Annotated in this window: 55 protein-coding genes (2 of these 55 running past the window's edge); 31 read left to right on the top strand and 24 right to left on the bottom strand. The window is 64.5% G+C overall.

The features are described from left to right. From cfaB to AC0ZJQ_RS00655, 27 genes are all read left to right on the top strand, one after another. A protein-coding gene (gene cfaB / locus AC0ZJQ_RS00785; protein ID WP_301619552.1) for a C17 cyclopropane fatty acid synthase CfaB crosses the window boundary here: on the top strand, positions 1–529 show its 3' end. The gene continues 653 nt to the left of window position 1, outside the view; 529 of the gene's 1,182 nt are visible here — the last part of the coding sequence; its start codon lies off the left edge, out of view; the stop codon is at positions 527–529. Positions 530–608: 79 nt separating this feature from the next. After that, positions 609–2,372: a sensor histidine kinase gene (locus AC0ZJQ_RS00780; RefSeq protein ID WP_476477201.1), complete on the top strand. Its 1,764-nt coding sequence runs from the start codon at positions 609–611 to the stop codon at positions 2,370–2,372. Between the two features lie 32 nt (positions 2,373–2,404). Next, positions 2,405–3,766 (top strand): sigma-54-dependent transcriptional regulator, encoded by a 1,362-nt coding sequence (locus AC0ZJQ_RS00775; protein ID WP_237263676.1) that lies wholly within the window; start codon positions 2,405–2,407, stop codon positions 3,764–3,766. Between the two features lie 48 nt (positions 3,767–3,814). Beyond that, positions 3,815–4,717, top strand: a complete 903-nt coding sequence (locus AC0ZJQ_RS00770; protein ID WP_476477200.1) for a D-hexose-6-phosphate mutarotase — start codon at positions 3,815–3,817, stop codon at positions 4,715–4,717. 358 nt (positions 4,718–5,075) lie between these two features. After that, complete coding sequence (gene tssA, locus AC0ZJQ_RS00765; RefSeq protein WP_237263998.1) at positions 5,076–6,638, top strand: type VI secretion system protein TssA; 1,563 nt, start codon at positions 5,076–5,078, stop codon at positions 6,636–6,638. A 16-nt stretch (positions 6,639–6,654) separates the two neighbouring features. Next, the gene (gene tssB / locus AC0ZJQ_RS00760) at positions 6,655–7,161 is read left to right on the top strand and encodes a type VI secretion system contractile sheath small subunit (RefSeq protein WP_008567243.1); all 507 of its coding nucleotides are present in this window, start codon (positions 6,655–6,657) and stop codon (positions 7,159–7,161) included. Between the two features lie 26 nt (positions 7,162–7,187). Beyond that, the gene (tssC, locus tag AC0ZJQ_RS00755) at positions 7,188–8,666 is read left to right on the top strand and encodes a type VI secretion system contractile sheath large subunit (protein ID WP_008567242.1); all 1,479 of its coding nucleotides are present in this window, start codon (positions 7,188–7,190) and stop codon (positions 8,664–8,666) included. Between the two features lie 4 nt (positions 8,667–8,670). Beyond that, the gene (tssE, locus tag AC0ZJQ_RS00750; RefSeq protein WP_125870665.1) at positions 8,671–9,078 is read left to right on the top strand and encodes a type VI secretion system baseplate subunit TssE; all 408 of its coding nucleotides are present in this window, start codon (positions 8,671–8,673) and stop codon (positions 9,076–9,078) included. Positions 9,079–9,089: 11 nt separating this feature from the next. Then, on the top strand, positions 9,090–9,617 hold the full coding sequence (locus AC0ZJQ_RS00745; RefSeq protein ID WP_237263674.1) for a PAAR domain-containing protein: 528 nt from the start codon (positions 9,090–9,092) through the stop codon (positions 9,615–9,617). Then, a complete protein-coding gene (locus AC0ZJQ_RS00740) occupies positions 9,614–10,504 on the top strand; it encodes a glycine zipper family protein (protein WP_237263673.1) in 891 nt (296 codons plus the stop codon). Before AC0ZJQ_RS00745 ends, AC0ZJQ_RS00740 begins: the two co-directional genes overlap by 4 nt. A gap of 2 nt (positions 10,505–10,506) precedes the next feature. Beyond that, a complete protein-coding gene (locus AC0ZJQ_RS00735; RefSeq protein WP_237263672.1) occupies positions 10,507–11,136 on the top strand; it encodes a hypothetical protein in 630 nt (209 codons plus the stop codon). A 133-nt stretch (positions 11,137–11,269) separates the two neighbouring features. After that, the gene (gene tssF, locus AC0ZJQ_RS00730; RefSeq protein WP_278397498.1) at positions 11,270–13,060 is read left to right on the top strand and encodes a type VI secretion system baseplate subunit TssF; all 1,791 of its coding nucleotides are present in this window, start codon (positions 11,270–11,272) and stop codon (positions 13,058–13,060) included. Continuing rightward, the gene (gene tssG, locus AC0ZJQ_RS00725; RefSeq protein WP_418651544.1) at positions 13,024–14,031 is read left to right on the top strand and encodes a type VI secretion system baseplate subunit TssG; all 1,008 of its coding nucleotides are present in this window, start codon (positions 13,024–13,026) and stop codon (positions 14,029–14,031) included. Before tssF ends, tssG begins: the two co-directional genes overlap by 37 nt. 11 nt (positions 14,032–14,042) lie before the next feature. Beyond that, positions 14,043–16,634, top strand: a complete 2,592-nt coding sequence (gene tssH, locus AC0ZJQ_RS00720) for a type VI secretion system ATPase TssH (protein WP_476477199.1) — start codon at positions 14,043–14,045, stop codon at positions 16,632–16,634. A gap of 10 nt (positions 16,635–16,644) precedes the next feature. Beyond that, complete coding sequence (locus AC0ZJQ_RS00715) at positions 16,645–18,153, top strand: sigma-54 interaction domain-containing protein (protein WP_213663909.1); 1,509 nt, start codon at positions 16,645–16,647, stop codon at positions 18,151–18,153. A 218-nt stretch (positions 18,154–18,371) separates the two neighbouring features. After that, positions 18,372–18,500, top strand: a complete 129-nt coding sequence (locus AC0ZJQ_RS00710) for a type VI secretion protein (RefSeq protein WP_370518368.1) — start codon at positions 18,372–18,374, stop codon at positions 18,498–18,500. 20 nt (positions 18,501–18,520) lie between these two features. Beyond that, the gene (gene tagH, locus AC0ZJQ_RS00705) at positions 18,521–19,717 is read left to right on the top strand and encodes a type VI secretion system-associated FHA domain protein TagH (protein WP_213662324.1); all 1,197 of its coding nucleotides are present in this window, start codon (positions 18,521–18,523) and stop codon (positions 19,715–19,717) included. A 4-nt stretch (positions 19,718–19,721) separates the two neighbouring features. Beyond that, a complete protein-coding gene (tssJ, locus tag AC0ZJQ_RS00700) occupies positions 19,722–20,204 on the top strand; it encodes a type VI secretion system lipoprotein TssJ (RefSeq protein ID WP_301619542.1) in 483 nt (160 codons plus the stop codon). 2 nt (positions 20,205–20,206) lie between these two features. Further along, a complete protein-coding gene (gene tssK, locus AC0ZJQ_RS00695; protein WP_155551292.1) occupies positions 20,207–21,538 on the top strand; it encodes a type VI secretion system baseplate subunit TssK in 1,332 nt (443 codons plus the stop codon). Positions 21,539–21,543: 5 nt separating this feature from the next. Beyond that, positions 21,544–22,425, top strand: a complete 882-nt coding sequence (gene icmH / locus AC0ZJQ_RS00690) for a type IVB secretion system protein IcmH/DotU (protein ID WP_155551293.1) — start codon at positions 21,544–21,546, stop codon at positions 22,423–22,425. A gap of 1 nt (position 22,426) precedes the next feature. Beyond that, positions 22,427–25,966: a type VI secretion system membrane subunit TssM gene (gene tssM / locus AC0ZJQ_RS00685; RefSeq protein ID WP_476477198.1), complete on the top strand. Its 3,540-nt coding sequence runs from the start codon at positions 22,427–22,429 to the stop codon at positions 25,964–25,966. Beyond that, complete coding sequence (locus tag AC0ZJQ_RS00680) at positions 25,966–26,697, top strand: PP2C family protein-serine/threonine phosphatase (protein WP_476477197.1); 732 nt, start codon at positions 25,966–25,968, stop codon at positions 26,695–26,697. Before tssM ends, AC0ZJQ_RS00680 begins: the two co-directional genes overlap by 1 nt. Further along, complete coding sequence (locus AC0ZJQ_RS00675) at positions 26,694–27,665, top strand: serine/threonine-protein kinase (RefSeq protein WP_476477196.1); 972 nt, start codon at positions 26,694–26,696, stop codon at positions 27,663–27,665. The genes AC0ZJQ_RS00680 and AC0ZJQ_RS00675 overlap by 4 nt, the downstream gene beginning before the upstream one ends. Positions 27,666–27,686: 21 nt before the next feature. Then, positions 27,687–29,735, top strand: a complete 2,049-nt coding sequence (locus tag AC0ZJQ_RS00670) for a type VI secretion system Vgr family protein (protein WP_476477195.1) — start codon at positions 27,687–27,689, stop codon at positions 29,733–29,735. A gap of 46 nt (positions 29,736–29,781) precedes the next feature. Next, positions 29,782–32,235 carry a glycoside hydrolase family 19 protein gene (locus AC0ZJQ_RS00665; protein ID WP_476477194.1) on the top strand — a complete coding sequence of 818 codons (2,454 nt, stop codon included), beginning with the start codon at positions 29,782–29,784 and terminating at the stop codon, positions 32,233–32,235. After that, positions 32,232–33,026 carry a hypothetical protein gene (locus AC0ZJQ_RS00660; RefSeq protein WP_476477193.1) on the top strand — a complete coding sequence of 265 codons (795 nt, stop codon included), beginning with the start codon at positions 32,232–32,234 and terminating at the stop codon, positions 33,024–33,026. The genes AC0ZJQ_RS00665 and AC0ZJQ_RS00660 overlap by 4 nt, the downstream gene beginning before the upstream one ends. Positions 33,027–33,513: 487 nt before the next feature. After that, positions 33,514–33,942, top strand: coding sequence for a hypothetical protein (locus AC0ZJQ_RS00655; protein ID WP_155551300.1), 429 nt, complete (start codon positions 33,514–33,516; stop codon positions 33,940–33,942). A gap of 183 nt (positions 33,943–34,125) precedes the next feature. On the opposite strand, the gene AC0ZJQ_RS00650 is transcribed toward AC0ZJQ_RS00655, so the two are convergent. The 12 genes from AC0ZJQ_RS00650 to flgB are packed head-to-tail and all read right to left on the bottom strand — an operon-like array spanning position 34,126 to position 44,638. Continuing rightward, the gene (locus tag AC0ZJQ_RS00650) at positions 34,126–35,163 is read right to left on the bottom strand and encodes a hypothetical protein (protein ID WP_237263662.1); all 1,038 of its coding nucleotides are present in this window, start codon (positions 35,161–35,163) and stop codon (positions 34,126–34,128) included. Positions 35,164–35,178: 15 nt separating this feature from the next. Next, on the bottom strand, positions 35,179–36,093 hold the full coding sequence (gene flgL / locus AC0ZJQ_RS00645; protein WP_008567538.1) for a flagellar hook-associated protein FlgL: 915 nt from the start codon (positions 36,091–36,093) through the stop codon (positions 35,179–35,181). 22 nt (positions 36,094–36,115) lie between these two features. After that, positions 36,116–37,483 carry a flagellar hook-associated protein FlgK gene (gene flgK, locus AC0ZJQ_RS00640; protein ID WP_008567537.1) on the bottom strand — a complete coding sequence of 456 codons (1,368 nt, stop codon included), beginning with the start codon at positions 37,481–37,483 and terminating at the stop codon, positions 36,116–36,118. Beyond that, entirely contained in the window at positions 37,480–38,610 is a 1,131-nt protein-coding gene (locus AC0ZJQ_RS00635) for a lytic transglycosylase domain-containing protein (protein WP_008567535.1), read from the bottom strand. The genes flgK and AC0ZJQ_RS00635 overlap by 4 nt, the downstream gene beginning before the upstream one ends. A 3-nt stretch (positions 38,611–38,613) precedes the next feature. After that, positions 38,614–39,711 carry a flagellar basal body P-ring protein FlgI gene (locus tag AC0ZJQ_RS00630; RefSeq protein ID WP_008567534.1) on the bottom strand — a complete coding sequence of 366 codons (1,098 nt, stop codon included), beginning with the start codon at positions 39,709–39,711 and terminating at the stop codon, positions 38,614–38,616. Positions 39,712–39,726: 15 nt separating this feature from the next. Then, positions 39,727–40,389, bottom strand: a complete 663-nt coding sequence (flgH, locus tag AC0ZJQ_RS00625) for a flagellar basal body L-ring protein FlgH (protein WP_476477192.1) — start codon at positions 40,387–40,389, stop codon at positions 39,727–39,729. An 8-nt stretch (positions 40,390–40,397) separates the two neighbouring features. Next, positions 40,398–41,183: a flagellar basal-body rod protein FlgG gene (gene flgG, locus AC0ZJQ_RS00620; RefSeq protein WP_476477191.1), complete on the bottom strand. Its 786-nt coding sequence runs from the start codon at positions 41,181–41,183 to the stop codon at positions 40,398–40,400. Between the two features lie 14 nt (positions 41,184–41,197). Further along, positions 41,198–41,926 carry a flagellar basal body rod protein FlgF gene (locus AC0ZJQ_RS00615; protein ID WP_476477190.1) on the bottom strand — a complete coding sequence of 243 codons (729 nt, stop codon included), beginning with the start codon at positions 41,924–41,926 and terminating at the stop codon, positions 41,198–41,200. Between the two features lie 9 nt (positions 41,927–41,935). Next, on the bottom strand, positions 41,936–43,123 hold the full coding sequence (gene flgE / locus AC0ZJQ_RS00610) for a flagellar hook protein FlgE (RefSeq protein ID WP_008567529.1): 1,188 nt from the start codon (positions 43,121–43,123) through the stop codon (positions 41,936–41,938). 50 nt (positions 43,124–43,173) lie between these two features. After that, positions 43,174–43,845 carry a flagellar hook capping FlgD N-terminal domain-containing protein gene (locus tag AC0ZJQ_RS00605; protein WP_476477189.1) on the bottom strand — a complete coding sequence of 224 codons (672 nt, stop codon included), beginning with the start codon at positions 43,843–43,845 and terminating at the stop codon, positions 43,174–43,176. Beyond that, positions 43,845–44,273 carry a flagellar basal body rod protein FlgC gene (gene flgC / locus AC0ZJQ_RS00600; protein ID WP_155551309.1) on the bottom strand — a complete coding sequence of 143 codons (429 nt, stop codon included), beginning with the start codon at positions 44,271–44,273 and terminating at the stop codon, positions 43,845–43,847. The genes AC0ZJQ_RS00605 and flgC overlap by 1 nt, the downstream gene beginning before the upstream one ends. Beyond that, positions 44,273–44,638, bottom strand: coding sequence for a flagellar basal body rod protein FlgB (flgB, locus tag AC0ZJQ_RS00595; RefSeq protein ID WP_155551310.1), 366 nt, complete (start codon positions 44,636–44,638; stop codon positions 44,273–44,275). Before flgB ends, flgC begins: the two co-directional genes overlap by 1 nt. Positions 44,639–44,872: 234 nt before the next feature. On the opposite strand from flgB, the gene flgA reads away from it, so the two are divergent. The 4 genes from flgA (at position 44,873) to AC0ZJQ_RS00575 (ending at position 48,318) form a co-directional block, all read left to right on the top strand. Further along, positions 44,873–45,559, top strand: coding sequence for a flagellar basal body P-ring formation chaperone FlgA (gene flgA / locus AC0ZJQ_RS00590; RefSeq protein WP_370518364.1), 687 nt, complete (start codon positions 44,873–44,875; stop codon positions 45,557–45,559). Positions 45,560–45,770: 211 nt separating this feature from the next. Next, positions 45,771–46,649: a lateral flagellin LafA gene (gene lafA, locus AC0ZJQ_RS00585; protein WP_155551312.1), complete on the top strand. Its 879-nt coding sequence runs from the start codon at positions 45,771–45,773 to the stop codon at positions 46,647–46,649. A 332-nt stretch (positions 46,650–46,981) separates the two neighbouring features. Next, positions 46,982–47,839 (top strand): winged helix-turn-helix domain-containing protein, encoded by an 858-nt coding sequence (locus AC0ZJQ_RS00580; RefSeq protein WP_476477188.1) that lies wholly within the window; start codon positions 46,982–46,984, stop codon positions 47,837–47,839. After that, positions 47,836–48,318, top strand: a complete 483-nt coding sequence (locus AC0ZJQ_RS00575) for a hypothetical protein (RefSeq protein ID WP_476477187.1) — start codon at positions 47,836–47,838, stop codon at positions 48,316–48,318. Before AC0ZJQ_RS00580 ends, AC0ZJQ_RS00575 begins: the two co-directional genes overlap by 4 nt. A 29-nt stretch (positions 48,319–48,347) precedes the next feature. On the opposite strand, the gene AC0ZJQ_RS00570 is transcribed toward AC0ZJQ_RS00575, so the two are convergent. The 12 genes from AC0ZJQ_RS00570 to fliI form a co-directional block, all read right to left on the bottom strand. After that, positions 48,348–49,268: an OmpA family protein gene (locus AC0ZJQ_RS00570; protein WP_476477186.1), complete on the bottom strand. Its 921-nt coding sequence runs from the start codon at positions 49,266–49,268 to the stop codon at positions 48,348–48,350. Further along, entirely contained in the window at positions 49,265–50,137 is an 873-nt protein-coding gene (gene motA / locus AC0ZJQ_RS00565) for a flagellar motor stator protein MotA (protein ID WP_476477185.1), read from the bottom strand. The genes AC0ZJQ_RS00570 and motA overlap by 4 nt, the downstream gene beginning before the upstream one ends. A gap of 7 nt (positions 50,138–50,144) precedes the next feature. Further along, complete coding sequence (locus tag AC0ZJQ_RS00560) at positions 50,145–50,876, bottom strand: FliA/WhiG family RNA polymerase sigma factor (protein WP_008567518.1); 732 nt, start codon at positions 50,874–50,876, stop codon at positions 50,145–50,147. Positions 50,877–50,885: 9 nt separating this feature from the next. Beyond that, the gene (locus AC0ZJQ_RS00555) at positions 50,886–51,350 is read right to left on the bottom strand and encodes a flagellar basal body-associated FliL family protein (RefSeq protein WP_165594175.1); all 465 of its coding nucleotides are present in this window, start codon (positions 51,348–51,350) and stop codon (positions 50,886–50,888) included. Positions 51,351–51,386: 36 nt separating this feature from the next. Further along, complete coding sequence (locus AC0ZJQ_RS00550) at positions 51,387–52,550, bottom strand: flagellar hook-length control protein FliK (protein ID WP_476477184.1); 1,164 nt, start codon at positions 52,548–52,550, stop codon at positions 51,387–51,389. Further along, a complete protein-coding gene (locus tag AC0ZJQ_RS00545) occupies positions 52,547–52,870 on the bottom strand; it encodes a hypothetical protein (RefSeq protein WP_476477183.1) in 324 nt (107 codons plus the stop codon). The genes AC0ZJQ_RS00550 and AC0ZJQ_RS00545 overlap by 4 nt, the downstream gene beginning before the upstream one ends. After that, on the bottom strand, positions 52,854–53,249 hold the full coding sequence (gene fliS, locus AC0ZJQ_RS00540) for a flagellar export chaperone FliS (RefSeq protein WP_476477182.1): 396 nt from the start codon (positions 53,247–53,249) through the stop codon (positions 52,854–52,856). The genes AC0ZJQ_RS00545 and fliS overlap by 17 nt, the downstream gene beginning before the upstream one ends. Next, on the bottom strand, positions 53,246–54,511 hold the full coding sequence (fliD, locus tag AC0ZJQ_RS00535) for a flagellar filament capping protein FliD (protein ID WP_314019952.1): 1,266 nt from the start codon (positions 54,509–54,511) through the stop codon (positions 53,246–53,248). The genes fliS and fliD overlap by 4 nt, the downstream gene beginning before the upstream one ends. 269 nt (positions 54,512–54,780) lie before the next feature. Continuing rightward, entirely contained in the window at positions 54,781–55,221 is a 441-nt protein-coding gene (locus AC0ZJQ_RS00530; RefSeq protein ID WP_178091687.1) for a flagella synthesis protein FlgN, read from the bottom strand. Beyond that, a complete protein-coding gene (gene flgM, locus AC0ZJQ_RS00525; protein ID WP_476477181.1) occupies positions 55,218–55,493 on the bottom strand; it encodes a flagellar biosynthesis anti-sigma factor FlgM in 276 nt (91 codons plus the stop codon). Before flgM ends, AC0ZJQ_RS00530 begins: the two co-directional genes overlap by 4 nt. A 99-nt stretch (positions 55,494–55,592) precedes the next feature. Then, a complete protein-coding gene (locus tag AC0ZJQ_RS00520) occupies positions 55,593–56,018 on the bottom strand; it encodes a flagellar FliJ family protein (RefSeq protein WP_155551319.1) in 426 nt (141 codons plus the stop codon). Further along, positions 56,015–56,145, bottom strand: partial view of a flagellar protein export ATPase FliI gene (gene fliI / locus AC0ZJQ_RS00515; RefSeq protein ID WP_264591935.1) — the 3' end only. Its footprint extends 1,204 nt past the window's final position; only the last 131 of its 1,335 coding nucleotides appear in the window; the start codon falls outside the window, past its right edge — the gene reads right to left on this strand; it ends in the stop codon at positions 56,015–56,017. The genes AC0ZJQ_RS00520 and fliI overlap by 4 nt, the downstream gene beginning before the upstream one ends.

The following is a 56,145-nucleotide window of genomic DNA, read 5'->3' as shown; positions in this document are numbered from 1 at the left end:
CGATCTGCCGCGCGATGGACGTTTCGACAAAGTGGTCAGCGTCGGCATGTTCGAGCACGTCGGTCACGTCAACCTGCCGCTGTACTGTCAGCGCCTGTTCGATGCCGTGCGCCCGGGCGGGCTGGTGATGAATCACGGGATCACCGCCCGCCACACCGATGGCCGGCCGGTGGGCCACGGCGCTGGCGAATTCATCGACCGCTATGTCTTCCCGCACGGCGAGCTGCCGCACTTGGTGAATATCAGCGGCAGCATCAGCGACGCCGGGCTGGAAATCGTCGATGTAGAAAGCCTGCGTCTGCACTATGCCCGCACACTGGAATTCTGGAGCGCACGTCTGGAGGCCAACCTGGAGCAGGCGCGGCAGCTGGTTCCCGAGCGCGCACTGCGTATCTGGCGGTTGTATCTGGCCGGTTGCGCCTATGGCTTCCGGCACAACTGGATCAACCTGCATCAGATCCTCGCCAGCAAGCCGCATGCGGATGGCTCGCACGAGCTGCCGTGGAGCCGCGCCGACCTGTATCGCTGAGCGAGCATTCGACGGAACGGGCCGGACCTGCGGCGCCGACATTTGCTCTACTATCGCCCGATAGCCCGAGCGAGCGTCCATGCCCAGCCCACTTCGCCATCTGCGCGTCATCCTCATCGTTGCGCTGATCGTTCTCGGCCTGCTGCTCAGCATGCACTGGGCGGGACGTCTGGCCGAGCAGCGCGCCCTGCTCGAACGCAGCCAGGAGGCACGCGGCCAGCTGGAGCTGTATGCCCAGGCCATCCACACCCAGGTCGAGCGCTTCCGCTCGGTGCCGGCGCTGCTGGCGCTGGACAGCGATATCCAGGCGCTGCTGGCGGCGCCGGACGATCAGCGCCTGCGCAAGCAGCTCAATCGGCGCCTCGAACAGCAGAACCAGGCCGCTGGCTCCTCGGTGCTCTATCTGCTCGACCGCAACGGCGACACCCTCGCGGCCAGCAACTGGCGCGAATGGAGCAGCTTCGTCGGCAATAACTATGCGTTTCGCCCGTACTTCAGCGATGCCTTGCAGCGCGGCAGCGGCCGCTACTTCGCCGTCGGTGTCACCACCGGCATCCCCGGCTACTTCCTCTCCAGCGCGGTGAAGAACGCTGCCGGCGAGGTGCTCGGCGTGCTGGTGGTCAAGCTGGAACTTGAGGACATGCAGCGCGAGTGGGTCGGCCAGCCGGGAATCCTGCTGGTCGCCGACTCGCTGGACATCGTCATCCTCAGCAACCGCCCGGCGTGGCGCTTCAGCCACCTTCGCCCGCTCAGCGACGCGGTGCGCAGCCGTCTGGTGGCGGCTCGCCGCTATGCCGAGCAGACGCTGCGGCCGCTCTACAGCGAACAGCTCGAGCGCATCGACGCGCACGGCGACCGGCGCCGGGTCGAAGGGCCGGACGGCCGCCAGGACTACCTCTGGCAACGCCTGCAACTGCCGCAGGAGAACTGGACGCTGCATCTGCTGCTGGAGCCGCAATCGGCGATCGCCAGCGCACGCAGCTATCGTCTGGCCGCCGCCGGCGTGTGGATGACCCTGGCCTTCCTGCTGCTCTATCTTGCCCAGCGACGCAAGACGGGGCGCGTCGAACAGCGCAGCCGCAACGAGCTGGAGCGTCTGGTGGCCGAACGCACCCGCGAGCTGCACACCGCCCAGGATGAACTGGTGCACGCCGCGCGCATGGCGGCGCTGGGGCAGATGTCCGCCGCGCTGGCGCACGAAATCAATCAGCCGCTGACTGCGCTGCGCATGCAGCTGGCCAGCCTGCGTCTGCTGCTCGACAGCGGTCGCGATGCCGACGTGCGCCAGGGCCTCGGCCACGTCGAAGGGCTGCTCGAACGCATGGCCGCGCTGACCGGCCATCTCAAGACCTTCGCCCGCAAGAGCCCAGCCGGATTACGCCAGCGCCTGCGTCTGGCCGAGGTGCTGGAACAGGCGCTGCAGCTGTTGGCGCCGCGCATTCGCAGCGAGCAGGTCGAGGTGCAACGGCAGATTCCGCCCGAGGCCTGGATCGAGGGCGACGCCATCCGCCTCGAACAGGTGCTGATCAACCTGCTGAACAACGCCCTGGACGCCATGAGCGGGCAGCCGCAACCACGTCTGCGCATCGACTGCCAGCGCCGCGGCGACAGCTGGCAGCTCTGCGTCGCCGACAATGGCGGCGGCATCGGCGGCGAGCACCTGGAGCAGGTCTTCGAGCCGTTCTTCACCACCAAACCGGTGGGCCAGGGGCTTGGCCTCGGGCTGGCCGTCTCCTACGCCATCGTGCGTGATTTCGGCGGCACCCTCGCGGTGCACAACGACGAGCACGGCGCCGTCTTTACCCTGACCCTGCCGGCTGCCGAGGCCGGCGCGACCGCGTAAACTGCCGCGGCTGGGCAGACGAGGAAAGAAGCATGGGCGCACAGGTGGTCTTCATCGACGACGAAGCGGCAATTCGCCAGGCAGTGCAGCAGTGGCTGGAACTGTCCGGCTTCGAGGTGCGTACCTTCGCCCGCGCGCGCGAGGCCCTGGCCGTCATCGACCGCGACTTTCCCGGCGTGCTGATCAGCGACGTGCGCATGCCGGATCTCGACGGCCTCGGCCTGCTCGAACAGCTGGTCGAACTGGACCCCGACTTGCCGGTGATCATGGTCACCGGCCACGGCGACGTGCCGATGGCCGTGCAGGCACTGCATCAGGGCGCCTACGACTTCATCGAGAAGCCCTTCACCCCCGAGCGTCTGCTCGACAGCGTGCGCCGCGCGCAGGAGAAGCGCCGGCTGGTCTGCGAGAACCGCCAGCTACGCGAACAGTTCAACCGCCGGGGGCGCATCGAATCGCAACTGCTGGGCGTTTCCCGTGCGATGGAAAACCTGCGCCGGCAGGTGCTGGAGCTGGCCGGCACCGATGTCAACGTGCTGATCCGCGGCGACACCGGCAGCGGCAAGGAACAGGTGGCGCGCTGCCTGCACGACTTCAGCCCGCGCGCCAGCGGCCCGTTCGTCGCGCTGAACTGCGCGGCGATCCCGGAGACCATCTTCGAGAGCGAGCTGTTCGGCCACGAGAGCGGCGCCTTCACCGGCGCGCAGGGCAAGCGCATCGGCCGCATCGAACACGCCGCCGGCGGCACGCTGTTTCTCGACGAGATCGAAAGCATGCCGCTGGCGCAGCAGGTCAAGCTGCTGCGCGTGCTGCAGGAAAAGACCCTGGAGCGCCTGGGCTCCAACCGCAGCATCGAGGTCGACCTGCGGGTAATCAGCGCCGCCAAGCCGGACCTGCTGGACGAAGTGCGCGGCGGGCGTTTTCGCGAAGACCTGCTGTACCGTCTGAACGTCGCCGAACTGCATATTCCGCCGCTGCGCGAACGCCGCGAAGACATCCCGCTGCTGTTCGAGCACTTCGCCCACCAGGCCGCCGAACGCCACGGCCGCACCGCGCCGGCGGTGTCGCCCGGCGAACTGGCACGTCTGCTTGCCCACGACTGGCCAGGCAATGTGCGCGAACTGATCAACGCCGCCGAACGCCACGCCCTCGGCCTCAGCGCGCCGGCGCCGGCCAGCCGCGGCGGCCAGTCGCTTGCCGAACAGATGGAAGCCTACGAGGCGCAATGCCTGCATAACGCCCTGCAGCACTGCAAAGGCAACATCGCCGAGGTCATGGCCGTGCTGCAGCTGCCGCGCCGCACGCTCAACGAGAAGATGCAGCGCCACGGTCTCAGCCGCAGCGACTACCTGCCAGCCGGTAGCGACGACCGCAGCGGTGGAATCCCATCGTGACCGTGCGGTCATAGCCTCGCTCATCCAACCGATTTTCCGAGAACGCACATGCCCATCGACATCCAACGTATCGACATGGATCAACTCGTCTGCTGGCGCATCCGCCGTGGCGACGCCGAGCTGCTGGTCGCCGAACAGGGCGCGCAGGTGCTCAGCTATCGCCAGGGCGACGCGGCGCCGCTGATCTGGCTCAGCGAACAGGCGGAGTTCAAGCAGGGCCAGTCGGTGCGCGGCGGCGTGCCGATCTGCTGGCCGTGGTTCGGCGATCTGGCGCGCAATCCGCCAGCGGTGCAGGCGGCTTACCACAGCGAGCAGCCCGCGCCCTTCCACGGGCTGGTACGCGCCCTGCCGTGGCAACTGGCCGAGCAACATTGCGAGGGCGATGTCGCGCTGCTCGAGTTCCGCTGCACGCAGGCGCAGGCGCAGCTGCCTGGTTGGCCCCACGCCGTCGAGCTGACCCTGCACATTCGCCTTGCCGATCGGTTGCGGCTGACGCTGACCAGCCACAACCGCGGCGACCGGCCGGTTGCCATCAGCCAGGCGCTGCACAGCTACTTCGCCGTCAGCGACATCCGTCAGGTCGAGGTCGAAGGCCTCGACGGTCGGCCCTATGTGGAAACCCTGGAGGACTGGGAAACGCGCCGGCAGCAGGGCAACCTGCGTTTTTCCGGGGAAACCGACCGCATCTACCTCGACCTGCCGGCGAGCCTCAGCGTGATCGACCATGGCTGGAACCGTCGCATTCTGCTCAGCAGCAGCGGTTCTTCATCGGCGGTGCTGTGGAATCCGTGGATCGACAAGGCGCAGCGTCTGTCGAGCTTCGCCAACGACGCCTGGCAACGCATGCTGTGCATCGAAACGGCGAATGTTCTCGGCGATGCGTTCGAACCGCAGCCTGGCGAACAGCATGCGATGTCGGTGGAAATTCATTCGCAGAACGACGCGCTATAACAAACTTCGCCGGCATTCCGTGACGCAGTGGCCGTTTGCCTGTAAGCCATCGGCCATATATAACGGGCATATCTCGCACATTGAAAGTTGCCTCACGACAATCAATCTGAACCTGCTTTCCAATTAGTTCCGCTGCGCCCCGATTAATCTTTTCCAATGTTAGTCGGGTCACACTTCTCGCCTTGAATGCCCCCTCCCATCCGCCTAGGATGCCCACCCCATGAGGCCGCTGCGCAACTAATTGCGCAACGAAAAGTGCGCAAGAAGTTGCGCAGCCTACTCGCGGAGTGTTCCTGAACATATATAAAGGTGCACTTCATAAGTTCACGGATAGAACTTGAGCGTCACGGAAGACCCCATGCATGCCAGCGCACTCAGCCAGCATTATCTGGAACTCGCCAGAAAGCCGGTCAATGACAGCAATTTCGCCGGTGACGATATTCGTTACAGCAGCGAGTTCGAGTCATTGGAAGCCGAGCTGGCCAAGGCCGGCGCGCTGCACCAGACCACCGGCATCGACTGGCAAAAGGTCCGCGAAGGCAGCGAGCTGCTGCTCACCTCGCTGTCCAAAGACCTGCGCGCCGCCGCCTGGCTGACCTGGAGCCTGTTCCAGCGCGAATCCTTCGCCGGCCTGCAGGCCGGCCTCAACCTGCTGCAATACCTGTGCAGCAATCACTGGGATGAGCTGCATCCACGCAAGCCACGCACGCGTGCCGCCGCGATCAACTGGTTGCTGCCGCGCCTGGAGCAGACCTTTTCCGAAGACGTGCCGGTCGGCGAACAGCTGCCACTGTTCCGCAGCCTGGCCGAGCAACTGCACGCACTGGAACAGTGTCTGTCCGGTTATCTGGGTGAAGACGCACCGCTGCTGCTGCCGCTGTGCCGCCAGCTCGACGGTATGGTCAAGCGCGCCAGTCAGGGGCAGGCCCAGCCCGGAACGGTCGGCGCAGCCATCGCCCAAGTGAAGCAGGTCGCCAGCCAGGTCTTCGCCCCCGGCTCGCCGATCGAGAATGACAAGGAAGCGCTGAAGGCCGTGCGCAACCTGCAGGAGCAGGCGCGCCCGCTGACCGCCTGGTGGCTCAAGCAGCGCACCAGCGATCTGCGCCCGCTGCGCCTGTCACGCACGCTGCTGTGGCTGAGCATCGACGGCCTGCCGGAGCACAACGCCGATCAGATCACCGCCCTGCGTGGGATACCGGCCGACAAGCTGGCCAACTACCGCGAACGCTTCAACCAAGGGCAGTACGCCGACCTGCTGGTGGACCTGGAAAACAGCACCGCGCGTGCGCCGTTCTGGCTGGATGGCCAGCGCCTGGCCTGGGAATGCCTGCAGGAACTGGCGGCCGAACAGGCCATGCGCGAGGTGGAGATTCAGCTCGCGCTGTTCCTGCAGCGCCTGCCGCGCCTGGAGGAGCTTCGCTTTCACGACGGCATCCCGTTCGCCGACGCCGAAACCCGCGCCTGGATCAGCGGCCAGGTCATGCCCCATGTGCAGCCGACAACGGCCGCCAGGCAGGACGAACCACCTGCCGCCGGCACCGCGCTGCCAAGCTGGGAGCTGGCATTACAGGAAGCGCTGCCGCTGTTGCGCAAGGAAGGCCTCAAGCCCGCCGTACAGCAGCTCAAGCAGGGGCTGACGCGCGCCCGTGGCGGCCGCGAGCGCTTCTTCTGGCAACTGAGCCTCGCCCGCCTGTGCTACCAGGCCAAGAAATACGAGCTGGCCAAAACCCAGCTCGAAGCACTCGACCAGCAGCTCGAAGCCAGTGGCCTGGGCAGCTGGGAACCCGATCTCGCCCTCGAGGTACTGCGCCTGCTGCACAGCTGTTGCGAGCTGCTGCCGCAGAACCACGCCGTGCGTGAAAGCAAGGATGAGATTTACCGCAGGCTGTGCCACCTCGATCTCGAAGTGGTGCTGGATTAACGCAAAGGAGAACACCATGGCCAAAGAAGGCTCGGTTGCACCCAAGGAACGCATCAACGTCACGTTCAAGCCGGCCACCGGCAACGCTCAGGAAGAGGTCGAGCTACCCCTCAAGCTGATGGTGCTGGGCGATTTCACCCAGCGCGCCGACGACCGCAAGATCGAAGACCGCAAGCCCATCGCCATCGACAAGAACAGCTTCGACGAGGTCCTGGCCAAGCAGGAGCTGAACCTCACCTTCGGCGTGCCGAACCGTCTGCAGGACGAGCAGACCGATGACGAGCTGGCCGTGCAGCTGCGCATCAATTCGATGAAGGACTTCAACCCGGCCAATCTGGTCGAGCAGGTTCCGGAGCTGAAGAAGTTGATGGAACTGCGCGACGCCCTGGTCGCCCTGAAGGGTCCGCTGGGCAACGCCCCGGCCTTCCGCAAGGCCATCGAAAGCGTACTCGCCGACGACGATTCGCGTGACCGCGTACTCGGCGAGCTGGGCCTGGCGGCCAAAGAGAAGCTGGACGCCTGATATCACCGACAAGGAAGCACATCTACATGACCACTAGCGCAGCCGCCGTCGAGCACGGCAACCACCTCGCCGAAGGCGGCATCCTCGACCGCATCATCGCCGAAACCCGCCTGACCCCGGACGACGAGGCCTACGACATCGCCAAGCGCGGCGTCTCGGCCTTCATCGAAGAACTGCTCAAGCCGCAGAACGAAAACGAGCCGGTGAAGAAGGCCATGGTCGACCGCATGATCGCGGAGATCGACGCCAAGCTCAGCCAGCAGATGGACGAGATCCTCCACCACCCGCAGTTCCAGGCGCTGGAATCCTCATGGCGCGGTCTGAAGCTGCTGGTCGATCGCACCAACTTCCGCGAGAACATCAAGCTCGAGCTGCTCAACGCCTCCAAGCAGGACCTGCTCGACGACTTCGAGGACAGCCCGGAGATCGTTCAGTCCGGTCTGTACAAGCACATCTACACCGCCGAGTACGGCCAGTTCGGCGGCCAGCCGGTAGGAGCGCTGATCGCCAACTACTTCTTCGACCCCAGCGCGCCCGACGTCAAGACCATGCAGTACGTCGCCAGCGTCGCCAGCATGTCCCACGCGCCGTTCATCGCCGCTGCCGGCCCGAAATTCTTCGGCCTGGAGAGCTTCACCGGCCTGCCGGACCTGAAGGACCTCAAGGATCACTTCGAGGGCCCGCAATTCACCAAGTGGCAGAGCTTCCGCGAACAGGAAGATGCCCGCTACGTCGGCCTGACCGTACCGCGCTTCCTGCTGCGCAACCCCTACGATCCGGAAGACAACCCGGTGAAGAGCTTCGTCTACAAGGAAAACGTCGCCGGCAGCCACGAGCACTACCTGTGGGGCAACACCGCCTACACCTTCGCCAGCCGCCTGACCGACAGCTTCGCCAAGTTCCGCTGGTGCCCGAACATCATCGGCCCGCAGAGCGGCGGCGCAGTGGAAGACCTGCCGCTGCACCATTTCGAAAGCATGGGCGAGATCGAGACCAAGATCCCCACCGAAGTCCTGGTTTCCGATCGCCGCGAATACGAGCTGGCCGAGGAAGGCTTCATCGCCCTGACCATGCGCAAGGGCAGCGACAACGCCGCGTTCTTCTCCGCCAACTCGGCGCAGAAGCCGAAGTTCTTCGGCAACAGCGAGGAAGGCAAGACCGCCGAGCTGAACTACAAGCTCGGCACCCAGCTGCCCTACCTGTTCATCGTCAACCGCCTGGCGCACTACCTGAAGGTACTGCAGCGCGAGCAGATCGGTGCCTGGAAGGAGCGCACCGACCTCGAGCTGGAACTCAACAAGTGGATCCGCCAGTTCGTTGCCGACCAGGAGAATCCGAGCTCCGAAGTCCGCAGCCGTCGCCCGCTGCGCGCCGCGCAGGTCAACGTTAGCGACGTCGAGGGCGAACCGGGCTGGTACCGCGTCAGCCTCAGCGTGCGTCCGCACTTCAAGTACATGGGCGCGGATTTCACCCTGTCGCTGGTCGGCAAGCTGGACAAGGAATAAGCACTTGAACGGATACGGCAGCCTCTTCGAACGCCTCGGCGGTGACGCCGCGCGACGTTCCGGCTGGAGCCGCGAAGTCGCGGCGATGGCCTCGGTGGCTGCCCATCTGGCCAAGATGCTCAGCACCCGAGCGGGCAGCGTGCAGACGCTGCCCGACTACGGGTTGCCCGATCTTAACGATATGCGCCTGTCGCTGCACGACTCGCTGCAGCAGGCGCGTATCGCCATCGAGCGCTTCATCGAAGCGTACGAACCCAGGTTGACCCAGGTGCGCGTGCTGTCACTGCCGCGAACCCACGACCCACTGACCCTCGCCTTCACCATCGAAGGCCTGCTGAAAGTGGATGGCCTCAAACGCCAGGTCAGCTTCTCCGCCAGCCTGGATGGCAGCGGACAGGTCAAGGTCCAGTAAGGAGACAACGGATGTCCGGCAAACCCGCAGCCCGCCTCGGCGATCCCACCGCCTGCCCGAAGACGGGCCACGGCACCAACCCCATCGCCGCCGGCTCACCCGACGTGCTGTTCGACGGCCTGCCGGCCGCTCGCATGGGCGACGCCTCCGCCTGCGGCGGTGCGATGGCCAGCGCCGTGATCCCCAACGTGCTGATCGATGGCAAGCCGGCGGCGGTGGTGGGGAGTGTGGGTAACCATGGCAATACCGTGACCGTGGGTTCGGGGACTGTAGTGATTGGGACCAGTGGGGGTGGCGCGGCGTTTACGGCTCCGCAGCCGCTGACCTTTGGGCGGGTATTCGACGAGCAGTTTCGCGTGCTCAGCGACGAAGGCCAGCCGCTGGCCAATGTCCCTTACTTCATCCGTGATGCTGCAGGAAACACCTACCAAGGCTTTACCGATACCGCCGGAAGAACACCTCGCATCGCCACCCCGAATCAGCAAAGCCTGTTTGTTTCGGTCGGCGTGCATGCCCTGGAACAGTGGGGACAGGTATGAGCCAGTACCAATGCACTGCCGAAACCAGCCAACAGCCAGGATCGACACGTGACTTGCCTGGCTATCTGATGCCGGCACGAGTATTTTTTTTCGTAATCGTGGAAGAGCCTGGAAAGGACGGTTTTCTGGTTCGCAAGATCTACGCCTCGGGGAATAGTCCGTACCTGCGTAATATGCAGCTGTCTCCCCTGCAGAGCCTGAGTGAATTGCACCCCGAGCGCTACGGGCTGATGCCGAAGAACCCGGGGGCGGGTGTCAGTATCGCGGAGCATGTGCTCGGCAAGAACCAATCCCCCTTCATCTCGACCAGCTCAATCTTTCCGCAAGGCTCGCCACGCTTTGATGGGCGCAGCATCTTCATTGATATGCATAAGGCCCGGCAGGCTGGAGCTCGCCTGGTATCGACCGAAGAAATCCTGCGCGACCTGGCCGCATACAAAGCCCAGCATGTGCACCTTACAAAGCGGATCGACAAAATTTCCTCGTATGTTCGGGACATCGACAAGGAGGTTCTGGTTCACGGCAAGAAGGTCCCTGCTAGCGCGATCTTCACCCCTGAATCCCTGCAAACAACACAGGGCATCGTGAAAGGCGCCCGTGTTGTTCAAGTACTGGGTATTGCCTTTACCGCCTACGACCTGACAACGGCAACACAGGAGTCCATTCGTGTCGGTAATGCCAAGCCGATAAGCGCCGAAGCTATCCGGCAGGCCGGCGGATGGGGAGCGGCATGGGCCGGCTTCAAGGTTGGAGGTGCAGCCGGTGCCGCATTAGGCGTTGAAACCGGCCCCGGGGCCATCGTTACTGGCCTGATTGGCGGCATCGTAGTCGGCGCGGCCGGCTATTTCGGCGCTGACTGGGTCGCCGACCACATTTATGAGAATTGAGCATGAACCCCTTTGCATTTCTGCGCCGCAAGCGCTCAGCTGAACAGGTTCTTCGAGAAGGCCGTGACTCCGAGCTTCAGGAGTTAGTACCTATCTACCCTGCCCTGGATTTAGCGCTGCCTGCACAGGATCAGCATTATCCGAGAGCCATATCGCTAAAAGCAGATGGCCTCGGAGCCTATCTGCTGGATGTGCATTTAGGACCGGGACGTCTCACCCAAATCGAGCAACTGATAAAGCGTCTTGGTTTTTGCCAAAAACTGCAGACCGTCTCATTCGAAACTTTTTCTCGTGAAGGAAAGACCGGCAAAGGCGAAGCCGTTTCGATTCAAAAAGAACCCTTGGGTAACGGCACGACCCTGCTGTTGATCAGCAACAGCATTGAGCTCCTGCAGAACCTGCCTGACTTGGCGCCACCACTCCCCTGGGATGTGTTCCCGGAGGTAGATGCAGACGGGCTAGGAGCCCTACAAGGCAGCCTCGAACACTGGTGGAACCACTACTGGTGGCCTTACTGGATGAGCCTTACTCCGCAGCAACATGAGCATTGGCTGGGTAATGCCAGCCATCGGCATGGCTGGTGCGAGTACATCAGGCTACAAGCCAACCTCAACAACAATGAAGCGCAATAGGCGCCCCTGCCATTCATGGAAGAGCAAGTCAGTGTGCCCCTAAGCGAGTTTTCACTATTTGTTGGTGCGCTCAACGCTCCCATATTTCTTCTAGCCGACAGACGCTGACTGCGCACTCAAGGAATGAGGCCTGATGTCCTTCAACCATTACTACCAGAGCGAGCTCACCGCCCTGCGCCAGCTGGGCAAGCGCTTCGCCGAGCGCAGCCCGGCACTGGCGCCATTTCTCGGCCAGGCCGGGCGCGACCCGGATGTCGAGCGTCTGCTCGAAGGCTTCGCCTTTCTCACCGGGCGGCTGCGGCAAAAGCTGGATGACGAGCTACCGGAGCTGACCCACTCGCTGATGCATCTGCTGTGGCCGAACTACATGCGTCCGCTACCGGCTTTCAGCATGCTGCAGTTCGATCCGCTGAAACGACCCGGCCCGGCGCTGACGGTGCCGCGCAACACGCCGGTGGAATCCAATCCGGTGCAGGGCGTCAGCTGCTGCTTTCGTACCGCCTACGCCACCGAGGTACTGCCGCTGGCGTTGCAGGCGCTGGAGTATTCGGTCAAGGGCACCGGCGCGCTGCTCAGCCTGCGCCTGCAGATGAGCGCCGATGGTCATCTCGGCGAGATCGGCCTCAGTCATCTGCGCCTGCACCTGGCGGGCGAGCCTTACATCAGTCAGCTGCTCTACCTCAGCCTGTTGCGGCATCTGGGCGGCATCGAGCTGGTGCCGCTGAACGAGCAGGGCCACCCGCTGACCGGTCCCGATGGCCGACCGCTGACGCCCTTGCAGCTCAACGCCAAGCAGGTCGAACCGGTGGGTTTCGCCGAGGATGAGGCGCTGATCCCCTACCCGCTCAACACCTTCCGCGGCTATCGCTACCTGCAGGAATATTTCGCCTTCCCGGACAAGTTTCTCTTCGTCGACCTCAAGGGTCTGGAGATCATCCAACGCATTCCCGAGGACTTGCTCAAGCAGGCCCGCGGCCTGGAGCTGCGCTTCGACATTCACAAGGCCGGCGTGCAGCGCATCCGCCCGACGCTGGACAACGTGCGCCTGTACTGCACGCCGGTGGTCAACCTGTTCCCGCACGACGCCATCCCGATCCGCCTGGACGGCAAGCAGGACCAGTACCTGCTGCTGCCCGCCGAATACGATGCGCAGCAGTGCGGTGTGTTCTCGGTGGATCGGGTGACCGGCTGGAAACCCGGCGGCATGGGCTACGAGGAATACGTGCCGTTCGAATCCTTCGAGCACGACGCCAGCTTCGATGTGCCGGTGGCGCGTCCGCACTACAGCGTGCGCCAGCAACCTTCGCTGCTTGGAGAAGGACAGGAAACCTGGCTCAGCTTCGGCCTGCGCAACCTCGACCAGCACGAGACGCTGTCCATCGAGCTGACCTGCACCAACCAGAACCTGCCGCGCCAGCTCAAGCTCGGCGACATCTGCAAGCCCAGCGAAGACACCCCGGAATTCCTCAGCTTCCGCAACATCTCGGCGGTCACCCCGAGCTACGCGCCGCCGCTGCAGCGTGACTATCTGTGGAAGCTGATCAGCAACATGTCGCTGAACTACCTGTCGCTAGCCAACGTCGAGGCGCTCAAGGTGATCCTCGAGACCTACGACCTGCCGCGCTATTACGACAAGCACGCCGAGAACGTCAGCCGGCGGCGTCTCGGCGGCCTGACTCACATCGCCCACCAGCACGTCGATCGCCTGCATCGCGGGCTGCCGGTGCGCGGCGTACGTACCGAACTGACCATGAACCAGGACGGCTTCATCGGTGAGGGCGATCTGTTCCTCTTCGCCTCGGTGCTCAACGAATTCTTCGCCCTCTACGCCAGCCTCAACTCGTATCACGAGCTGCGCGTGCAGAGCACACAGGGAGAGGTGTACCAATGGACGCCGCGCATGGGTCAGCAACCGCTGCTCTGAAACCGCTCAACCGCGGCATCCGCGAGTACAGCCTGTTCCAGGGCGTGCTGCTGGTGCTCGATCGCCTGCGCCAGCTCAACCCTGGCCTCGACGACGAGGCGCTCTACGAGCGGCTGGAGTTCCAGGCCAACCCGAGCCTGGGCTTTCCCGGCAGCGATATCGAGCAGGTGCAGTTCTTCCAGGAGCACGACGAGTGGCGCGCGCGCCTGCGCATCAACCTGGTCAGCCTGTTCGGCGCTGGCTCGCCGCTGCCGGCCTTCTACGGCGAACAGGCGCTTGGCGACAGCGAGGACGGCAACCCGACCCGAGACTTCCTCGACCTGTTCAACAACCGCCTGCAACGCCTGCTGCTGCCGATCTGGCAGAAGTACCGCTACCGCGCCCGCTTCACCAGCGGCGCCCATGACCCGTTCTCGGAGCAGCTGTTCGCCTTGGTCGGACTCAGCGGCGAGGCCATCCGCAACGCGCCGGAGCTGAACTGGAAGCGCCTGCTGCCCTATCTCGGCCTGCTCAGCCTGCGCGCACATTCGGCGGCATTGATCGAATCGGTGCTGCGCTACTACTTCAAGCACGCCGAGCTGAACATCGAGCAATGCCTGGAGCGCCAGGTGGAAATCCTCGGCGAGCAACGCAACCGCCTCGGGCTGGCCAACAGCCAACTGGGCGAAAGCCTGGTGCTCGGCGAGCGGGTCCGCGACCGCGGCGGCAAGTTCCGCATCCATATCCGCCAGCTGGACTGGAATCGCTTCCACGAATTCCTGCCCATCGGCAGCGGCTACCAGCCGCTCTGTGCGCTGGTGCGCTTCACCCTGCGCGATCCGCTGGATTACGACCTGCGCCTGGAGCTTCGCCCGGACGAGATTCGTGAACTGCGCATCGGCGCCGACAACAACTGCCGCCTCGGCTGGACCAGCTGGCTCGGACGCGACCGCGCCGACGGCCTGGTCACCCTGGGCAGCCAGACTCATTAAGGAAGATGAAAATGATCAATGTCGATCTGCAACAACTGGTACAGGCGCTGGACGCCGAGACCAAGCGCGATCTGGAAGGCGCCGCCGAACGCTGCGTGGTACGTGGCGGCAGCAAGATTCTCGTCGAGGACCTGCTGCTTGGCCTCCTCGAGCGTCCCGATGGATTGCTCAAGCGAGCCTTGCTGGATGCCGAAGTGGATGCCGGCGCGCTGGCCCAGGCGCTGCAACCGCGAGGCGAGCACAGCGAGTCGCGCAACCCGGTGTTTTCCACCGAGCTGGTGCAATGGCTGCAGGATGCCCTGCTGGTGGCCAGCCTGGAACTCGGCCAGAGCCAGATCGACCAGGCCGCGCTGATTCTCGCGCTGCTGCGCAATCCGCTGCGCTATGCAGGCAGTCATTACCAGCCATTGCTGGCCCGGCTGGATGCCGAGCGCCTGCGCGACTTCGCCCTCAGCCAGCAGCCGCAAGGCAGCACTGGCAAACCTGCCGCCGGTGGCGAGTCAAACTTGGCGCGCTTTACCCACAACTTCACCCAGCAGGCCCGCGACGGCAAGCTCGATCCGGTGCTCTGCCGCGACTCGGCGATCCGCCAGATGATCGACATCCTCGCCCGACGGCGGAAGAACAATCCGATCGTGGTCGGCGACGCCGGGGTCGGCAAAACCGCCATCGTCGAAGGCCTGGCGCTGCGCATCGCCGCCGGCGAAGTGCCTGCGGCACTCAAGGGCGTCGAGCTGCTCTGCCTCGACCTCGGCCTGCTGCAGGCCGGCGCCAGCGTGAAGGGCGAATTCGAACGCCGTCTGCAGGGCGTGATCGACGAAGTGAAGGGCTCGCCCAAGCCGATCATCCTGTTCATCGACGAGGCGCACACCCTGATCGGCGCCGGCGGCCAGGCCGGCAGCGGCGATGCGGCCAACCTGCTCAAGCCGGCCCTGGCGCGCGGCGAGCTGCGCACCATCGCGGCGACGACCTGGAGCGAGTACAAGAAATATTTCGAGAAGGACCCGGCGCTGGCCCGGCGCTTCCAGCCGGTGCAACTGCACGAGCCGAGCGTTCTGGAAGCCGTCACCATCCTGCGCGGGCTGGCGCCGGTCTACGAAAAGAGTCACGGCATCTACCTGCGCGACGATGCGGTCACGGCCGCCGCCGAGCTGTCGGCGCGCTACCTGGCCGGCCGGCAGCTGCCGGACAAGGCCGTCGACGTGCTGGATACCGCCTGCGCGCGGGTGCGCATCAGCCTAGCCGCTGCGCCCGAGGCGCTGGAACGCCTGCGTGGCGAGGTAGCCGAAGGTGAGCGCCAGCGTGAAGCCATGCGCCGCGATCTGGCCGCTGGCCTGCCGGTCGACGCGGCTGTCCTCGAGCGGCTAGAGCAACGTCTGATCACGGCGGGGGACGAGATCGAGCAGCTGGAAACCCGCTGGTCCAAGCAGCGCCAACTCGCCGAGCGCCTGCTCGACCTGCGCAAACGCACCGCCGAAGCGCGCAGCGATGCGAACGAGAGCGGCGAGGCCCCATCGCTCGATGAGCTGGAGGCCGAGCTGCGCGCCGTGCAGACCGCACTTGCCGCAGACCAGGCCGAGCAACGACTGGTCAGCCATGAGGTCTGCCCGCGCCTGGTGGCCGAGGTGATCAGCCACTGGACCGGCGTGCCCCTGGCGCAGCTGGCCCGGGAGCACAACGCCCAGGTCGCCAATTTCGCCGCCGATCTGCGCGCCCGAGTGCGCGGTCAGGAACAGGCCGTAGAAGCGCTGGATCGTGCCATGCGCGCGGCAGCGGCCGGGCTGAACAAGCCCGACGCTCCGGTGGGCGTGTTCCTGCTGGTCGGCCCAAGCGGCGTCGGCAAGACCGAGACCGCCCTGGCCCTGGCCGACTTGCTGTACGGCGGCGAGCGCTTCCTCACCGTGATCAACATGTCCGAGTTCCAGGAGAAGCACAGCGTTTCCCGCCTGATCGGCGCGCCTCCGGGTTATGTCGGCTACGGCGAAGGCGGCATGCTCACCGAAGCAGTGCGGCAGAAACCCTACTCGGTGATCCTGCTCGACGAGGTGGAAAAGGCCGATCCGGACGTGATGAACGCCTTCTATCAGATCTTCGACAAGGGCGTGGCGAATGATGGCGAAGGCCGCGAGATCAACTTCCGCAACACCCTGATCCTGATGACCAGCAACCTCGCCAGTGAGCGCATCGCCAGTTTCTGCACCGCTGGGCAGCGACCGGCGGCCGAGGATCTGGAACTGGCCATCCGTCCGCAGCTGTCGCAGCACTTCAAGCCGGCCCTGCTCGGGCGCATGCGCGTGGTGCCCTACTACCCGATCGCCGGTGAAGTGCTCGACGAGCTGGTCGCGCTCAAGCTGGCACGCTTCGGTGAGCGACTGCAGCGTCGCCAGCTGCAGTTCAGCCACTGCCCAGCGCTGGTCTCGCACCTCTCCGAGCGCTGCTGCGACAGCGACAGCGGTGCGCGCCTGATCGACCATCTGATCGAGCAGCACCTGCAACCGCTGGTGGTGGACCGCCTGCTCGCTGCCATGGCCAGTGACGAGCCGCTGCAGCGGGTGCATGCCACGCTGGATGGCGACGGCGCGCTGGTCTGTGAGTTCGCCTGAGATGTCCGCGATGTTCAATCAGGTGCCACAGCCGCTGCGCTATGCCGAGGCCCTGCTGGGCCGCTTCGCCGGGCTGGCGCGCGCGGCGAACGCCGACAGCCTGCTCGGGGGGCTGGTGGAAACCGCGGCGCAGCTGAGTGATTGCCAGCTCAGCCAGCTCTATCTACTGGACGCCACCCATACCCGCCTGACGCTCTCGGCCGAGTGGCACAACGGCCTGTTGCAGCCACGCGAAGCCACCAGCCTGCCGAGCGATTATGACGGCGAACAGCTGCTGCAATACTGCCTATGCCAGAACCAGACCCTCTGTCTCAGCGAACTGGACAGCAGCCTGCATGCTTCGGGTTTCCTGCCGGATAGCCCGAAACCGTGGCGCAGCCTGCTCTGCCTGCCGCTGCAGGACGAGCAGCAGCGCGTCGCCGGCCTGCTGCTCACGGCCAGTACCGAATCGCGCGAGCTGCACGGCTTCAGCGGTTCGCTGGCCCAGCTCGGCGCCTTCGGTCTCGCCCAGCTGCACCTGCTCCAGCGCCTGCGGGCGCCCGGCAGCAGCACACCGCCTGCCGCGCCAGTCAGCCCCTGCGCCAGCGGTTACGGCCTGATCGGCGACAGCCCACGCATGCGCGCGGTCTACCAGTTGATCGGCAAGGTGCTGCACAGCCCGGTCAACGTGCTGCTCGCGGGAGAAACCGGCACCGGCAAGGAACTGGTGGCGCGCGCCATTCACGATTGCGGGTTCCGACGCAGCAAACCCTTCATCGTGCAGAACTGCGCTTCGCTGCCTGAGCAGCTCTTGGAAAGTGAGCTGTTCGGCTACCGCAAGGGCGCCTTCACCGGCGCCGACCGCGACCGCAGCGGCCTGCTCGATGCGGCGAACGGCGGCACGCTGTTCCTCGACGAGATCGGTGACATGCCGCTGTTGCTGCAAGCCAAGCTGTTGCGCGTGCTGCAGGAAGGCGAAGTGCGCCCGCTGGGCTCCACCGAAACCCACAAGGTCGACGTGCGCATCGTCGCCGCCACCCATCGCGACCTGCGCAGCCAGGTGGAGAACGGCCTGTTTCGCGAGGATCTGTTCTACCGCCTCTCGCACTTCCCCATCGAGCTGCCGCCGCTGCGCGAGCGTGACGAGGACATCCTGCGCCTGGCCCGGCATTTCGCCGACAAGGCCTGCGCCTTCCTCCAGCGCGATCTGTGTTGCTGGTCCGACGCCGCGCTCGAACGTCTGGCCGGCTATGCCTTCCCCGGCAACGTGCGGGAACTGAAGGGTCTGGTGGAGCGCGCCGTATTGCTCTGCGAGGGCGGTGAGCTGCTGCCGGAACATTTCAATTTGCATGTGGAGGCGAGCCTGGACAGCAGCCTGAACCTGCGCGAACGCATGGAGCGGGTCGAACGCAGCCTGCTCATGGATTGCCTGCGCAAGAACGGCGGCAACCAGAGCCAGGCCGCTCGCGAACTCGGCCTGCCACGGCGCACGCTGCTGTATCGCATGGAACGGCTGAATATCAGCCCGGCCGATCTCTGATGCAGCACGCACGCCCAGGCACGCGCCGCATCGGCGCCGACATCCGCAACCGCGCGGGCATATCTGACCGTCTGCGCGTTTCGGCAGCATCCGGCGGGTGTTCTGTGAACCGGATCACCTGCCAGACACCACAACTGAACTTCAATGTGCCGCCCGTGTCGCGCCGCCAGGCGCACCCCGCTCCCCACACACGACTTCAAGGAGGAAATCGCGTGCCCGTGCGCTATTACGCCCTCGTTTCGCTCATCGCCGCCGCGCTGCTCGCCGGTTGCTCCGGCAACTACAAATTCGACGATGACCACTATCGCCCGCTGGGTGATCCGCAAGCCTTGAATCGCGGCCAGTAACCGCAAGGAGCGACACGACCATGGAACTGGTCTTCGATATGGTGGGTGCCCAGCAATTCGTGCCCGGGCTGCTGACCACCAAAACCTTCAAGCAGGCCGGCGGCGTGATCGGCCGGGCCGAAGGCTGCGATTGGGTGATCCCGGATCGCAAGCGCGTCCTCTCCGGGCGTCACGCGGTGATCAGCTATCGCGACGGCGGCTTCTTTCTCACCGATACCAGCAGCAATGGCATCCAGCTCAAGGACAGCGGCGCCAGCCTGGTCAAAGGCCAGCCGCAACGCATCGAACACGGCAGCGTCTACTGCCTGGGCGACTTCGAGATCCGCGCCCGACTGATCCAGGACCCGGCCTTGTTCGAAGGCGACATTGGCCGCCCGCAGCCGGCCGGCACCATCATCCCCGACGATGCCTTCCTCGACCTCGATCCGCTGGTCGCGATGGATCAGCAGGAGCGCATCTATGCCGAGGTCGACGACCTTGACCTGACGCTGGTGGCACCGCAACGCCAGGCCCAGCAGCGCGACTACGCACGCATCGACACCGAAAGCCTGCCGCTGCCGGAGCTGGTCATGCCGCCGGCGGCAACCGAACCCAAGCGCGAACCAGAGCCCGAATGCCTGCCAGCCGGCTTCTGGGAGCGTTTCGGCGACGCGCTGGGTGTCGATCTCAAGGATCTGGACGAGGACCAGTGCCAAGCGCTGGCACTGAATGCCGCCCGCCTGCTCAAGCAAAGCATCGGCGGTCTGCAGCAGAGCCTGCGCACCCGTAGCGAGCTGAAGAACGAGCTGCGCCTGGCGGTGACCACCGTGCAGAGCGCCGGCAACAACCCACTCAAGCACAGCGCCGATGCGGGCGAGGCGCTGAGCGCCCTGCTGCGCGCTAGCAAGCCCGGCCAACTGCCGGCCGAACAGGCCATCGGTCGCGCCTTCCGCGATCTGCAGGCGCATCAGGTAGCACTGCTGGCGGCCAGCCGCGCCGCCGTTCACGCCATGTTCGAACAGCTGGCGCCGGAGCAGCTGGCACTGCGTTTCGAACGCGAGGGCCGCAAACCGCTGGTCGCTACTGCCGGCAGTCGCTGGCGCGCCTATCGCCGGTTGCATCAGAGCCTCGGCCAGGATGCCGACTGGAGCGAGCGCCTGTTCGCCCGCGACTTCGCCAAGACCTATGAGGAGCAGGTGCGCCTGATCGCCACGCTCGATTCAACCCATCAAGGATGATCCCATGCCTCGTCGCATCACCCTGGCCATGCTGGCCTCGCTGCTCGTGCTGGGCGGCTGCTCGGCGCTGTCGCCGTACTCCAAGCTGACCAAGCTCGACCTCGAACTGCACGGCAGTGACCGTCTCAACCCCGACCTCAACGGACGGCCGTCGCCGATCGTGCTGCGCCTGCTGGAGCTCAAGCATCCGGTGGCGTTCGAAAACGGCGACTTCTTCGCCCTCTACCAGCGGCCCAAGGAAGCATTGGCGCCGGACCTGGTGACCTCCGAGGAACTGGAACTGCGTCCCGGCGAAAGCCGCGAGCTGAAGCTCTCGGTGCAGGACGGCAGCCGCTACGTCGGCGTGCTGGCCGCTTACCGCGACCTGCCGGAAGCCAGCTGGCGCTACGTCATCGCCGTGCCGCAGCAAGAGCGCACCCGCGTCGCCCTGAGCCTGGACGAGCGCGGCATCGCGCTGTTCGACCCGCTCGCCGAAGAAGGAAAATAAGCATGAGCCTGCACAAGGTTGTCTGGCAGGAAGGCATGCTGCTGCGTCCGCAGCACTTCCAGCAGAGCGATCGCTACTACGATCACCAACTCAAGGCGCGTACCCAGAAGCTGGGCAGCTACGCTTGGGGGTTCTTCAACCTGGAGATCGACCGCCAGTTTCTCAACATGGGCAAGCTGGTGCTCAGCCAGGCCAGCGGCATCCTCCCCGACGGCACGCTGTTCGAGCTGGGCAGCGAACGCGAGCCACTGGCGCTGGACATCCCGCCGAACACCGGCAGCACGCCGGTCTATCTCGCGCTGCCGCTGGTCACCGGCAACCACATCGAAACCCGCCGGCCCGAGCAGAAGGACGTGCTGGCGCGCTACACCGCCCATGAGCTGGATGTCGCCGACTCCAATGCCGGCGACAGCAGCACCAGCCAGGTCAGCACCGGCCTGCCGGATTTCCGCCTGCTGCTGGGCGAGCAGCAGAGCGACCAGGCCTACGTGAAGCTGCAGCTGTGCGAGGTGCTGGACACCACGCCGGACGGGGTCATCAGCCTCGACCCCGAGTTCATCCCCACCTATGTCAACTTCCAGGCCTCCGCCTATCTGCTGTCCTGCCTGAAGGAAGTGATCAGCATGCTCGCCCACCGCGGCGATACCCTCGCCGAGCGCATCAGCGCCACCGGCAAGGTCGGTGGCGCCGAGGTTGGCGACTTCATGATGCTGCAGCTGATCAACCGTCACGAACCGGTGCTGCGCCATTACCTGGGCGTCGAGCAGGTGCATCCGGAGCAGATCTACCGCGACCTGCTCGGTCTGCTCGGCGAGCTGGCTACCTTCTCCAGCGAGAGCAAACGCCCGCGCCTGGAGGGCCGTTACCAGCACAGCGATCAGGGCGCGAGCTTCCGCAAGCTGATGGACGCGATCCGCCAGGTATTGTCGATGGTCCTCGAACAGCACGCCATCGAACTGCTGCTGCAGCAGCGCCAGTACGGCATTCAGGTATCGCCACTGCACGATCACAAGCTGCTCGGCACCGCCTCCTTCGTGCTGGCCGCCAGCGCCCAGTGCGATTCGGAAACCCTGCGCACGCGGCTGCCGGCGCACCTGAAGATCGGCCCGGTGGAACGCATCCGCCAGCTGGTCAACCTGCATCTGCCGGGCATCCGCCTCAAGCCGCTGCCGGTGGCACCGCGGCAGATCCCCTTCCATGCCGGCAAGACCTATTTCGCCCTGGAGCTCAGCGCCGAGGACCAGGCGCAACTGGAGCGTTCCGGCGGCTTTGCCTTCCATGTGTCCGGAGACTTCGCCGGGCTCGAACTGAAATTCTGGGCGGTCAGGGACTGAGCGACATGATCAAGGAAATGGATTACGGACAGGACGACCGCACGGTCATCGTCAACCGCGCCGGCGAGGCACCGGAACAGAGCCCGCTGACCGACTTCGACACCCCGCCGCGCTTCGAGCAGCTGGAAGAGCGGATGATCTACGCCGCCCGCCTGCGCCCGGCGGAAACCTTCAACATCAGCCTCAATCCGCTGGTGGCCGCCGCCTCGCCGCTGCTCTCGGAAGTGGTGCGCTTCAAGCACAGCCTGGAAAGCGAAGACCTGCAGGCCCTGCATGGCCAGTTGAGCAGCGCGATCAAGCTGTTCGAACATCGCGCGCTGCATGATGGCGCCGAAAGCAGCCAGGTGATGGCGGCGCGCTACGTGCTCTGCACCGTGCTCGACGAGGCCGTGGTGACCACGCCCTGGGGCAACGAGAGCGAATGGTCGCAGATGAGCCTGCTGTCCTCCTTTCACAACGAGACCTTCGGCGGCGAGAAGTTCTTTCAGCTGCTTGAGCGGCTGTCGCGCAATCCGGTCAAGCACCTGCCGATGCTCGAACTGATGTACCTCTGCCTGTCGCTCGGCTTCGAGGGCAAGTACCGCGTACTGCCGCGCGGCATGCTCGAACTGGAAGCGGTACGCGACAGCCTCTACCGGCAGATCCGGCAGATGCGCGGCGACATCCCACGCGAGCTTTCGCCGCACTGGGAAGGCCTCAAGGACACCCGCAGACGTCTGGTGCGCATCGTGCCCTGGTGGATGGTCGCGCTGTTCACCTTGATGTGCCTCGGGGTGATCTACGGCGGCTTCGCCTGGGTCCTCGGCGAGCAGCGCGAGGCCGTGCTGCAGCCCTATCGAGCGCTGGACATGGATGCCGGCGGTTCCACCTTTTCAGGGATGAAATGAGATGAAGACGTTCTTTGGCAAGCTCGGCGCCGTGCTGCGCCGGACCTGGGTCTGGAGCCTGCTGCTGGTTCTGCTGCTGGCGGTCGTGGTGTGGTTCGTCGGGCCGTTGCTGGCAGTCGACGACTACCGCTTCTGGGAGTCGGCGACCGCCCGCCTGCTGAGCATCAGCGTGCTGTTCCTCGGCTGGGGCCTGGCCATGGTCTTTGCCAGCTGGCGCGCCAGCGCGCGCAAGAAGCGCGACGCCGAGGATCAGGACGTCCAGGAGCAGCTGCGCCGCGACGGCCTGATCGGCGAGGAGCAGCAGGAGCTGCGCCATCGCTTCAAGCACGCACTGCGCACCCTGAAGACCTCCAGCCTCTATCGCGGGCGCAGCGAGAAATGGCGCAGCGAGCTGCCCTGGTATCTGCTGATCGGCCCGCAAGGCAGCGGCAAGACCAGCCTGCTGGACTTCTCCGGGCTGGACTTCCCGCTCAACCGCAGCGAACAGCAGCGCCTGACCAGGGATGTCTCGGGCACCCGCTTTGCCGACTGGTACTTCGCCGATCATGCGGTGCTGATCGACACCGCCGGCCGCTATCTGACCCAGCCCGACGCTGCCGTCGATGGCAGCGCCTGGGACACCCTGCTCGGCCTGCTGCGCAGGCGCCGCGCGCGTCCGCTCAACGGCGTGCTGGTCAACCTGCCGGTGGACCAGCTGCAGGGCGGCAGTGAACTGGAGCTGGAGAACCTCGCCCGCCAGACCCGTCAGCGCCTACACGAGATCCATCAGCGCCTGAACGCGGACGTGCCGGTCTACCTGGTGCTGAGCAAGGCCGACCGGATTCTCGGTTTCGACGACTTCTTCGAGCAGCTGTCGCGGGAGGAAAGCGACCAGGTGCTCGGCGCGAGTTTCCGCAAGGAACAGAATGGCAGCGACGCGCAGGTAGTGCGCCAGGAATTCGAGGAACTGCTGCGTCGGCTGAACAGCCAAGTGATCCTGCGCATGCACCAGGAACGCGATACCCAGCGCCGCGGCCGCATCCTCGACTTCCCCCATCAACTGGGGCAGATCGGCGAGCGCCTGAGCCTGTTCATCGAACTGGCCTTCGCCGGCAACCGCTATCAGCGTGCCAGTCAGCTGCGGGGTTTCTACCTGACCAGCGCGCCGCAGCTGCGCGAAGGTCTCGACCCGCTCACCGCCGGCATCGGTCGCCAGCTCGGCCTGGCCAGCAGCGCGCTACCAACCTTCCGCAGCGGCCGCGCGCGCTTCATCAATCAGCTGCTCAGCCGGGTGATCTTTCCGGAAGCCGAACTGGCGGGCCTCGACCAGCGCGAGGTGCGCCGCATCGACTGGGGCCAGCGTGCCCTCTATACCGGTGCCTTCGGCTGCCTGCTGCTGATCGGCGGCGCCTGGGCACTGAACTTCTCCGGCAACCATGAACGCCTGGAACAGCTGCGCGACATCGCCCAGCAACTCGGCAGCGAGCGCAAGACCATCGAGGCGGGAGACGAGGCACTGCGCACCCTCAAGGCCCTGGACGCGAGCTATGCGGCGACCCAGGTGTTCCCGCCGAAAGACGAGGTGTCCTGGCTGCGCCGGGGCGGCCTGTATCAGGGCGAAGCGGTCGACCCGACGCTGCACGAGGCCTACCGCCGCGATCTGGAGAAACTTCTGCTGCCACGTGTCGCCCGGCAGCTGGAAGCGCAGATTCGCGCCAACCTGAACGATCGCGAGCAGCTGCTCGGCAGCCTGCGCGCCTATCTCATGCTGAACCTGGCCGAACGCCGTGAAGCGGCCTTCCTCAAGGACTGGCTGGCCGCCGACTGGTCGCTGCGCCATCCGGGCAATGCCGTGGCGCAGCAGGGGCTCAACACGCACTTTGCGCGCCTGCTGGAAGACTCCTTCGCGCCGTATCAGCTGAACGACAATCTGGTGGCCAAGGCCCGTGCCCAGCTGCGCAGCGAATCGCTGGCGGCCGTGCTGTACCGCATGCTGCGCGATCAGGCGCGCAACCTTCCCGACTACCGGATGAACACCCAGCTCGGCCCGCAGGCGTCGCTGTTCGTCGGCGGTGACTACACCATTCCAGGCTTCTACACCCAGCGCGGCTATCACAAGCTGTTCGTCGCACAGGGCGCCGATCTGGTCAGCGAGATACTGCGCGACAACTGGGTACTGGGCGAAGGCGACAGCCTCAGCACCAAGGACCTGGGCCGCCTGCTGGTGGAAATGGAACAGCTTTACTTCCGTGACTACGCCGCGCACTGGAGCGAGGCGATTGCCCAGCTGAACATTCTCCCCGCCGGTAGTGCGGCGCAGGGTGCCGCGCAGCTCGCCGGGCTCACCGCCGCGAACTCGCCGCTGCTGCAACTGTTGCTGGAGGTGCGCGAGAACACCCGCTTCGCCGGTCTGACCGAAGCGGCCGCCGAGGCCGGCGAGCTGGCCGAAGCGGCGCAAGATGCCGGTGGCAAGCTCGGCAAGGCGGCCAAACTGGCCACTGCCGCGGCGGAGCAGACCCAGGCTGCGCTGCTGAAGAACGTACCCGATACCGCACGCAAGACCCTGGAGCGCCGCTTCGCGCCGCTGCACCAGCTGCTCGACGAAAACGGCGCCGCCGGCCCGGAGTTGAGCGCCAGTCTGCAGGCCCTCGACGCCCTGCAATTGCAGCTGGCCTCGCTGGCCCATGCCAGCGCACCGGAACAGGCCGCCTTCGAGATGGCCAAGGCACGCATGGGCGGCCAACGCGACGCCATCAACCAGCTGCGCAACAGCGCTGCACGCCTGCCGCAGCCGCTGGGCAAGTGGCTGGGGCTGCTGGCCGAGGACAGCTGGTCGCTGGTGCTCAGCGATGCCTACCACCACCTCAACCAGCGTTATCGCAACGAGCTCTACGCCAGCTACCGCGGTTCGCTGCGCGAGCGCTATCCGTTCAGCGCCCACAGCGCCAGCGACGTCGCCATCGCCGACTTCCGCGAGTTCTTCAAGGCCCAGGGCCTGGCAGACAGCTTCTTCGAGCGCTATCTCAAGCCCTTCGTCAGCGGCAGCGCCGGCGAGTATCAGTTGCGCCGGGTCGACGGTCGTGGCCTGCCGCTGTCCGAACAGTTCCTCGCGCAGATGAGCCGGGCGCAGACCATTCGCCGCAGCTTCTTCGCCGAAAACCCCAACGAGCCGCTGATCCTGTTCAAGCTGGAGCCGTACTCGCTGGATTCGAGCCTCGGCCGCGCCGACTTCCGCTTCGGCAACCAGCAGCTGGAGTACCGCCACGGACCAATCGTGCAGACCGCGTTCCGCTGGCCGGCCGAGGCCGACGACGGACGCACCAGCCTGGTGGTGGAAGAACTCGGCGGTCGCCGCGTGGGTATCGAGAAGAATACCGGGCCCTGGTCGCTGTTCCGCCTGATCGACCTGATGCAGGTCGACTACCACAGCGGCCGCGACGTGCTGATGCTCAAGGCCGATCTCGGCGGTCTGCGCGCCAATTACCTGCTGCACGCCCAGCGCTCGCCGAATCCGTTCGACCTCGCGCTGCTGCGCGGCTTCAAGCTGCCGGCGACGCTGTGATGAGCACAACGGCGTGCAGCTGGCGCAGCGCCGCGCGCACCGACACCGGCAAGGTGCGTGCGCGCAACGAAGATGCCTTTCTCGATCTGCCACAGGCCGGGCTCTGGGCCGTGGCCGACGGCATGGGCGGGCACCAGAACGGCGCGCTGGCCAGTCGCCTGATCGTCGAGCAGCTGGCCGAGCTTTGCAGCGGCGGCGAGCTGCCGGAGCGGGTGCTGGCGCTACGGCGCTGCCTGCATGAGCTGAATCGCCGCCTCAGCCAGGAACTGACGATCACCGCCGAACGCCCCGATCCGGTGATCGGCAGCACGGTGGTCGCTCTGCTTGTGGAGGATGACCGCGCCGCCTGCATCTGGGCCGGCGACAGCCGCTGCTACCTGTGGCGCGGCGGCCGGCTGTATCAGCTGTCACGTGACCACTCGTTGTTGCAGCAACTGATCGACGAGCAGCGACTCAGCCCCGAGCTCGCCGCCAAACACCCGGCCGCCCACGCACTGACCCGCGCCATCGGCGCCAGCGAAAAACTGGAGCTGGATATCCTCGAATTCGCCGTGTTCCCCGGCGACACGCTGCTGCTGTGCAGCGATGGGCTCTACCAGAGCATGTCCGCTGACGCCCTCGGCGCCGCACTCAGCCTGCCATCCACACAGCTGGCGCTGGAGCGGCTGTTTCGCCAGGCGCTCAAGGGCCCGGCGCGGGACAACCTCAGCGCCGTGGTGATCCGCCGATGAACGCCCAGCCCGCCTGCAATCTCACCTATTTTGCGCTGGCATCCACCGCGGCCACGCCGGTGCCGGCGGAACCGAAGACGCTTGCCGGCGAACTGCCGGACGTGCTCGGCGGCCGCTACCGAATCGAACGCCTGCTCGGCGTCGGCGGCATGGGCGCGGTCTATCGCGCGCGTGACTTGCTGCGCGAACAGTTCGGCGATCCAGAACCCTACGTGGCGCTGAAGACGCTCAGCGAGGATTTCGCCGAATACCCCGACGCCAGCGCGCTGCTCTACAGCGAATACGCGCTGACCACGCGCCTCAGCCACCGCCATGTGGTGCGCCTGTACAACTTCGATATCGACCCGACCAGCCAGCGCGCCTTCATCACCCTGGAACTGCTCAAGGGGCCGACCCTCGACCAGCTGCTGTGCGAGCGCCCGCAGGGCATGGCCTGGAACGAACTGCAGGGTATCGCGTTGCCGCTGCTGGAAGCGCTGAGCTATTCCCACAGCCTGGGCGTGCTGCATGGCGACCTGAAACCGAGCAACGTGATGCTCGCCGATGACGGCCTGCGCCTGTTCGACTATGGCCTCGGCCAACCACTGGAAGGCCTGCTACCCGGTCTGCCGCGCCTGTGCCGCACGCGTTTCGCCGCCTGGACGCCGCGATATGCGGCACTCGAGCTGCTCGACGGGGGCGAGCTGACCGCCAGCGCCGACATCTATGCGCTGGCCTGCGTGCTCTACGAACTGGCCGGCGGCAGCCATCCGTTTCGCCGGCTCAGCGCCCGCCAGGCCAAGGCCATGGAGCTGGATCGCACCCTGCAGCGCCCGCCGCAATTGCCGGCGCATTGCTGGCCGGCGCTGCGGCTGGCACTGGCCTTCGACGAAGCGCAGCGCAGCATCGATGCGGCGGGCCTGTTGCAGGCCTTCAGCCGCCCCGTACCGAACCGCTGGCAGCGCTGGCTCGGCCATTCCCGTGGATGACATCAGGACAAGGAAAGCCCAATGTTCAACGCCGCCAATGAAACCCACTTCAGCCTGACCCTGGAAGGCGTCGAACACGACTTTCAGGTGCTCGAATTTCAGGGGCGCGAGACCATCAGTCAGCCCTATCGCTTCGACCTGGAGCTGGTCAGCGAGCGCGCCGACCTGGATCTGCAGGCACTGCTGCACAGGCCAGCCTTTCTCGCCTTCGATCCAGCTGGCAAAGGCGTTCATGGCCTGGTCCACCGCATCGCCCAGGGTGAATCCGGCAAGCGCCTGACCCGCTATCGGCTCACGCTGGTGCCGCAGCTGGCCTACCTCGCCCATCGCACCAACCAGCGCATCTTCCAGCACCTGACGGTGCCGCAGATCGTCGCCCAGGTGCTCGAGGAACACGGTATCCAGGCCAACGCCTACCGCTTCCAGCTTGGCCCGGTGCTCTACCCAGAGCGCGAGTACTGCGTGCAGTACGACGAAACCGACCTGCACTTCATCCAGCGCCTGTGCGAGGAAGAGGGCATCCATTACCACTTCGAGCACAGCACGGTCGGCCATGTGCTGGTCTTCGGCGACGACCAGACCAGCTTCGCCAGGCTCGGCCGCCCGACCGCCTATCTGCAGGACAACGGCATGACGGCCGACGAGCCGGTGATCAAGCGTTTCGCCGTGCGCATCGCGACCCGCACCAGTCGCGTCAGTCGCCGTGATTACGACTTCGAACAGCCCAGGTTGCTAATGGAGGCGGCCTACCGCGGCGAATCGGCGGCGGACGCGCTGCCGCAGCCCGACCTGGAAGATTACGACTACCCGGGCAGCTTCACCGAGCGCGCCCGCGGCAAGCACCTGTCGCAACGCGCCCTGGAGCGCCATCGCCACGACTACCGCCTTGCCGAAGGCAACAGCGATCAACCAGGACTGGTCAGCGGCCATCTGCTGGAGATGTCCGACCACCCGCGCCGGGAATGGAACGACCTCTGGCTGCTCACCGAAGTGCTGCATGAAGGCAGGCAGCCGCAGGTGTTGGAGGAGTCGGTCACCAGTCATGTCGCGCCTGGCGATGGTTTCGTCCAGGGTTACCGCAACCGCTTCAGCGCCACGCCCTGGGACAGCCCCTTCCGCCCAGCCCTTCACCATCCGAAACCGAGGGTGCTGGGTAGCCAGACCGCCGTCGTCACGGGACCTGCCGGCGAAGAAATCCACTGCGACGAATACGGTCGCGTGCGCGTTCAGTTCCACTGGGACCGTGAAGGCCAGGCCGACGACAAGACCAGCTGCTGGCTGCGTGTCAGCTCCAGCTGGGCCGGCGACCGCTATGGCGGCATCGCCATTCCGCGGGTCGGCATGGAAGTGCTGGTGACCTTCCTCGAAGGCGATCCCGATCAACCGCTGGTGACCGGCTGCCTGTACCACAAGGAACACCAGGTCCCTTACGACCTGCCGGCAAACAAGACCCGCACGGTGTTCAAGACGCTCAGCTCACCGGGCGGTGGCGGCTACAACGAACTGCGCATCGAAGACCGCAAGGGCCAGGAACAGATCTACATCCACGCCCAGCGCGACTGGGACGAGAACATCGAGCACGACCAGAAGATCCGCGTCGGCCACGAACGTCACGACACGGTGGAAGCCAACAGCTACAGCGAATTCCGCGCCGAGGAGCACCTGACCGTGGCCGGCGACCGCAAGGTGGAAGTCAAACCCGACGATCACCTCACCATCGCCCAGACCCAGCACATCAAGCTCGGCACCGCCCAGCTGACCAAGGCCGGCCGCGAGATCCACCTCAAAGCCGGGCAGAAGATGGTCATAGAAGCCGGCATCGAACTGACCCTCAAGGCCGGCGGCAGCTTCATAAAGCTCGACCCGGGCGGCATCACCGTCTCCGGCCCGCTGGCGCGGATTAACGCCGGCGGCGCACCGGGCAAGGGTTCGGGGATCAAGATCAAACCGCCAGTGCTGCCGGGCATGGCGGATAGCGACAAGGCGGGGAGCCTGTTGGAGCAGGCACTGCCGGGCGAGCCGATCAACCCAACCAGCAAACGCAAGCGCTCGCTCAGTTTCTCGGGCTAAGAACAGCCGGCTGCGCAGCCGGCTCGAACGCAAGGAAGCATCGAACATGGCCGAACACAAGCCGATCAACTGGGCTTATCCGTTTCCCAGCAAGGACACCAGCAACAATCCGCTGCAGCTGCTTACGCATATGGCCCAGGCCAAGGGCGGCTTCTACCCCTTCGGCGACAACGGCTTGTGGCATGGTGGCGTTCACTTCGACGAAGGCACGGCTGCTGCGTTCGACCAGTCGAGCGTGCGCTGTATCGCCGACGGAGAGGTGATTGCCTACCGTATCGACGAGTGCTACCCAGTCAGCGAATTTACCGACGAGATCCCGCGCGTCAAACGAGCGCCCTTTTCCACGGGGTTCGTTCTGATCAAGCACCGTCTCCAGCCGCCACCCCAGCGGAATGCAGATGGCAGCATCGCTGAAAGCCCGCCCCCTCCAAGCCTGACCCTCTACAGCCTATACATGCACCTGCTCGACTGGGCGGGCTATCAAGCGCAACCGAACTTGCCGCGCCCCGCTTTCTGGGAAACCAGCCGCTATACGGTGAATACGCAGAATCAAGGTCTGAGCGTGCGCGCAAGCCCCAGCAAAAACGCCGCCAAGCTATCGGAGCTGTCCAGGGGCGCTGAAATCGTAGTTGGCGAAACGCAAGGCGAGTTCAGCAAGCTGGTCAGCTTGATCAGCGGCACGGCACAACCCGATCTAGCAAGCGACGATAAGGGGCAACTGCCCGGCTATGTATTCACAGGCTTGCTTAAACCGCAGAGCGAGCCAGCGGAATACGACAGGGTTGTCGTGCTCGACAACGGGCTGCCGATCAAGGCGGGTGATCTGATTGGCCATCCGGGCCTGTACCAGAACCACGACAGCGCTGCTCAGCACATGGTCCATGTCGAACTGTTCAGCTGCGACGATGTGCCCGGGTTCATCGCCCGGAGCCGCGCCTGGGCCAGCCGCTTGCCGGACGACCAGAAAACCCTGCTCAAAGTCTACAAAGGCGCCAGCAAACTGATTGCTCATCGAGAGGGTATCAATGTCGGAAATCCTCCCAAGCTCAGCGACGAAGGCACGCAGGTCGGTGTCGACCTGATAATCCCGCAAGCGCTGCTGGATGGGTTGCCGGCTTCGCACAAGATTCAGGTCACCATCCCTGCCGAAGGCAGCACACCGGCAAGCACATCCACATGGTGGCGACTGGACGGCCTGCTCGCCGACGATAACGGCAACCCCATCGATGGCTGGCTCGCCGAGCAGGAGCTGATCACTACTCGTCACAGCCCGTGGGAGTGGGAAGGCTTTCAATGCATCGAGGAAACTGGAACGCCCGTCGAGAAGCTCGCCTACGCCTTCAATGCAAGAGGCCTGCTGAGCGCAGACGAACAGCACAACTACCGGGCGCAGATCAGCAAGGCCGATGGCGGCCCAATCGTAACGCTCGCTCGTCTCTACGACATCGCCGATACCGATAACGATGGCGTATTGACCAGCGCTGAAATCCGAACGGCGCTGGCCAAGCCTTGGCACGCCCAAGTGCTCGGGCAGCTGATCACCAAGTATGAAAGCGAGTGGTTCTGGAACAAAGACAAGTGGGATGAGATTGGTCCGTTACTGGCGGAGGAGCCTAGTAAGCCGAGTCCGATCTGGGAAGTTGAAAAACAGCGGATCGAAAAGCTGAGCTGGTGGAAAGAGCTAGCGGGACAGCATTGCATTAGCGGGGAAGGATCAGCTTGGCACATCCATGCTCCCATGCTCGCGGCCAGCTTTACGCGAGCAGAAAAAAATACCTGCTCGAAATGCAATAAAAGCATCTCTATAACTTATGAGCTGATGAAGAAAATTTGCCCAAGCAGTACAACAGACGACTTCATCAAAAGTTTCATCCTACACACCGACAGATTATTTAAGAAATACGAAATAACTTCTTGTGACCAAGTAACCCACCTGCTCGCGCAAGCCAAGCACGAAACAAAACGATTTACTGCATTTCGTGAGTCACTCTATTATTCCAGCTACACAGCACAAGACCTATATAACATGGCGCCCACAGCAATAAACAACGGCTTCATCCGCAAATCCCTAAACTTTGCCACGCATGCGGAAAAGCTTAAATATATCGAAGATAACCTTCTAAAGAATGATGCAGGATATGGCCAGCATTGCTTTGGTAGCAAAGAATATCCGGAAAATGATTACCGGGGACGCGGCTTACTACATCTTACGCATTACTCGAACTATCAATCGTGCGCCTTGGCAATAGGGAAGCCGATCGCTGCTGAACCTACACTGGTAGAAAGTGACGTAGCGGTAATTGTCGAAACTGGGCTTTGGTTTTGGAAAAGTAACAGACTGAAAACCTACGCAGAAGATGCTAACCTGACCGAAGAAGATGCAGTAGAAAAAATCACGCGCACAATTAACGGTGGAACAAAAGGGCTGACAGAACGAAAGCAGTTCAAACGCGAGATCACCAAGGCATTTATTGAATTGTACGGAAACTGCTCCACATGAATACGGTCAATTGCTTACTATTCGCACTTTTTCTTATCCCTACAATTAACACATCCTACGCAAACAGTTTGGCGTGTGCGGAGAAAACCGTAGACGATATGTACAACCCGATTTTGCTGGGTGATGACACTGCAATACGTTTCAAAAAATCAGAAACGCCTATTGATCCGGATGGAAATGTTTTCCCAATCGTCATAGTAGTGCACGAATGCGATACCGAAAGAGAAACGCAGTTTGCAAAACTCCCCTATCTTGGTGATCCAGGGGAAGTGGATGCCGCCTTCTTGGCAGACTCAGATTTCGACGGCAAGGCAGAACTCTTCGTCATTCATAGGGTAGTTCTGTACTCCGATACCGGTATCAATTACGGCTCTGACTACTTTACAACGCAGGTATACAACCGCCTACATCCGCTGGCATACGAACGGAACGAGCGCATCAGTGCATACTTCGGTGCGGGAGGGGACGTTCTGTCATCACCTGCGAGTGACAAACTCATATACGATTACCCTTATAAATCCGAGGCCGCCATCAAAAGCAGACTAGCCTCCTCACAATATAAAGCTTGGCTCGGGCAGAAACACATAATTACCCGCATATTGCGCAAGACATTTTTATACGATCAGGCCAACGTCGCAGACAGAACCTCAAAGTATTTGATAGTTGGCGACGAAGCTCTAGTACTTGATCAGAAAGCAGGTTGGCTGGAGATTGTTTTCAACAACAAGAAGAAAGGCGAAGTTAAGGGATGGATACAATGCAAGGACACCCTCGAATGTGCCAGCAGGTGACACTTTTTATCCTGCCGAACCTAAGAATGAAGCGTCGACAATCGCTGCCGACGTATGAGACGTGCGTCATCAATGCGGGAAATACCGTATAAGAGAGAGCTAGGCAGTATTACTTTAATCAAATAGGTGAACTAACCAAACAAAAGCTTAAAGATAGGAAAGGTGCCCCCCTAAAACTTCTTCACAAAGTAATAATCTCTAGGCTGACAGACCGCCATTATTAAGCGCTATAACGACATTCGTTACGCATTAGCTGAAGCGAGCGAGTTCAATGTAGCACTTCGCGCGCTTCGAAACGCAGAAGAAATAGCGCCGACCGCACCGCGCTTATTTTGAATCCAGCCGACGTTCTTTGGGAAAAAGGACTCCAACAAGGGGCGAAACGTTACTACCAACGGGAAAGAGAAAACAATACCGGCCAGGCTCACGAGTATTAAGTTAGCCGAAAACTCTCAATTTATTGGTTACCACTAACTGTAGGCGCCGGATGAATATTTCACATATTTTATTAACTTTATTTTTGCCTTTTTCGTCCCTCTTGGCGGCAGAGCCTATTGACAACGGGAATCCCTTTTTCCGCTGCACCACGACCTCTAATAAAATAATCGAATTAAAAAGGAAAGATGATAAATTTATTTATAATTTCGGGAGCCCTAACCAGCCACCAGAATTGGAAATGAAGAAATCGTCTCATGAAGTCGAGGTTTCCATGGGCAATCTCTCTGGAAACGAATTAAGCAACTCTGTCAGCCTTACGAACGGTGCCTACACATATACAGTGATAATGAAAATCAACAGAATTGCAGAAACTCAAGAGCCCGAGCACGGAATAATAGTCAAGAAAAACTCACGATACCTAGCCTATATTCCCTGCATCGCAAATTCCGTGCAAGGAAGCCTGCTTGACTTTGAGTAGTTCTCTTAGATCACTCTCAAACCAATATTTGCAAAACAAGGAAGCTGATTGGCTTTCCCGCAGACGACTACATGCTACGAGCGGATTGTTCAAAGTCTGTTAGGAGGCGATTGCTCCTGGGCCGGTGCCTGCCACCACACCAAGTAGCATTGCTCGCAAGGTCGTCAAAACCCGCCGAAGCAGCTACGCGGACAACAGGCTGACGACGGCAAACCGGCCGATGTTGGCCTGCGCTACCACGGTCTGGGTGACCGCGGCGTAGCTCGAGGGGCTGCGCTGCATCAGTTCGTAAAGCTCGCGGGCAAACTCCAAGGCCCACTGCTGCTCGTCAGCATCGGCCTGGCGCGCGAGGAATTCGCGGATCTCGCGCTGGCGCTGGCTCAGCTGGTCGCGCAGCGCGGTGACCTTGTCCAGCCCCGCCACCACGTTGTCGAGCAGGCGGCGCAATTCGCGCAAGGAATCCAGCTGCGGCTCGGCGGGCAAACTCAGGCCCCGCTCTTCCTGACTCTGCAGCCGCTGGAAGCGGCCCTTGGCGAACAGCTTGTCCTCGCCCTGTACCGCCAGCTGGTCCTTGAGCTGCTGCCATTCGCTCTCGCGCGCCGAGAACTTCAGCTGGCCGTGCTGATCCAGCTCGGCACGGATGCCGGCATTGCCGAGGGTGGCATTGAAGCGGCGCAGGATTTGTTCGTCGCTGAGGTTGTCATCCAGCACCACCGCCACCGGCTCGGCCAGCTGGCGGCCACCGCTGAACAGCAGCGTCTCGCGGCCGGACTGGCGGATGGTCTCCAGCGAGTCCAGCCCCTGCAGGCTGAAGCGGCTGCGCACCGGCTCGGTGAGCCGCAGCTTGAGGTTGGCATCCAGCGTATTGCCCGAACGCGTGCTGCGCTGTTGCAGCAGCTCGTCGACCTGCTGGAACTGCTCGCGGATGGCCTCCTGACTTGCCGCCTGGCCCGGCGCACCGAGTTCGCGGCTGAGGCTGAGCTTGAGCTGCGACAGCCGGCTGTGCAGGTCGGCCAGGTAGCTTTCGGCGGTCTGCATCGAGGACAGCTGCTGGTTGAGCTGCAGACTGAAGCTGGTGCTCTTGCGCTGGCCGGCTTCGGCGATCGCGGTTTCGCTGGCCGCGGCGCGGCGCGACGTCGCCGGTGCATCGGGCACCAGCGCCTGGCGACGCTCCTGCGGATTGACTGCCGAAACAGCCGGCAGCTGCTTGCCGATCTTCATTCAGGCATCCCTCGCTCAGAGCATCCCGAACAGGGACAGGCCATTGATCTTCAGATAAGTCTTCTGGGTCGCCTGCAGCGCCAGCTGGTAGTTGTTCAGGTCGATGCTGGCACCGGCATAGTCGAGGGTCGACAGCTCGCCCTCGATCTTCTGGTTGACCAGCGACACGTCCTGGTTGCTGCTGGTCAGCAGGGTCAGGGTGTTCTGCCGGCCACCGAGTTCGGTGACCGCGCCGAGCAGCTCGCTGTGGGTGGCGTCGAGGCTGTTCATGCTGGCGGCGATCTGCGCGCCAACGGCAGGGTCGCTGGCGTCCAGCGCTGGATCCTGCAGCTGCTTAACCAGTGCGTGCAGCTGGTTGAGCATGTCCACGCCGGCGCCGAACACCTGCGCGGCGGTGACGTTCTCTTCTACCAGCACGCCGTTGGCGACCGCCGCCTGCCGGTGCTGATCGTTGCCGGTGAGGCTGTAGGTCTCGGTGGCGGCGTCGAAGGTGATCGCGGGACGATCGCTGAAGGTCCCGGAGAACAGGTAGCGGCCTTCCTCGTCGCGCACGTTGGCGAAGCTGACGATGGTGTTCTCCAGGCTCTGCAGTTCGCTGGCGATAGCTGCCAGGTCCTCGCTGGTGTTGCTGCCGTTGGCCGCCCAGAGCAGCAGGTCGCGGGCGCTGAGCATGGTGTCGGAGGCGGCCTTGAGGTTGGTTTCCTGCTTGGACAGGTTGCCCGAGACGTTGGCGATGTTGGTGCGGTACTGCGCCAGCGTCGCCTCTTCGCGCTCGATGCGCAGCACCCGCACCGCCGAGATCGGGTCGTCGGAGGGGCGCAGCATGCGGTCGCCGCTGGCCATCTGCTGCATCAGCTTGCCGAGCTTGGCCGAGCTGTTGTTCAGCGAGCCGTGCATGGTGGCGGTGATCTGGGCGTTGGAGATGCGCATGGTCTTCTTCTCGTCAGGTGGCTCAGAACATCGCCAGCACGGCGTTGAACAGCTCGTTGGAGGTGCTGATCACCTTCATGTTGGCCTGGTAGGCCTGCTCGTAGGCCATCAGGTTGACCGCTTCCTCATCGAGGTTGACCGCGCTGACGCTGTCGCGCTGGGCCTGGGCTTGTTCGGCAACGGTGGTGGCCGCGGCTTGGTCGGCCTGGTTCTGCCGGCTGGCGCTGGCGACGCGCCCGACCAGTCCGGCGTAGGCATCGTTCAGCGGTACCGCATCGCCGCCGACGGTGACGCTCGTCGTCTTGGTGCCGAGCAGTGCCAGCAGCGTCTGGTTGTTGCCGACTTCGCCGGCCACCGAGGACAGCGCCAACTCCTGGGTCGACAGCGTGCCCACCGCGAGCATGCCGCTGGTGCTCGCCGGGTTGTAGACGAACAGCGGCTGGCCGGGGTTGCCGTTGAGGTCGAAGCCGCCGGCCAGGGTGTCATTGACCGCCTGCGCCAGCGCGTCGGCCATGGCGTGCAGGTCGTCCTGGGCCGGGCGCAAGGCGCCGTATTCCATGTCGTAGAGTGCGCCGAGCGAACCGCCGAGGCCGTCCTGGATCAGCGGAAAGGAGGTCTTGGCGAAGACCAGCGTCAGTTCCTGCTCGCCGGCGAGGTTTTCGCTGACTTGCAGCTGGCCGGCGGTGTTGCCCGCGACCAGCGGCTGACCGTTGACCAGCGACACGCTGAGGCTGCCGTCGGCAGCCTCCTGCGCGCGGATGCCGGCGTACTGGCTGAGGTCCTTGATCAGGTTCTCGCGGTAGTCACGCAGGGTCGCGGTATCGCGCCCGGAGGATTCCATCTCGAGAATCTGCGCGTTGAGTTCGGCGATGTTGCTCGACAGGCCGTTGATCTCGCTGACCATCGCCACGCGCTGGCCTTCGAGGGCGCGGAGCTGGGTACCGATGTTGGCGTTCAGCCCGTTGAAGCGTTGCGCCAGCTGCTTGGCCTCGCTGAGGATCTGCTGACGCAGGGCGATCGACTCGGGCGTCGAGCTGGCCTCGCTGAGCGCGGCGTAGAAGTTGTCGAGGCCGACGCTGACGCTGGAGCCTTCGCTGTCGATCAGCCCTTCCAGCGCCGTGAGGTACTGCTGGCTGGTGCCGTAGTAGTTCTTCTCGGTGCTGGCGCGCCACAGCTGCTGGTTCTGGAAGTCGTTGGACAGCCGGCGAATGCTGCTGACCTGCACGCCGCCGCCGACGCTGGAGGCGGTCTGCCCGCCGAGCGAATGCAGCTCCGGCGCCAGGCGGCTGAAGCCCGGGGTGTTGACGTTGGCGATGTTCTGCCCGGTCGCGCTGAGGGCGATCTGCGAAGCCCGAACCCCGCTGTAGCCAATCTGGCTGAGAATGCTCACGACACGACTTCCTTCGACTCGATCCGGATCGGTTGGGCGAACGCCACGGACAGGTGCCCGCCGCTTCGCTGCTGGTTATTCAGGGCGACCGGTGCGGCGGTGGAATTAAGCGTGGGTCGTTGCGCCGACACCTCGGCGCGCAGCGCACTGCTCGCGCGCCAGCCCTGCGCGGCAGCCAGCAGTTGGCCGTTGGCCAGGCGTTCGGCGGCATCCAGGCTGTCCTGCGCTGGCTGTGACCACTGCGGATGCACCGGGGCGGCCTGCGCCTGCGGCTCGCTCTGGCGCACCGTTGCGGCCTGCAGGTCGCGCAGAATGTTGCGTGTGTAGTCGCGGGTTTCCGCGTAAGGAATCTTCTGCACCCAGCTCGCCGCGTCGATGTCGCCGGCACGCGGATCGCCATGCTCCTGCAGCCACTCGTCGACCTTGCCCGGCCCGGCGTTGTAGGCCGCCAGCGCCAGCGCCTGGTGGCCGTCATAGCGTTCGAGCAGCTTGTTCAGGTAGGCACTGCCCAGGCGCTTGTTGTACTCGGCGTCGCTGGTCAGGCGTGCCTCGCTGTAGGGCAGGCCGAGCTCGGCGGCCATGTCCTGCGCGGTGCCCGGCATCAGCTGCATCAGGCCGCGCGCGCCCTTGGGCGAGACGGCGGCGACGTTGCCGCTGGACTCGTGCTTGATCACGCTGGCGACCAGCGCCTGAAAGCTCGCCTTGCCCGCCGCCCAGGCGTTGTCGAGAGCCTCCATACCACGCTGCCAGGTGCCGCGCAGGGCGTGTTGGCCCGCTGGCCCGGCGCTGGCCAGGCCCAGCGCGGTCGGTACCGGCGCGGTGCCGTCGAGGCCGCCGGAGAGCTGCTGCACCAGCATGTCGGCGATGCCGGTCTGGCGCTTGGTCGCCAGGCTCTCGGCGAGCACTTCGTCGTAGAAGTCGCGCATGGTGTCCAGTTCGCGGCTGCGCATCGGGTTGCCGGCGGCCAGCACGTCACCGGCCTTGCGCATCTGCTTGAGGATCTGCTGCAGGAACATCGCCTCGAACTGCTCGGAGACGACTTCCAGCTGCTGGCGCCGCGCCGCGGCCGGGCCGTCGGCGCGCTGGCGCAGGCTGTTGAGGTGTTGCGGGAGGGAAACGATGCTCATGGTTCAGATCACGATCAGTTCGGCATTCAGCGCACCGGCGCGCTCCAGTGATTGCAGGATGCTCATCACGTCGTCCGGCGTGGCGCCCAGGCTGTTGATGGTGCTGATGATGCTTTCCAGGCTGGCGCCTTCGGGCCACTTGAACATAGCCTTGCGGTCCTGCTCGACGGCGACGTCCGACTGCGGCACCACCGCCGTCTCGCCCTGGGAGAACGGCCCCGGCTGGCTGACCTGCGGGCGCTCGCTGATGGTCACCGTCAACGTACCGTGGGCCACCGCGGCGGCCTTGACGCGCACGCCCTCGCCGACCACCACGGTGCCGGTACGGCTGTTGAACACCACCTTCGGCCGCACGCGGCCTTCTTCGACCTCGAGGCGTTCGAGCATGGCCATGAAACTCATGCGCTGGTTGCTCGACACCGGCGCACGCAGCGCCACCTTGGTGGCATTCAGCGCGGTGGCGGTGCCCTTGCCGAACAGCGCGTCGACCGCGTCGACCACCCGGCTGACGGTCTGGAAGCTCGGCTGGCGGAGGTTGAGCAGCACCTGCGCACGCTCGGTGAAATCGGTAGGGATCATCCGCTCCACCGTGGCGCCATTGGGGATCAGCCCGCTGTTGGAGGTGTTGATCGCCACCTTCGAGCCGCTGGCGCCCTCGGCATTCACCCCGCCGACCACCAGCGCGCCCTGGGCGACGGCGTAGACCTCGCCGTCGACGCCCTGCAGCGGGGTCATCAGCAGCTGACCGCCGCGCAGGCTCTTGGCGTCGCCCAACGACGACACCGTGACGTCGATGCTCTGCCCCGGACTGTAGGACGGCGGCAGCATGGCGGTGACGGTCACCGCGGCGACGTTCTTCAGCTTCGGGTCGACGTTCGGCGGCAGGTTCACGCCGAACTGCTTGATCATGTTGGCTACCGACTGACTGGTGAACTTCACCTGGTTCTTGTCACCGGTACCGTCCAGGCCGACCACCAGGCCGTAGCCGATCAGCTGGTTGCCGCGGATGCCTTCGATATCCACCAGATCCATCAGCGGCACCGCCTGCGCCGGCAGTTGCCAGCACAGCGCGACGACGGCAAGAAACAGCTTCACTCGCATCGGGAATCTTTCCACTTAGAGGGGGAACAGCGGGCTGGAGAAGAAGCGCGTCAGCCAGCCGGCCGAGTTGCTGTCGTTGAGCACGCCGCGTCCGGCGTAGGAAATCCGCGCGTTGGCGACGTTCTGCGAGGACACCTGGTTGAAGCGGTTGATGTCGTCCATGCGCACCAGGCCGGTCAGGCGGATGTACTCGTCGCCCTGGTTCAGCTTGAGGTTCTTCTCGCCCTTGACCAGCAAGGTGCCGTTGGGCAGCACGCGGTGCACGGTGACGGCGATCGAGCCTCGCAGGGTGTTCTGCTGCGAACTCTTGGCCGAGCCGTTGAACTCGCGCTCGCCGCTTGCCGAGCTCTCGACATCCGGGTAGCGCTTGCCGAGCACGGTGGGGATGCCGATGCCGACGCTCGACTCCTTGCCGAAGCTGGTACCGGCGCTCTTGCTCGACTGCGTGGATTCGTCCAGCACCACGGTGAGGATGTCGCCGACCCGCACCGCGCGCCGGTCGCTGATCAGCGAGCCGCCGTAGCCGGAGCGGAACAGGCCGCCGCTGGTGGTCGGCGGCAGGCTGTAGTCCAGCTCCAGCGGCTCGTACTCGCTGGAGTCCTCGTCCGGCAGCAACTCGTTGAAGCTGGCGCAGCCGCTGAGGAACAGCAGCAGGGCGAGCAGGATCGGCGTACGCATCATCGGGCTCAAACGGTCTGGTTGAGGAACTGCTGCATGCCGGAGGCGGCGTCGAGCACCTTGGCGTTGGCCTCGTAGGCGCGCTGGATGGCGATCATCGTCACCATCGCCTCGACCACCTGCACGTTGGAGCCTTCCAGCACGCCCTGCTTGAGCTGGCCGAGGCCTTCCTCGCCCGGCACGCCTTCGACCGGCTCGCCGCTGGCGACGGTTTCGCGGTAGAGGTTGCCGCCCAGCGCTTCCAGGCCGCCCGGGTTGGTGAAGTTGACCAGGGTGATCTGGCCCAGCTCCGACGGCAGGGTGTCGCCCGGCAGCACTGCGGTGACGATGCCGTCGGCGCCGACGCTGAAGCCGGTGCTGCCCTGCGGCACTTCGATCGCCGGGTTCAGCGGCAGGCCCTGGGCGTTGACCATCATGCCCTCGGCGTTGAGCTGGAACTGGCCATTCTCGGTGTAGAGGATGTCGCCGTTGGGCGCCTCGACCTGGAAGAAGCCGCGGCCGACGATCGCCAGGTCCATCGGCTGGCCGGTGGTCTGGATGCTGCCTTCGGTGAACACCTTCTGCGTGCCGGCGACGCGCACGCCGCTGCCCAGCTGGATGCCCGACGGCACGGTGTTGATCTCGTCGGCCTGCGCGCCGGGCTGCTTCTCGATGCTGTAGAACAGGTCCTCGAAGACCGCGCGGTCGCTCTTGAAACCGTTGGTGTTGACGTTGGCCAGGTTGTTGGCCACGGTCGTCATGGCCATGTCCTGGGCGGCCAGGCCGGTCTTGCTGACCCAAAGGGCGGAATTCATGCGTTATCTCCCGATCAGCTGCCGCGGATCATTCGGTTGCCAGCGTCGGAGAGGTCCTCGGCGGCTTTCATCATCTTTACCTGGGTTTCGAACAGGCGGTTCAGGCTCATGGTCGAGGCCAGTTCGTCGATCGCCGAGACGTTGCTCGCCTCGAGAAAGCCGCTGGCCAGACGCACGTCTTCGCTGGGTGCGGCGGGCTGGCCGTCGCGGGTCACCAGCAGGCCGGCGGCGTTCTTGGTCAGGTTGGCCGGCGGCACGTCGACCAGGCGAATGCGGTCGACCTCGGCCATCACCCAGTCGCCGGGCGCCATGATCGACACGGTGCCGTCGTTGCCGATCTCCACACGGTCATGCTCGGGCAGCACGATGGCGCCGCCCTCGCCGAGCACGGCACGGCCGTTGAGGGTCAGGCGACCTTCGGCATCGATCTGCAGGCTGCCCTGACGGGTGTAGGCCTCGCCCTCGCCGTCCTGCAGGACGATCAGGCCGCTGCCCTTGACGGCGAAATCCAGCTCGCGGCCGGTGGCCATCAGCGGCCCGGCGGCCAGGCTGACGCCGTTGTTCTCGACCACCGCCATGTGCCGGCTGTCGTAGCCATAGCCCTCGACGGCCACCGCCTGGGCACGCTCCAGATCGGCGCGAAAGCCGGGCGTGTTGACGTTGGCCAGGTTGTTCGAGCGCACCTGCAGCGACAGCATCGTGCGGCTGGCGGCGGTCATCGCGGTGTATCCCAGACGGTCCATCGGTCAGCCTCAGAGTGCGTTGAACAGAACCTGGGTCAGTTCCTTGTTGGTGGAAATGACCTGGGTGTTGGCCTGGTAGTTACGCTGGCCTTCCATCAGGCCCACCAGCTGCTGGGTGAGGTCGACGTTGGAGCTTTCCAGCGCGCCGGAGGCCAGCGTGCCGTACTGGCCAACACCCGGCGCGCCGAGCATCGCCGCGCCGGAGGCGGCGGTTTCGTTCCAGGCGGTGCCGGAGATGTTCTTCAGGCCCTCGGCGTTGACGAAGCTGGCCAGCACCACCTGACCCTGCAGCAGGCGCTCGCCGTTGGAGTAGCTGGCGTAGACACGGCCGTCCTTCTCCACCGCCATGCCGGTCTGCTCGCCCGCGGCATAGCCGGTGGCGCGGTTGCTGGTGACGCTGAATTCCGAGCCGTACTGGCTGCTGCCGGTGTAGTCGAGGTCGATCGCCAGCGGCGCAACGCCGCCGGTCAGCGCGGCATTCAGGGTGACGGTGCCAATCGGCGCGGCGAGCACGCCGGCGCTGTCGAAGCTCAGCGGCTGCGCGGCACCCAGCGAGGCGCCGTCGATGTAGTAGTGGGCATCCCAGTTGTTGTCGGCGGTCTTGACGAAGTACTGGGTCAGGGTGTGTTCCTTGCCCTGCGAGTCGAACAGCTTGGTGGTGTAGGTGGAGTTGTAGCTGTCGGCCACCAGCGGGTCGAAGGCCACCGCCGGCACCTCGCCGTTGGCGTCGAGGTTGGCGACGAAGCTCAGCGCGTCGGTGGCGCGTGCCGGCAGGCCGCCGGAGCGCAGCTGCAGGTCGCTGACGGTACCGGTCTGCAGGTTGCCGGTGGCGTCGGCCGGATAGCCCTGCAGGCGCTGGCCGAGGCTGTTGGTGATGTAGCTGTCCTTGTCGGTACCGAAGATGCCGGCGCGGGTGTAGGCGACGTCGCCGTTGCTGGCGCGGGTGACGAAGAAGCCGCCGCCGGAAATGGCCAGGTCGAGGGTGCGGTTGGTGGTGGTCAGCGCGCCGCCCTGGCTGATGCTCTGGGTGGTGCCGATCACTTCCACGCCCATCGCCTGGGTTTCGGCGTAGAGGCTGCCGAAGTCGGTGCGCGAGGACTTGAAGCCGACGGTGCCGGAGTTGGCGATGTTGTTGCCGATGGTGTTGAGCTGTTCGTTGACGGCGGAGAGGCCGGTCAGGGCGATGTTGAAACTCATGGTTGCGTCTCGTCTCTGCTGAAGGGAGGTTCGGGCGGCACGCGGCGCCATCAGGCGCTGGCGGCGCCCTGACCGAACTCGAGGATGTTGTAGAACGGCACCGAACCGACGCCCTGAACCTGCAGCACCGGCCCTTCGGCACTGACGCGCACGTTGTCGACCCGTCCGGCGACCTCCGCCTGCGGGTACTCGCCGTTGTCCGACTCGATCACCACGCTGTAGCGCCCCGCGGGCAGGCCGAGGCTGGCCGGATCGATCTGGAACGGCACCGCGCCGGCCGAGCGGGCGCCCAGCTCGACGGCGGTCTGCACGCCGTTGGAATCGGTCAGCACCAGCGAGGTGCGATTGGACGCGTGCTCCAGGCTGAACTGGCCGCTGACGACCGTGCCATCCAGCTCCAGCGTTTCGACCGCGACGCTGACCTGCTGGCCGACCAGCCCGGAGGCGGTGAGGGTCTGCAGGTTGTCCATCAGCACCAGGTTGTTCTGCGCCAGGCTGGCCATGTTCTCCATGCTCTTGACCTGGGACATGGCCGAGAACTGGTTGAGGAACTCGGTGCTGTCGACCGGCTTGGTCGGGTCCTGATACTTGATCTGCGCGACCATCAGGCTGATGAAGTTGTTCTCCATGGTGGTGGCGTCGCTGATGTTGACGGCGCGCTTGACCTGCTCGATGGTGTTGCCGGCCAGGCTGCTGTCCAGCGCGGAGTTGACGCTACTCATCAGACTTCTCCCAGACGCAGCAGGCTCTGCTGCATGCTTTTCACGCGGTTGAGCACCTCGACACCGGTCTCGAAGCTGCGCGTGGCCGACATCATGTCGGTCATCTCTTCGATCTCGTTGATATCGGGGTAGTAGACGTAGCCTTCGTTGTCGGCCAGCGGGTTGCCCGGCTCGTAGCGACGCTTGGGGTCGGCGCCGGAGGTGACCACGTCGAGCACCTGCACGTGGGCGCCGCCGAGGCCGACACCGCGGGTCAGCGAGTTGTTCTCGTACACCGCGGCGAACATCGGTTTGCGCGCCTGGTAGGTATCCGCAGCGCTGCTGGCCGCCGAATCGGTGTTCGCCAGGTTGCTGGCCACGGTATTCAGCCGCACGGTCTGGGCGTTCATCGCCGAGCCGGCAATGCGGTAGATGGAATCGAACGACATCAGCGGCCCTCGATGGCCTGCTTCAGGCCACGGAATTTCATGGTCAGGAAGGTCAGGCTGGTCTGGAAATCCATGGAATTGCGCGAGAATTGCGCCTGCTCGACCGACAGCTCGACGGTGTTGCCGTCCTGCGAGGCCTGCGTCGGCACGCGGTACTGCAGGCGCGGATCGCTACCGGCAATGCTCAGGCGCGGTGTTTCGCTGTCCTGCAGGCGCTGCATCTCCTTGCGGAAATCGATGTCGCGCGCCTGGAAGCCGGGGGTGTCCTCGTTGGCCAAGTTGGCCGCCAGGATTTCGCTGCGCTGCATGCGCAGCTCGAGGGCGCGTTCGTGGACGCCGGTCACCTCTTCAAACCGTATACTCATTCGCCGATACCCTTGAAGCATGAGTGGGCGGACAACCGTCCGCGCCGCTGGTCGGGCATGGATTGCAGGAATCGTGCCGCCCCCAATACGGTAATTAACTCATTGTTTTATATAGGCATTTCAGAAGACCGCGACGCCCGGACCACCCGCTCGCTTCCGCATGGGCGCGGCGGGCGCCGGCCAGGCGGAAAGGTCGCTTCCGCCCTGCTCGCCCTCTGCCTGATCCACGCGGCCGTGCAGGCGCAGCCAGACGACGGCGCGGTGCCGGCGAACGCGCCGCGGCAGATCGAGCAGGCGATCGAGCAGTTCCTGCGCGAGGGCTTGCAGCGCGAAGCCGCCCGGCGTGGCTGGCAGGGCATGACGTTCAACCACGCCACCAGCCTGCCGGGCAATACGACACAACTGCCGGCCTGCAGCCTGCCGCTGCAGCTGCGCGCGAGTGGCGAGGCCGTGTCGCTGCTGGAGCGCCAGCGCCTGGAGATCCGCTGCCCGGCCGGCGACGGCTGGTCTGTCAGTGCCACCAGCCAGGCCAACGTGTTCCTGCCGGCGGTGCATGCGCTGGGAATCATCGAACGCGGCCAGCTGATCACCCGCGATGACCTCCGGCTGCAGCGGATCAACATCGGCAAGGCGCCGCGCGGCTACTTCAACCGGCTCGACGAGGTCGTCGGCAAGGCAGCCAAACGGCGTATCCGCGCCGGCCAGACGCTGACTCCCGCACTGCTCGCCCAGCCGCTGGCGGTCAAGCGCGGCGAGCCGGTGAAGATCGTCGCCAGCCACGAGGGCATCGAAGCCTCCACTGCCGGCGAAGCAATGGGCGACGGCCGCACCGGCGAGGTGATCCGCGTGCGCAACGTGCGCAGTGGCAAGGTGATCGATGCACAGGTGCTGGAAGAAGGGGTGGTGACCAGCACCTTTTAATAGGCGGCTTTATCGAATGCACCGCCGCGCATCGCGGCGATGGCGGTGGCGGTGGCGGTGGCGGTGGCGGTGGCGGTGGTGCGCATCAAGCAGAACCAGCAGCAAAAAAATTTGGCGCCAGAATTTAATCCTTCGCTATCGGCTGTCGCCTTGTCCTTTCAGCAGGCAGTCAAGCCAGCTCCTACAGCCCACTTAGCACGAAGGATTCATCATGGCCCTGTCCATTCACACGAACTACTCCTCGCTGACCACCCAGACCAGCCTGACCAAATTCAACAACGCTCTGTCGACCAACCAGCAGCGCCTGGGCACTGGCCTGCGCGTGAACTCTGCTGCCGACGACGCCGCCGGCCTGCAAATTGCCACTCGCCTGAACGCCCAGAGCCGCGGCATGGCTGTTGCCATCCGCAACACCGGCGACGCCACCTCGATGCTGCAGACCGCTGAAGGCGCCTTCAACGAGATGACTGACATCGTTCAGCGCATGAAGGATCTGGCTACCCAATCCGCCAACGGCACCAACGCCCAGGCTGATCGCGATGCGCTGCAGGCCGAATACGACGAGCTGGGCAAAGAACTGGCCAACATCATGACCAACACCAGCTACGCTGGCGAGAAGCTGTTCGGTCTGGACGGTGCTACCGGCAAGTTCGGCGCCGCTGCCGTCAACTTCCAGATCGGTGCAACCACTGCCGAAAAACTGGAACTGGACGTCACCACTGCTTCCGCTGCACTGGGTACCACCCTGGACGGCCTGTCGAGCAACTACACCACTCCGGGCACCGCAGGCACTGAAATCGCCACCGAAGCCGGCGCCAACACCATGATCGACACCCTGGCCACCGCTCTGGACGATATCGGCTCCCTGCGTGCGCAGTTCGGTGCCACCATCAACCGCCTGAACCACACCAGCAACAACCTGGCGAACATGAAGGACAACACCGAAATGGCCAAAGGCCGCATCATGGATGCCGACTTCGCCATCGAAAGCGCCAACATGAGCAAGAACAGCATGCTGATGCAGTCCGGCATCTCGATGCTCAAGCAAGCCGGCCAGATGCCGGGTATGGTCATGGGCCTGCTGGGCTAATAGCCTGTGCCGGATCGGTCAGTTCGCTGGCCGATTGCCTGATCAAACGAAAACGCCCCGAATTCTCGGGGCGTTTTCGTTTCCGCCGGATGAATAGCTGTCCATCCGACTAATGGCTGGTGCCTCGTTGCGGCGCAGCCGAACTCATACGCCATAGATGCAAAACCAGTAATAGCGGGGCCTCCAGACACTTCGAGGCTCAAATTCGACTGCTATTTGGAGATCTATGATATCACCGTGATATCACTAACCAAAAGCAAAATGCCACTATTGACGCTTGTGCATTCAAAAAAACGGCGCCAATATACTGCCGATCTGTTCGCATCAATTTATTGATCTCAATCACAGCTCGCCGACCAGGCATCATGACTCCATCTCTGACCCATTCGGCCACCGATGCCACTGCCTGTCCGTTACTGAAAACAGGGCGCGAAGCCTGTACGGCCCGCTTCGACAGCGCGCTGTACCAGTTGGTCCAGCATCATCCTGACCGCGCCGAGAAAATCGATCTGGGCTTTTCCGGCAGCCGCGTGCTGGAGCGCTTGCTGCAGACGCCGGGAGAAGTGGTTTCCCGCGAAGAGCTGTTGCGCCATGCCTGGGAGAACCGAGTGGTTGGCCAAGGCAGTTTGAACCAGCAGATCTACACCCTGCGTCAGCTGCTGTTCGATTCGGGCAACCAGATCATCCAGACCCTGCCGCGACGCGGCTATCTGTTCAATCCGCATTTTCTGGCAGCCCATCCGGTAGCCACGGCCAAACCGGCCGAAACCGGGCAGCCGACAGACGCCGCCTGTGCACCGGCAGCCCCGTTACATCGGCCTCGCTCGGGCTTATCGCCCCTGTTGGCCGGTACGGCGCTGCTGCTGGCGATCGCGGTCGCCGTGCTGGGTTATCGCATCCTGCTGACCCCGAAGGGACTGTTCACCCACCGGGTAGGTATTGGCGTGCTGGAAGTTCTGTACGTCGACAAGAGCCAGCGTCTGCTGGATGCGCTGGTCAGGGATACGCGCAAAGTGGTGGACGCGATCGCCGCGATGAACGTCAGGCCCACGCAACTGATCGTCAACATGTCCCCTGGCTTCTATGAAATTCGCTGTGTGCATGCGAACGGTCAGACCAACTGGCTGAAAGTGCACAAAAGTCGACTGAACGAGATTCCCGCACAACAGCTGCAAGGATGTCTTCAATGAATACGCGTAACAGAACCGGCGTCATCGGCACACGCCTGCTGCAGGTGATGGTGCCGGCGACGCTGGCGCTCTGGGCACTGGTGGCGATGGGCGCTACCAGCAGCCTCGCGCCACGTCTGGAGGGCCGCTACAGTTCGGCCGGCCAGGTGCTGCTGAGCAATGGTGAGGTGGTAAAGGTCACCCAGAGCCTGGTCTTCAATGGCGGGCGTTTCTACGCGATGACCCGCAACGCTCCGGCCGTCGTCGAGGCGTCAGGGCGGATCGAAACCGACCTGCTGGGTCAGCCGCGCCTGGTGGTCGAAGAAGGGCAGATCAGCGGATTCGAAGCGCACAGCCAGCTCGACGACGAACTGGTGTTCAACCTGTTCTACGGCAAGCACAAAGGTGCGCGCATCACCCTTGAGAAGGTCGGCGCCTGCCTGTATGGCGTGGAAACCCAGCAGGTCTACTGCGCCGATCACGCCAGCGCCCGACTCTGAAGCAGCTGCCGGCCATTGCCGGCAGCGAATCACAGCACCTTGTCGGCCGGCTCGCTGAACCGCGCGCCGCTTTCCGAGAAATTCACCCGCCCATAGCTGTCGCCGAACAGTTCCTTGTACAGCGCTTCCGCCGAATCGGTCAGCAGGAGGATTTCCACCCGCCGATTGGCACCGTTGAGCGGGTCCTGCGGGTGCAACGGCATGACGTCAGCCTGGGCAGTCACCTGCAGCACCGCACGCTCCGGCAGGCCGGACGCCACCAGCGCGTTGCGTGCGCGCAGGGCGCGATCGCCGGAGAGGTTCCAGTTGTCGTAACCGCTCTGCTGGCGATACGGCGTGGCATCGGTATGGCCGCTGATGATCAGCTTGTTCTCCACCTTGGCCAGCACCCCGGCGAGTACGTCGAGCAGCTTGCGGAAGTGCGGATCGAGGATCGCGCTGCCACGCTGGAACATGAAGCGCTGCTGGTCGTCCTTGATCAGGATGCGCAGCCCCTGCGGCACCACGTCGACCTCGATGTTGGCGAGCGCATCAACCTCGCTGGCGACGTTCTTCATCAGCTCGGCGAGCTGCTGCAACTCGGCGGTGGAACCGTAGTGGCGGCTGCCTTCCGCGGCATCCTGCGGCTTGCTCGCAGGCGCGGGCTCGGCCTGCGGCGCGCGGATCGGCACGCCGTCCAGCTCCAGCGGCGAACGGCTGGTGCCGTCGAAGATGCCGGCGCCACCGTCCACCAGCGGATTGCTCTCCTGCTCGCCGTAGGACGGGTTGTTCATCTGCATCTGCGGCTGGATGATCCACAGCACCATGAACAGCGCCATCATCGCCAGGGTGAAGTCGGCGAATGCCACCTTCCAGGCGCCGCCATGCTCGTCGCCGTGGCCCTTCTTGCTGCGGCGCCGGACGATGATTTCGCGCTCTTCGCCGCCCTTGCCCTTGCCTCGGCTCTTCATGCCGCGTCCCTTTCTTCCTCGTACTGGTTGACCCAGACCTCGAGTTGGCGGAAGGCGGGTTTGACGTCCTGCTCGATCAGCTTCCGTCCGGCATCGACCGCCAGCAGCGTCGGCTTGCCGGCCAGATGCGCCACCAGCGTGGTGCGCACGCATTCAAGCGCCGACAGCTCGGTCTTGACCCGCTGGCCCATGGCGTTGGACAGCGGCTCCATCAGGCAGTAGCAGAAGAAGATACCGAGGAAGGTGCCGACCAGCGCCGCGGCGACATGCGAGCCGATCTCGGCGACGCTGCCGCCGATGCTGCCCATGGTGATGATGATGCCCATGATCGCCGCGAGGATGCCGAAGCCCGGCATAGCCTCGCCGATCTTGAACAGCGAGCGCGACGGCTGCAGCAGGGCGTTTTCCATGGCCTCCAGTTCCTGCTCGAGGAAGCCCTCCAGCTCGTGGGCGCTGATCTTGCCCATGGCCATCAGCCGGAAGTTGTCGGCGATGAAGGCCATCAGGTTCCTTTCCTTGAGGATCAGCGGATAGCGCGCAAACAGGTCGCTCTCTTCCGGTTCCTCGATGTGCGAATCGAGCACCTTGAGGCCGCCGACGTCGACCATTTCCAGCAGCTCGTAGAGCAGCATCAGCAGCTGACGCTGGAATTCCTCGCCGCGGCGCTCGTAGATGAACACGCCACGCATCTGCGAGAGCATCTCCACCAGCACTTCCTTGGGATTGCCCACCACCAGGCTGCCGATGGCGGCACCGAGGATGATCACCACTTCCGCCGGCTGCCAGAGCACTCGCATGTCGCCGTTGGCCATGGCATAGCCGCCCAGCACACAACCGATGATGATCAACGCACCTATTACTTTCTGCATGACGTCTCTAGTTTCTCTCGGTTAGGAAGCGACAGGCCTTGCCGATCGCTTGCTTGCTCAGCTGACAGACCCTGGCGTCGCTGACTTCCAGCACCAGGGCGATTTCCTTCAGGCTCAGCTCATGCTGGTAATAGAGCGTGAGCACCAGGCGCTCGCGCTCGTCCAGCTGGCTCAGTGCCTGTTCCAGCAGCCGTTCCTTCAGCAGACGCTCCTCGAACAGCTCGGCAGCGTCGGGAAAATGCTCGTGACCGCTCTGCAGCAGCGCGTCGAGGCTCTCGATGGCCTCGGACGAGTCGGCCCAGAGGAAGTCCTGATAGTCCTTGTCCTCGAGACCGGTGAAGGCCTTGATCTCCTCCTCCGTCGGCGGATGCCCCAGTTGGCGCCCCAGCTCGCGGATGGCATCGCGAACCTTGTGCGCCTGCTGGCGCACCTGACGCGGCCGCCAGTCCTGCCGGCGCAACTCGTCGAGAATCGCCCCGCGAATGCGCAGCGCGGCGAAGCGCCCGAACTGCTCGTCCGGCTCGCCGTAGCGACGCAGTCCCTCGAGCAGACCCATCATGCCGATCTGCTCCATGTCCTCGCGGTCGAGCACCTGATTGGCCTGCAGCGACAGCTGCCGGACGATGCGCTTGACCAGCGGCAGGTACTGCATCAGCCAGCGCTGCTCGGCCCCCGGGGCGAACAGCACCGGAGCGCTCGGCGCAACGCTGTAGTGATCGACGGGACAGGTGGCGCTCATGGCGGGGCCTTACTGCACGATCAGCTTGTTGACCAGCACGTGCTTGAACGGCACCGCGGCGTTCTTGCTGGCGAAATCGGCGAACAGCGCATTCTCCAGGCGCACCTGCAGCTCGCCGATCTGCAGCCCGCGCAACTCGGCGAACGGCAGGCCGGAGAGGTAGGCGACCACCGAATTGCGCACCAGCGGTTCGACCTGGGCGAAGTTGACCGGCTCGTCCTCGCTGGCTTCGGCCTGCAACGCCAGGTCGAGCACGAAGTAATGCTCGCGTCCTTCGTCCCGCACGCTGACGATCACCTTCGGCACCGGGAAGAACTCATAGGCCACCGGCTCGGCCGGCTCAGGCACCGACGCCTCGGTCGACGCCAGCGCGCCCGCGGCTGGCTTGAACAGCCAGTAGCTGATGCCCACGCCGGCGGCGAGGGTCAGCACGTTGAGCAGCAGCATCAGCAACACCAGACGGGACGTCTTCATAAAGCACTCACAATCGGAAAGTTACGGTTGAGTCGGTCATACGGTGACCAGCACATCGGCGGCCCGCTCGCGGCCGCACGTCTGCGAGGCCGGCTGCTGCGCATTGGCCGCCGGCAGCGGCTGGTCCTCGGCCAGTGGCGCACGCGGCTGGCCGCGGCCCTGCTGGCCCTGAGCGTCCGCGCCGACCTGTACGTTAACCTGCACGAAGTTCTGTCCCACCAGCTCCTGGCGCAGGCGGTCGCTGGTCTGCTGCAGCAGGCGGGCAACATCGGCGTGCGCGGCGGTCAGCTGGACATGCAAGCGGCCAGACTCGTGGCTGAGGTGGATCTCCAGCGCGCCCAGCTCCGGCGGATCGAGGCGGATGGTGGCGCTCTGGATCTTCTGCTGCAGCTGCAGCTCGACGTTATCGCGCAGCGCCTGCAGCATCTGCTCGCCCCAACGTGCCTGCGGCGTGTGCAGCTTGAGCAGGCGTTCGCCGCCGAGCAGCGGCGACAGCGCCGGACGCTCGCTGGCGGCGGCGCTCGACTCACCGCGCGCGCCGGCATCATCGACGCCGAGCAGCGCATCGACCGGGTCGGCCATCCGTTGCGCCACCTCGGTGCCAGCGTCTACGAGCGGCGCAGCGGATGTCGCGAGCATCGGCTCGGCACCCGCGCGCGACGGCGGCAGACGCGTTTCGGCGAGGGCCGGCGCAGCGTCCGTCACGCTCCGTACCGGTGGCGCGGCCGGCGGCAGCGTTACGGCTGGTACCGGCAGCGGTTCGGCCGTGGTCAGGGTCGGTGCCGCCGTGGCGACCAAGGCAATGGCAGCGGGCGCCACCGGCGCCGCCGGTTGGCCAGCGTCGCGCGCCTGCACCTGCGTCTGCTGCTGCCCGAGCATGCCCAGCAGCCATTGCTCGGCGGTCAGTTCCGGCGGATTTTCCTCGGTGGCGGGAGTGGCTTCGCGCGCGGGCAGCCCTGACGTGGCTTCATCCGTCGGTGCCACCGGCAGGGCGCCGAACGGTAATGCCGGCAGCTCCACCGCCGGCAACTGCTCGGCATCGGCGGCGCGTGCCATCTGCGCGCCGAAGCCAGGCTGTCCGTCAGCTGCCGCCTGGGCATCAAGCACCGGTGCTGCGGCCGCTGCGGTGGCGCCGATTGGCTGCGCAGCACGCGGCGCCAGATGGCCGGGCGCCTGCGGGGCGGACATCGACTGGATCATCGCGCCTCTCCGGTGTGGAACAGCTCGACGCGCTGATAGGCCGCCAGCCCTTCGGCGTACTCCAGATGGTTCACCAGCAGCTGGCGCAGGCGTTCGCACTCCTCGGCACAGGCGACCCGCGCCTGGTCGTGCAGCTGCTTGAGCGCTGCGCGAGCGACAATGGTCGCCGGGTCAGGCTGGCCGATCTCGGCCAACGCGCGCAGGCACTGGGCGATGGCGCCGTCCACCGTGGCAATCACCTGCCAGTCGCCGCGCTGCAGAGCCTGATCCAGTTGCGCGTGCAGCTGCTGCAGACGCTGGGCATCACTTGCGAGCGGCACTGACACCCTCCCAGCCTTCGCGCAGGATGCTGAGCAGATTGGTCACTTCATCCAGCCGTTCCAGCGACAGCGTCACGCTGACATCGGAGAGGCGGTAGATGCAGTACTCATAGAGCCGCGCCAGACCCTGCACCACCTCGCCGCCGTTCTCTTCGTCGAGCGCGCCGTTGAGGCCGTTGAGGATGTTCATGCATTTTTCCAGCGACGCGCCCTTCTGCTGGTAGCGCTTGTGCTCGATGTGGCCACGGGCGCGGGCCAGCTCGTCGAGCAAGCCGTCCATCAGCACCAGCACCAGCTCGTAGGGGGACGCGGCAGCCGCACGGGCCTCCAGGTCCACCGCGCGGTAGCTGTCGTAACTGTCGTTGGGGAGATAGGTCATCCGAACATTCCTGAGGTCTGTTCCATCGACTGCATGGTCTGCATCATCGTGGTGAACTGCTTGAGGTAGCGGGAGTAGTAGCTGTCGTAGCGCTGCTGCAGCTTGTCGAACTGGTCGTCGATGCGGCGCAGGTTCAGATCCAGCGTGTCCATGCGGTTCTTCAGCATGCCGTTGGCGCTGCTGGTGTAGCTGGCGACGGTCTTGTCGATGCTGTCGAGCATCTGGTCCTTGCCGGTGAACAGCGCCTCGAAGGCTTCCGGCTTGGCGGCGACGGCGGCCTCGAAGCGGGTGGCGTCGATGGTCAGCTTGCCGTTGCGGTCGGAGCTGATGCCGAAGTCGATCAGGCTGACGCCGCCGAAATCGGTCCGCAGCAGGGCGTTCAAGCGGCCTTCGATGGAGCGCACGCTGGCGTCGCCGGCCAGCGGGCCGCGCGCGCTGCTCTCGCTGCCGCTGGCGGTGAGGCTGTCGAGGCTGCCCATCAGGGTGTTGAAGGCATCGATGAAGCTCTGCGCCTGGGCCTTGGTCGCCGATTTGTCCTGGCCGACGGTCAAGGTCAGCGCGGCGTCGCTGGCGCTGTGCACCTTGCTGACGGTGAGGCTGACGCCGTCGATGACGTTGTCGAAGGTATTGCTGGCGCTGGTCAGCTCGATGCCGCCGCTGCCGAAGCTGCCGCCCATGCGGATGCGCGCATCCTGCGCGGTGGACAGCGTGGTGCTGGTGGCGCCGCCGGTCAGGCCGAAGGTGAAGGCGTTGGCCGCGCCGCTCTCTTCGCTGGTGAGCACCAGATTGACCTGACCGTTGCTGCGTACCAGCGTCGCCTGCACGCCGAGGCCGGCGTCGTTGATGGCCTTGGCGGCGTCGTCGAGCGTGGCGTAGCCGCTCAGGTCGAAGGTCTGCGCATTCAGGGTCAGGGTGCCGCTGAGGCTGCCATCGGTCAGGCCCTGCACTGCGACCTGCTGTTTGCTGGCCAGCTGCTCGACGTAGAACTGGTAGCTGCCGGGCTGCGCGGTGGTGCCGACGGTGGCCGTGGCGTAGCCGTCCTGGCTGTAGGTCGCACTGTTGACCAGCATGCTCGAGGTGCTGCTGTTGAGCTTGGTCAGCGCCGACTTGAACGTGGTCAGCGAGGTGCGCAACTGGCTCAGCGCGTCACGCTGCGTCTTGTAGTTCGATTCGTTGCGGTTGAGCCGGTCCAGCGAGGACTGAACCTCGTAGTTGGCCAACTGCGTCGACATCTGCTTTACGTAATCCGAATCCATCGCCATTGCCGATCACCTTCCTCAAATCTATTGAGCAAATTGAGTGCCAAGTCTCAAGACGTTGATTTACAACGACTTTCGCTTGGCTCATGCAGAAAAAACGCTTCCGCCCGGGCAGTGGATGCGGAAACGGGGAAACGCCGTTTCCGCCCGCATCGACGACGGAACTTCTCTTTGCAAGGGCGGCGCGGGAAGGGGGTTACTTAAGCGCGGCGCAATCACGGCCGCCGCGCTGGCGCTGGCGACGTGATGGATTCAGGCGGGGGCGGCGGCGCTCAGTACGCCTGCGGGCTGTACAGGTGGGTCGGCTGCTGGGTGGCGAGCAGCTGCTCGAGGATTTCGTGGTGCATCGCCAGCAGCTTGCCGTTGCGCTCGTTGAGCTGCTGACACTCGGTCGCCAGCCGGCCGAGCTGCTGCCAGAACTGCTGCAGCACCGCGCGGCGGACTTCGGGATAGCTTTCCAGCAGGCGCTGCATGCCGGCGCCATCGTCGCTCAGGCGGAAGGCGGCGAGTATCTTGCTGCGGCGCTGAGCACGTCCGCGGAGGTTGTCGACGTGGCGACTGATCTGGCGATTGATCCGCTCGATCTCGACGCTGTCGCGTTCGAGCAGGAAGCTGTAGAGCGCCTGCATCAGATCGCGCAGGGCGAGGTAATCGCCACAGTCCTGCTGCAGATCGTTGTCGACGACCTGTAGCAGCTTGTCACGCTGGCTCACGCATCGTTCCCGCGATGGTAGGCGAGCATGCTGCTAGCCAGCTCGGCCGGGTCGCTGGACAGCTCACCGCGCTGCAGGGCCTGCTTGAGTGCGGCGACGCGCTCCAGATCGACCTCCGGCATGGCGCGCAGGGCTTCGTGCATCTGCTCCAGCGGCAGGCTCTCGGCCTGGCGGGCCGCAGGCTGCGCGACGGGCGCGGGTGCCGCCTGGAGGGCCGTGGCGGTTTCGCCGGGGACGCTGAGGGCGGGCTTGAAGTGCCGGCTGATTTCCATGATTTCTTTCCAACTCGGTGGTTACAGCCAATCAGGCGACCGCCCTGGCGCAAAACTTAAACGCGATTTTCACACAGCCGCCGCCAGCGCGGCAGTCGCTCATCCCGCCTGGTTGCGCCACCAGGCCTGCGCCGCCAGCCCGTCCTGGATCTTCTGCTCCTGTTGCGCGAGCTGCTGTTGCCATTGCTGCATCTTGTTGTCGATCACCTGCGCCACCACCTTCTCGCTGCGCATGGCCTGCAGCAGCTCGCTCTGAATGCGCGCCAGCGCCTGCTCGGCCACCGCCAGTTCGCGGCGCTGCAGCTCGACCATCTTGTACAGCGTGGTCTTGTAGCGCTGCTGGTTGTCGCGCTGCAGCGGCGTGTTCATCGGCACGCTGAAGCCGCACAGGCGGCTCAGGCCGGTGATGTTGTTGCGATAGCGCTGGCAGAGATTCTGCTGGTACTGCACCTGGCCGAGCATCTGCCGCACGCGGTTGCCGCGCAGGCTGGCCAGGCGCGACAGCGTTTCGATCTGCTGTTTCATCGCGGCTTCCCGATGATGTTCTGCAACGTGGCGATGCTCGGCTCCAGTTCGGCGGCCTCGCCCACCTCCTGACGCAGGAAGCGTTCGATGGTCGGCGCCAGCTGTACCGCGCGATCGGTCTTGGGGT

The sequence above is a fragment of the Stutzerimonas sp. 21-1 genome (genome assembly GCF_056336065.1).
This window is presented reverse-complemented; position numbering and strand designations above follow the sequence as displayed.

What these genes read in the sequence shown, in the direction of transcription:
- flgB (WP_155551310.1), bottom strand. Translation starts at nt 44,638, where the DNA reads ATGAGTATACGGTTTGAAGAGGTGACCGGCGTCCACGAACGCGCCCTC.
- tssK (WP_155551292.1), top strand. Translation starts at nt 20,207, where the DNA reads ATGAGCCTGCACAAGGTTGTCTGGCAGGAAGGCATGCTGCTGCGTCCG.
- AC0ZJQ_RS00670 (WP_476477195.1), top strand. Translation starts at nt 27,687, where the DNA reads ATGTTCAACGCCGCCAATGAAACCCACTTCAGCCTGACCCTGGAAGGC.
- icmH (WP_155551293.1), top strand. Translation starts at nt 21,544, where the DNA reads ATGATCAAGGAAATGGATTACGGACAGGACGACCGCACGGTCATCGTC.
- flgM (WP_476477181.1), bottom strand. Translation starts at nt 55,493, where the DNA reads ATGGAAATCAGCCGGCACTTCAAGCCCGCCCTCAGCGTCCCCGGCGAA.
- fliS (WP_476477182.1), bottom strand. Translation starts at nt 53,249, where the DNA reads ATGACCTATCTCCCCAACGACAGTTACGACAGCTACCGCGCGGTGGAC.
- AC0ZJQ_RS00740 (WP_237263673.1), top strand. Translation starts at nt 9,614, where the DNA reads ATGAGCCAGTACCAATGCACTGCCGAAACCAGCCAACAGCCAGGATCG.
- AC0ZJQ_RS00635 (WP_008567535.1), bottom strand. Translation starts at nt 38,610, where the DNA reads ATGAGCATCGTTTCCCTCCCGCAACACCTCAACAGCCTGCGCCAGCGC.
- tssC (WP_008567242.1), top strand. Translation starts at nt 7,188, where the DNA reads ATGACCACTAGCGCAGCCGCCGTCGAGCACGGCAACCACCTCGCCGAA.
- AC0ZJQ_RS00735 (WP_237263672.1), top strand. Translation starts at nt 10,507, where the DNA reads ATGAACCCCTTTGCATTTCTGCGCCGCAAGCGCTCAGCTGAACAGGTT.
- flgL (WP_008567538.1), bottom strand. Translation starts at nt 36,093, where the DNA reads ATGCGCATCTCCAACGCCCAGATCACCGCCACCATGCACGGCTCGCTG.
- AC0ZJQ_RS00780 (WP_476477201.1), top strand. Translation starts at nt 609, where the DNA reads ATGCCCAGCCCACTTCGCCATCTGCGCGTCATCCTCATCGTTGCGCTG.
- AC0ZJQ_RS00605 (WP_476477189.1), bottom strand. Translation starts at nt 43,845, where the DNA reads ATGAGTAGCGTCAACTCCGCGCTGGACAGCAGCCTGGCCGGCAACACC.
- AC0ZJQ_RS00680 (WP_476477197.1), top strand. Translation starts at nt 25,966, where the DNA reads ATGAGCACAACGGCGTGCAGCTGGCGCAGCGCCGCGCGCACCGACACC.
- AC0ZJQ_RS00745 (WP_237263674.1), top strand. Translation starts at nt 9,090, where the DNA reads ATGTCCGGCAAACCCGCAGCCCGCCTCGGCGATCCCACCGCCTGCCCG.
- lafA (WP_155551312.1), top strand. Translation starts at nt 45,771, where the DNA reads ATGGCCCTGTCCATTCACACGAACTACTCCTCGCTGACCACCCAGACC.
- tssB (WP_008567243.1), top strand. Translation starts at nt 6,655, where the DNA reads ATGGCCAAAGAAGGCTCGGTTGCACCCAAGGAACGCATCAACGTCACG.
- AC0ZJQ_RS00715 (WP_213663909.1), top strand. Translation starts at nt 16,645, where the DNA reads ATGTTCAATCAGGTGCCACAGCCGCTGCGCTATGCCGAGGCCCTGCTG.
- tssG (WP_418651544.1), top strand. Translation starts at nt 13,024, where the DNA reads ATGGACGCCGCGCATGGGTCAGCAACCGCTGCTCTGAAACCGCTCAAC.
- AC0ZJQ_RS00770 (WP_476477200.1), top strand. Translation starts at nt 3,815, where the DNA reads ATGCCCATCGACATCCAACGTATCGACATGGATCAACTCGTCTGCTGG.
- flgC (WP_155551309.1), bottom strand. Translation starts at nt 44,273, where the DNA reads ATGTCGTTCGATTCCATCTACCGCATTGCCGGCTCGGCGATGAACGCC.
- tssA (WP_237263998.1), top strand. Translation starts at nt 5,076, where the DNA reads ATGCATGCCAGCGCACTCAGCCAGCATTATCTGGAACTCGCCAGAAAG.
- motA (WP_476477185.1), bottom strand. Translation starts at nt 50,137, where the DNA reads ATGCAGAAAGTAATAGGTGCGTTGATCATCATCGGTTGTGTGCTGGGC.
- flgE (WP_008567529.1), bottom strand. Translation starts at nt 43,123, where the DNA reads ATGAGTTTCAACATCGCCCTGACCGGCCTCTCCGCCGTCAACGAACAG.
- AC0ZJQ_RS00650 (WP_237263662.1), bottom strand. Translation starts at nt 35,163, where the DNA reads ATGAAGATCGGCAAGCAGCTGCCGGCTGTTTCGGCAGTCAATCCGCAG.
- AC0ZJQ_RS00660 (WP_476477193.1), top strand. Translation starts at nt 32,232, where the DNA reads ATGAATACGGTCAATTGCTTACTATTCGCACTTTTTCTTATCCCTACA.
- AC0ZJQ_RS00570 (WP_476477186.1), bottom strand. Translation starts at nt 49,268, where the DNA reads ATGAAGAGCCGAGGCAAGGGCAAGGGCGGCGAAGAGCGCGAAATCATC.
- AC0ZJQ_RS00665 (WP_476477194.1), top strand. Translation starts at nt 29,782, where the DNA reads ATGGCCGAACACAAGCCGATCAACTGGGCTTATCCGTTTCCCAGCAAG.
- AC0ZJQ_RS00630 (WP_008567534.1), bottom strand. Translation starts at nt 39,711, where the DNA reads ATGCGAGTGAAGCTGTTTCTTGCCGTCGTCGCGCTGTGCTGGCAACTG.
- tssM (WP_476477198.1), top strand. Translation starts at nt 22,427, where the DNA reads ATGAAGACGTTCTTTGGCAAGCTCGGCGCCGTGCTGCGCCGGACCTGG.
- AC0ZJQ_RS00560 (WP_008567518.1), bottom strand. Translation starts at nt 50,876, where the DNA reads ATGAGCGCCACCTGTCCCGTCGATCACTACAGCGTTGCGCCGAGCGCT.
- AC0ZJQ_RS00775 (WP_237263676.1), top strand. Translation starts at nt 2,405, where the DNA reads ATGGGCGCACAGGTGGTCTTCATCGACGACGAAGCGGCAATTCGCCAG.
- flgG (WP_476477191.1), bottom strand. Translation starts at nt 41,183, where the DNA reads ATGAATTCCGCCCTTTGGGTCAGCAAGACCGGCCTGGCCGCCCAGGAC.
- AC0ZJQ_RS00520 (WP_155551319.1), bottom strand. Translation starts at nt 56,018, where the DNA reads ATGAAACAGCAGATCGAAACGCTGTCGCGCCTGGCCAGCCTGCGCGGC.
- AC0ZJQ_RS00575 (WP_476477187.1), top strand. Translation starts at nt 47,836, where the DNA reads ATGAATACGCGTAACAGAACCGGCGTCATCGGCACACGCCTGCTGCAG.
- AC0ZJQ_RS00655 (WP_155551300.1), top strand. Translation starts at nt 33,514, where the DNA reads ATGAATATTTCACATATTTTATTAACTTTATTTTTGCCTTTTTCGTCC.
- AC0ZJQ_RS00555 (WP_165594175.1), bottom strand. Translation starts at nt 51,350, where the DNA reads ATGAAGACGTCCCGTCTGGTGTTGCTGATGCTGCTGCTCAACGTGCTG.
- tssJ (WP_301619542.1), top strand. Translation starts at nt 19,722, where the DNA reads ATGCCTCGTCGCATCACCCTGGCCATGCTGGCCTCGCTGCTCGTGCTG.
- flgH (WP_476477192.1), bottom strand. Translation starts at nt 40,389, where the DNA reads ATGCGTACGCCGATCCTGCTCGCCCTGCTGCTGTTCCTCAGCGGCTGC.
- tssH (WP_476477199.1), top strand. Translation starts at nt 14,043, where the DNA reads ATGATCAATGTCGATCTGCAACAACTGGTACAGGCGCTGGACGCCGAG.
- AC0ZJQ_RS00550 (WP_476477184.1), bottom strand. Translation starts at nt 52,550, where the DNA reads ATGATCCAGTCGATGTCCGCCCCGCAGGCGCCCGGCCATCTGGCGCCG.
- AC0ZJQ_RS00675 (WP_476477196.1), top strand. Translation starts at nt 26,694, where the DNA reads ATGAACGCCCAGCCCGCCTGCAATCTCACCTATTTTGCGCTGGCATCC.
- tssF (WP_278397498.1), top strand. Translation starts at nt 11,270, where the DNA reads ATGTCCTTCAACCATTACTACCAGAGCGAGCTCACCGCCCTGCGCCAG.
- AC0ZJQ_RS00615 (WP_476477190.1), bottom strand. Translation starts at nt 41,926, where the DNA reads ATGGACCGTCTGGGATACACCGCGATGACCGCCGCCAGCCGCACGATG.
- tagH (WP_213662324.1), top strand. Translation starts at nt 18,521, where the DNA reads ATGGAACTGGTCTTCGATATGGTGGGTGCCCAGCAATTCGTGCCCGGG.
- fliD (WP_314019952.1), bottom strand. Translation starts at nt 54,511, where the DNA reads ATGGCGATGGATTCGGATTACGTAAAGCAGATGTCGACGCAGTTGGCC.